Here is a 47,127-nt window from a genome sequence, read left to right as displayed (position 1 = left end):
TTGAAGTGGGTGCCGATCTCGTGTCCCTCGAGCCAGGCCCGGCGCACGTTGGTCAGCGTGGCCTTGATGTGCGGATCGCTGAGGTAGCCGATGGCCGAGGCCGGTGCGCCACCCGTGGTGCGGGTCGGTTCAGACAGCGAGCGCCTGGGCGCGGCGCTTCACCTCCGTGCCGCGATTCTCGCTCAGGGCCTGCGCGGGGGTACCGGGCAGGGTCGGGTCGGGGGTGAAGAGCCACTCGATCATCTCTTCGTCCGTGAAGCCGTCGTCCCTCAGGAGCGTCAGGGTGCCGGTCAGGCCCTTGACGACCTTGTCCCCGTCGATGAAGGCGGCGGGGACGTGCAGCGCGCGGTTCTCACCACGGCGTACGGCGATGAGCTGGCCCTCCTTGACCAGCTGCCGCACACGTGTCACCTCGACGCCGAACTGTTCGGCGATGTCGGGGAGGGTGAGCCAGCCGGGGACGAGAGCATCGATCTTTGCGTCAATCTCGGTCACGGAATCTAGCCTGCCATCCACCACTGACAGTAGGAAGCCAGGCCCGGCCACCTGGGAGTACGCGCCTAGTCGGCGATGGCCTCCTTGAGGGGGCGGGCCGGGTCGGCCAGGACCTCGGGATCCAGGCGGCGGCCGGCCTCGATCAGCCGTCGGCCCTGGGCCAGGTCGCGTGGCCTGCCCACGGCCAGCACGGCCACGAGCCGGTCCTCGCGCAGCCAGCAGACGGTCCAGGCCGGGCCCGACGGGTCGCCGCGCCGGACCGTGCGGTCGGCGGAGGCGTGGTGGCCGGCGTACTGGACGAACCGGCCGAACTGCTCGGACCAGAAGTACGGCACCGGGTCGTAGACCACGGGGGTCTCGCCCAGGATGTTCGCGGCGACCGTGCGCGGGCCCTGCAGGGCGTTGTCCCAGTGGTGGACCAGCAGCCGGGCGCCGTAGCGGGCCGAGGGGAAGGAGGCGCAGTCGCCGACCGCGTACACGTTCTCGACGGAGGTGCGCAGCCGGGCGTCGGCGACGACCTCCCCGTGGGCGCCCAGCTCGATGCCGGAGCCGGCCAGCCAGGCGGTGGCGGGGCGCGCACCGATGCCGACCACGACGGCGCCCGCGGGCAGCCGCGAGCCGTCGGAGAGCACCACCGTGCCGGGCTCGACGCGCTCCACGCGCGCGTGCGTGCGCAGCTCGGCTCCGCTCTCGGCGTACCAGGCGGCCATCGGGGCGGCCACCTCGGGCGGGAGCGCGCCCGCGAGCGGGCGTTCGGCGGCCTCGACGACGGTCACGGTGCAGCCGGCCTCGCGGGCGGCCGTGGCGAACTCGGCGCCGATCCAGCCGGCGCCGACGACCACGATGTCGTGCTGCCGGGCGAGCACCGGCCGCAGCCGGTCGGCGTCGTCCAGGGTGCGCAGCAGATGGACGCCGGGCACGCCCTCGGTGCCCGGCAGCCGGATCGGTTCGGCGCCGGTGGCGAGGACCAGCACGTCGTACGGGACCGGGCCGGCCTCGGTGTCCAGCTCGTGGTCGCCGGTACGCACGCCCAGCACCTCGCAGCCGAGCCGCAGTTCGATGCCGAGCGACTCGAAGTCGACGTCGAAGGCGGAGCCCTCGGCCTTGCCGAGCAGCACGGCCTTGGACAGCGGCGGCCGGTCGTACGGCTGGTGGGGCTCGGCGCCGATCAGCGTGACGGCGCCCGTGAAGCCCTGCTCGCGCAGGGCGACCGCGGTCTGCACCCCGGCCATCCCCGCGCCCACGACGACCACGCGCCGTCCCTGTGACGTGCCCTGCTGCGGTGTCTGCTCGCTCACCCGATCACCATAGTCAACTGACAAATCGTCAGTCAGCGGGCGTGCTCAGTGACCTGTTCCACAACGCTCGTCCCGGACCCCGGCTGCGACTCCCACTCCCAGGTCTCCTCCAGCCGCACCCGCCCGTCCGGCAGCTCCACGACCGTCGAGGCGCAGTGCCCCGAGGAGGTGGTCCCGTCGTGCTTGAGCTGCACGTACCGGAAGTCGAGCCGGTCGCCCCGCCGGGTGCCGATCAGATGGCCGCGCACGACGTCACCGCCGGTGTACTCGGCCCAGATCTCGCCGTCCTGCTCGTGGTACGCGAACCGGGTGCGCGTACCCACCTGACCTGGGGATTGGTCCGCCACGGGGGCCAGGATCAGTCCGTCGAGCGAGCGGGCCATGGACAGGGGCTCCCTTACAAGCGTGGTGCTCCGCGGGCTAGGGTGGCCACCGTACAAGCACTCGCGGGAGCCCGGACGCACCGGGCTGAGAGGGAGGCTGGCGGCCTCCGACCGTACGAACCTGATCCGGGTCATGCCGGCGAAGGGAGGGGCTGGACGCCCATGTCGTCACGTACGTCCGACGTCCTCGTCATCGGGGGCGGAATCATCGGCCTGGTCACGGCCTGGCGTGCCGCGCAGCGCGGGCTCGCCACGGCCGTGGTGGACCCCGAGCCCGGCGGCGGCGCCGCGCGGGTTGCGGCGGGGATGCTGGCCGCCGTCACGGAACTGCACTACGGCGAGGAGACGCTGCTCGCCCTGAACCTGGAATCCGCCCGCCGCTACCCGGACTTCGCGGCCGAGCTGACCGAGCTGACCGGCCACGACCTCGGCTACCGGCAGTGCGGCACGCTTGCGGTCGCCCTCGATGCCGACGACCGCGCGCACCTGCGCGAACTGCACGCGCTCCAGCGGCGTTCGGGCCTGGCGTCGGAGTGGCTCTCCGGACGGGAGTGCCGGCGCCTGGAGCCGATGCTCGCGCCCGGGGTGCGCGGCGGGCTGCGAGTGGACGGGGACCACCAGATCGATCCGAGGCGACTGGCGTCGGCCCTGGTGGCCGCATGCGAGCGGGCCGGGGTGGTGTTCCACCGGTCGTGGGCCGAGCGGCTCGACGTCGCGGGTGACCGGGCCGCCGGGGTCACCACCACCGACGGCACCCGGCTGGGCGCGGAGCAGGTCGTGCTCGCTGGCGGCAGCCTGAGCGGGCGTCTGACGGGCGTCCCGGACGACGTACTGCCCCCGGTGCGGCCGGTGAAGGGGCAGGTGCTGCGGCTGACCGTGCCGCGCCGGTACGCGCCCTTCCTGAGCCGTACCGTGCGGGCGGTGGTGCGCGGCAGCCAGGTCTACCTGGTGCCGCGGGAGAACGGCGAGCTGGTCGTCGGCGCGACCAGCGAGGAGCTGGGCTGGGACACCACGGTGACCGCGGGCGGCGTGTACGAGCTGCTGCGCGACGCCCACGAGCTGGTGCCGGGTATCACCGAGCTGCCCCTCACCGAGACCCGGGCGGGACTGCGCCCCGGCTCCCCCGACAACGCGCCGCTGCTCGGCCCGTCCGGGTTCGACGGGCTGCTGCTGGCCACCGGGCACTACCGCAACGGGGTGCTGCTCACGCCGGTCACCGGGGATGTGATGGCTGAGGTGCTGGTCACCGGTGAGCTGCCGGAGCAGGCCCGTCCGTTCACGCCGAAGCGCTTCGGCGACGTTCTCGTGGAGCCGTCCGTATGACCATCGCCGTCACCATTTCCGTGAACGGGGCGCGCCACCAGGTCGCCCCGGGCACCGCCCTGGACGCCCTCGTGAAGACCCTCACCGCGGCGCCCTCCGGGGTGGCAGCCGCAGTCAACGAAACCGTCGTCCCGCGCGCGCAGTGGGCGGCCACGGCCCTCGCCGAGGGCGACCGCGTCGAAGTCCTCACCGCCGTACAAGGAGGCTGACCCATGGCCGACGATCCCTTCGTCCTCGGCGGTGTGCCCCTCGGCTCCCGGCTGATCATGGGCACCGGCGGCGCGCCGAGCCTGGACGTGCTGGAGCGGGCCCTGGTCGCCTCCGGCACCGAGCTGACCACGGTGGCCATGCGGCGGGTCAATCCCGAGGTGCACGGCTCGGTGCTGTCGGTGCTGGAGAAGCTGGGCATCCAGGTGCTGCCCAACACGGCGGGCTGTTTCACCGCCGGGGAGGCGGTGCTGACCGCCCGGCTGGCCCGGGAGGCGCTGGGCACCGACCTGATCAAGCTGGAGGTCATCGCCGACGAGCGGACACTGCTGCCGGATCCGGTGGAGCTGCTGGAGGCGGCGGAGACGCTCGTCGACGACGGGTTCACCGTGCTGCCGTACACCAACGACGATCCGGTGCTCGCGCGGAAGCTGGAGGACGTGGGCTGCGCGGCGGTGATGCCACTGGGCTCGCCCATCGGGTCCGGACTCGGGATCCGCAATCCGCACAACTTCCAGCTGATCGTGGAGCACGCGCGCGTGCCGGTGATCCTGGACGCGGGAGCCGGTACGGCGTCGGACGTGGCGCTGGCGATGGAGCTGGGGTGTGCGGGTGTGATGCTCGCCTCGGCCGTCACGCGGGCCCAGGAGCCCGAGACGATGGCCGCCGCCATGAAGCACGCGGTGGAGGCGGGGCGGCTGGCCCGGCTGGCCGGGCGGATTCCGCGCAGGCACTTCGCGGAGGCCTCCTCCCCGACGGAGGGACGCGCACAGCTGGATCCGGAACGCCCTGCCTTCTAGCCCGTTGCGCCAGGGTCACAGCTCTGCTGCATTCCGTCACCTGAACGGCCGAGTGGGCGGGACTGTCGGTCGCCCCTCGTACACTCGCCTGCGTGGATACGACCCTTCAGGACCCCCTTGTCGGGCAGGTGCTCGACGGACGGTATCGCGTCGAGGCGCGGATCGCCGTCGGCGGGATGGCCACGGTCTACCGGGCCCTGGACACCCGCCTGGACCGCGTTCTCGCGCTCAAGGTGATGCACCCGACCCTGGCGGCCGACGGCTCGTTCGTGGACCGGTTCATCCGGGAGGCCAAGTCGGTCGCCCGGCTCGCCCACCCCAATGTGGTGCAGGTCTTCGACCAGGGGACCGACGGGTCGTACGTGTACCTGGCGATGGAGTACGTCGCCGGGTGCACCCTGCGGGACGTACTGCGCGAGCGGGGCGCGCTGCAGCCGCGGGCTGCGCTGGACATCCTGGAGCCGGTGCTGGCCGCGCTCGGCGCCGCGCACCGGGCCGGGTTCGTGCACCGGGACATGAAGCCCGAGAACGTGCTGATAGGCGACGACGGGCGGGTCAAGGTCGCCGACTTCGGGCTCGTGCGCTCCGTGGACACCGTGACCAGTACGACGGGTTCCGTGCTCGGGACCGTGTCGTACCTCGCGCCCGAGCAGATCGAGCAGGGCACCGCCGACCCGTGCGTCGACGTGTACGCGTGCGGTGTCGTCCTCTACGAGATGCTGACCGGCGGCAAGCCGCACTCGGGTGACTCCCCCGCGCAGGTGCTCTACAAGCACATCCACGAGGACGTGCCGCCGCCGTCGGCGCTGGTGCCGGGGCTGCCGTACGAGCTGGACGAGCTGGTCGCCTCGGCCACCGCGCGTACCCCGGACATCCGGCCGCAGGACGCGGCGGCGCTGCTCGGCGAGGTGCTGCGGGCGCGCGCCTCGCTCAGCGCCGAGCAGCTGGACGCCCTGCCGCCGCAGGCGCTGTCCGCGGAGCACGAGCACCGCGACATCTCCTCGGACCGTACGAGCGTGATCCCCCGCTCGCTGACCGTGCCCCGGCCGCTGCCCGTCAACGAGGACGACGAGGCTCCGGCGGTGCAGCACACCAGCAGGCTGGAGAGCCCGAACCTGCCGTCCAGGCGGCGGCCGGCGCGGCCCCGGCGCGGGCTCCTCACCCTCGTCGCGGCCGTCCTGGTGGTCTTCGGTGTCGGCGCCGGCGTCTGGTACATCAACTCCGGGCAGTTCACCAAGGTCCCGCAGCTGCTGGCCAAGACCGAGGAGCAGGCGCAGCAGCGGCTGAAGTCGGCCGGGCTCGATGTCAAGCAGGTCAGGAGCGAGTACAGCGACACGGTGCGGCGCGGCACGGTGATCAGCACCGACCCGGCGGCCGGAGCCCGGATCCGCAGCAACGACTCCGTGACGCTCGTCATATCCCGGGGCCCCGAGATCGTGAAGGTGCCCGATCTGGAGGGCGTCCCGCTGGGCAGGGCGCAGGCCCGGCTGAAGGCGGCCGGTCTTGAGCCGGGCATGGTCAACCGGGCGTTCAGCGACAGCGTGGACAAGGGCTCGGTGATCAGCACCGACCCGGAGGCCGGCATCAAGCGGCACGCGGGCTCGGCGATCGCGCTCCTGGTCAGCAAGGGCAACCCGATCGACGTGCCGGACGTCACCGGTGACGACCTGGACGACGCCAAGCAGGAGCTGGAGGACGCCGGCCTGAAGGTGACCATCTCCACGGAGCAGGTCAACTCGGAGTACGACAAGGGCCGGGTGGCGCGGCAGACCCCGGCGGGCGACAGCCAGGCCGCCGAGGGCGACACGGTGACGCTGACGCTGTCCAAGGGCCCGGAGATGGTCGAGGTGCCGGACGTGGTCGGAGACAGCGTGGACGACGCGACGAAGGCGCTGGAGTCCGCCGGTTTCGAGGTCAAGAAGGACCGGGGGCTGCTGGGGCTCTTCGGCGACACCGTGAAGGAGCAGTCGGTGGAGGGCGGCGAGACGGCACCCAAGGGGTCGACGATCACCATCACCATCCGGTGACGAGGGGCGGAGCGCCGCGTGACACCCTGAACGGGTGAGCATCGAGCAGTCCCTCCCCCTCTCCGGCAGCCCCGGAACCGGTCCTTCCCGCAACCCCGTCGGCGGTCATGTCCCCGTGGCCGGCGGCCTGCACTCCGTAGGCCTGTCGTACGCCCGTGACCTCAAGGCCGAGACGGTGCAGGTCTTCGTCGCCAATCCGCGCGGCTGGGCCACGCCTGCCGGGAACCCCCGGCAGGACGAGGCGTTCCGGGAGGCGTGCGCCGAGGAGTCGGTCCCGGCGTACGTGCACGCCCCCTACCTGATCAACTTCGGTTCGCACACCGAGGCGACCGTGGAGAGGTCGGTGGAGTCGCTGCGGCACTCGCTGCGGCGCGGACGGGAGATCGGCGCTCTGGGTGTCGTCGTCCACACGGGCAGCGCGACGGGCGGGCGGGAGCGGGCCGTGGCCCTGAAGCAGGTACGCGAACACCTGCTGCCGCTGCTGGACGAGCTGACCCACGACGACGATCCGTACCTCCTCCTGGAGTCGACCGCCGGGCAGGGCGCCTCGCTGTGCTCGCGCACCTGGGACTTCGGGCCGTACTTCGAGGCCCTGGACGCCCATCCCAGGCTGGGCGTGTGCCTGGACACCTGCCACATCTTCGCCGCCGGGCACGATCTGACCGGCCCGAGCGGCATGCACCAGACCCTCGACCTGCTGGTGGACACCGTCGGCGAGGGCCGGCTGAAGCTGATCCACGCCAACGACTCCAAGGACGTGGTCGGCGCGCACAAGGACCGGCACGAGAACATCGGCGCCGGCCACATCGGCGAGGACCCGTTCCGGGCGCTGATGACCCACCCCGCGACCGAGGGCGTGCCGCTGATCATCGAGACGCCCGGCGGCAAGGAGGGGCACGCGGCGGATGTGGAGCGGCTGAAGAAACTGCGCGACGGCTGACCCCTTGGGGAATACCCCTGGGGGGTATACGGTTCCTGGTGGGCGCGGGAACCGTTACCTGACATGGGGGCAGTCATGCAGCACGAGGCACACGCGGAACACCACGAGGCACACGCGGACCACACAGAGCACGGCCACCAGCACGACGCGCACGCGCACCACCACGCGCCCGCCGTGACCTGGTCCATGGCCGTCCAGGCCACGCTGCACTGCCTCACCGGCTGCGCCATCGGCGAGGTGCTGGGCATGGTCATCGGCACGGCGTTCGGCTGGGGCAACCTGCCGACCATGGTGCTGGCGATCGTCCTGGCCTTCTTCTTCGGCTACTCGCTCACCCTGCGCGGCGTCCTGCGCGCCGGCGTCGACTTCCGCACGGCCTTCCGGGTGGCGCTGGCCGCGGACACGCTGTCCATCGCCGTGATGGAGCTGATCGACAACGGCGTGATCCTGGTCTGGCCGTCCGCGATGGAGGCCACCCTGAGCGACGCGCTGTTCTGGATCTCGCTGGCGATCTCGCTCGCGATCGCCTTCGTGGTGACCGCGCCGGTCAACAAGTGGACGATCGGGCGGGGCAAGGGGCACGCGGTGGTGCACCAGTACCACCACTGACCGGCACGCCGGGAGACGTCAGAGCTCGGGGCCGTCCCCGAGCTCCTCCTGGTAGGAGTAGCGCTGTTCCTTCCAGGGGTCGCCGACGTTGTGGTAGCCGCGCTCCTCCCAGAAGCCGCGACGGTCGGCGGTCATGTACTCCACACCCCGCACCCACTTGGGGCCCTTCCAGGCGTACAGGTGCGGGACGATCAGGCGGACCGGGAAGCCGTGCTCGGCGGTGAGGAGTTCGCCGTCCTTGTGGGTGGCGAAGATCGCACGGTCGGAGGCGAAGTCCGACAGGCGCAGGTTCGAGCTGAATCCGTACTCCGCCCAGACCATCACATGGGTGACGTCGGGCGCCGGAGGGGCGAGGTCCAGGATCGCGCCGGCCGGGATGCCGCCCCACTCCGCGCCGACCATGCTGAACTTCGTCACACAGTGCAGATCGGCCACCACGGTGGTGTACGGCAGGGCCGTGAACTCCTCGTGGTTCCAGGTGCGCTTGTCACCGTCGGCGGTGGCACCGAAGACCCGGAACTCCCAGCGCTCGGACCGGAACTTCGGCACCGGCCCGTAGTGCGTGACCGGCCAGCCACGCTGGAGTCGCTGCCCCGGCGGAAGCTCGGACCCTGCCGCTGCCCCAGATTCGCACTCCACCGGATGACCCATGTCTCCATCCTGACAGACCTCGGGCAGTGCCCTTGACCACCCGTCCGCAAATCGGACAACTCCTATCAAGTCAGCGCGTACTTACTAAGTACGCACTTACTGGACGATCTTCCCCGCCGGTGCAATCATGCCGCCGCATACCCCACCCGTCCCTCCGTATGGAAGGAGCCGCTGCCATGCAGGGCGACCCCGAGGTCATCGAGTTCCTCAACGAGCAGCTCACCGGCGAGCTGACCGCGATCAACCAGTACTTCCTGCACGCGAAGATGCAGGAGAACTTCGGCTGGACGAAGCTCGCCAAGTACACGCGGCACGAGTCGTTCGACGAGATGAAGCACGCCGAGGTGCTCACCGACCGGATCCTGTTCCTGGAGGGGCTGCCCAACTACCAGCGGCTGTTCCATGTGCGGGTGGGGCAGACCGTCAAGGAGATGTTCGAGGCCGACCGGCAGATCGAGGTGGAGGCGATCGACCGGCTCAAGCGGGGTATCAAGGTGATGCGCGAGAAGGGCGACATCACGTCCGCGAACATCTTCGAGGACATCCTGGCCGACGAGGAGCACCACATCGACTACCTCGACACCCAGCTGGAGCTGGTGGAGAAGCTCGGCGAGGCGCTCTACATCTCCCAGGTGATCGAGCAGCCGGAGAGCTAGGGCCCGTCCGGCGGACAGACCCTAGGCGGCCTCGTCCAGGTCCGCGAGGTCCGAGAGTTCCGTGAGGACGGGCACGCCCTGGTCGGCCAGCTCGCGACGCGGGCACGCGCCACGGCCGAGGATCGCCTGGATGCGCCGCACACACGAACCGCAGTCGGTGCCCGCCTTGCAGGCGGAGGCGATCTGGCGGGGGGTGCAGGCGCCGTCCTCCGCATGCTTCTTCACCTGCGCCTCGGTCACCCCGAAGCAACTGCAGACGTACACGCGGATTCACCTCCCACCGGGATCGATAAGCACTGCCGCCCCGATTGATCGGTGAGGCTAACCTAACCTTACCCGGCACGCCGGAGCCGTGAAAGTGGGGTGGGGCGCGGATCGTATGTGATCCGCGCCCCACTTCACCTGGACGTAACAGACGAACCCGTCACTGGTCCCTGTACATCTCCGCGACGAGGAAGGCCAGGTCGAGCGACTGGCTGCGGTTCAGGCGCGGGTCGCAGGCCGTCTCGTAGCGCTGGTGCAGGTCGTCCACGAAGATCTCGTCGCCGCCGCCCACACACTCGGTGACGTCGTCGCCGGTCAGCTCCACGTGGATGCCGCCCGGGTGCGTGCCCAGCCCCTTGTGGACCTCGAAGAAGCCCTTGACCTCGTCGAGCACGTCGTCGAAGCGCCGGGTCTTGTGCCCGGAGGCCGCCTCGAAGGTGTTGCCGTGCATCGGGTCGGTCACCCAGGCCACGGTGGCGCCGGACGCGGTGACCTTCTCCACCAGCTCGGGGAGCTTGTCACGGATCTGGTCCGCACCCATCCGCACGATGAAGGTCAGCCGGCCCGGCTCGCGGTCCGGGTCGAGGCGGTCGATGTACTGCAGCGCCTCCTCGGCCGTGGTCGCCGGGCCGAGCTTGATCCCGATCGGGTTGCGGATCTGCGAGGCGAACTCGATGTGCGCCCCGTCCAGCTGCCGGGTGCGCTCACCGATCCACACCATGTGCCCGGAGACGTCGTACAGCTTGCCCGTGCGCGAATCGACCCTGGTCAGCGCCGACTCGTAGTCGAGCAGCAGCGCCTCGTGCGAGGAGAAGAACTCGACCGTCTTGAACTCCTCCGGGTCCGTGCCACAGGCCCGCATGAAGTTCAGCGCGTTGTCGATCTCACGCGCCAGCTGCTCGTAGCGCTGGCCGGACGGGGACGACTTCACGAAGTCCTGGTTCCAGGCGTGCACCTGCCGCAGATCGGCGTAGCCACCCGTGGTGAAGGCACGCACCAGGTTCAGCGTGGAGGCGGAGGCGTTGTACATCCGCTTCAGCCGCTCGGGGTCCGGGATCCGGGCCGTCTCGTTGAATTCGAAACCGTTGACGGAGTCGCCGCGGTAGGTCGGCAGCGTCACCCCGTCACGGGTCTCGGTCCCCTTGGAGCGCGGCTTGGAGTACTGGCCGGCGATCCGGCCCACCTTCACCACCGGCACCGAGGCGGCGTACGTCAGGACGGCGCCCATCTGGAGCAGCGTCTTGAGCTTGTTGCGGATGTGGTCGGCGGACACCGCGTCGAAGGCCTCGGCGCAGTCGCCGCCCTGGAGAAGGAACGCCTCTCCCTTGGCGACGGCCGCCATCCGGGCGCGCAGCTGGTCGCACTCACCCGCGAAGACGAGCGGCGGATACGACTCGAGGTCCGCGATCACTGCGCGCAGAGCCTCGACGTCGGGGTACTCGGGCTGCTGCGCCGCGGGCAGGTCTCGCCAGGTGTTGCCAGCGCTCGGGCTGGTCTTAGCGTTCACGGTCACCTCGTAAACACTACGGGGTCGTGTCGCCATATTTTCTTTCGGCTCGACTGGTGAGACGGAGTGTTTGCCTCATGGACAGCACGGCCGTGCTGTAGGGTTTTTCGCATGTTCGCGCTTTCGCACCAGACCTGGTGGTGGACCGCTCATCCGGCGGCCCACTGACTGCGCGTACGCAAGACTTCGCGAAGGCCGCCCGAGGGGCGGCCTTCGGCGTATCCGGGGTCGTTCCTCACCGCCATCGATCACCCCATCGACGGACATCGACGCAAGAGGAACCATGGACCTGGCACAACTGCTGCACGACCCCCGTCCCTTCGCCCTGCTCCGCCGCCGCACGCCGGGCCGCGACGAGCACACGGTGGAGGTGCTGCTCGGCCCCGTCACCTCCCGGGAGCGCCTGGCCGACCTGCCCGACGAGGGCCTCGCACTCGTCCCGTTCCGGCAGATCCGCGAGCGCGGCTTCGACGTCCGCGACGACGGCACCCCGCTGCTGGTACTGACGCCCGAGGAGTCGTACGAGATCCCGCTCGCCGAGGCCCTCCGGTCGCTGCCGGGCCATGAGGTGCGGGTCGAGGGCGGGGGCTTCGACGTGGGCGACGAGGCGTACGGCGAGATCGTCGGGCGGGTGCTGCGCGAGGAGATCGGCCGGGGCGAGGGCGCGAACTTCGTGATCCGGCGGACCTACGAGGGTGAGATCCCAGGCTTTGGCCGCGCCGACGCGCTGGCGCTGTTCCGGCGGCTGCTGGAGGGCGAGCGGGGCGCTTACTGGACATTTGTCGTGCACACCGAGGACCGGACGCTGGTGGGTGCCAGTCCCGAGGTGCACGTGCGGATGTCCGGCGGCACGGTCGTCATGAACCCGATCAGCGGGACGTACCGGTATCCGGCCGAGGGGCCGACGGCCGAGCACCTGCTGGACTTCCTCGCGGACGGCAAGGAGATCGAGGAGCTGTCCATGGTCGTCGACGAGGAACTGAAGATGATGTGCACCGTCGGCGACAGGGGCGGGGTGGTCGTCGGCCCGCGCCTGAAGGAGATGGCGCACCTCGCGCACACCGAGTACGAGCTGCGCGGGAAGTCCTCCCTGGACGTGCGGGACGTGCTGCGGGAAACCATGTTCGCGGCGACGGTCACCGGGTCGCCGGTGCAGAACGCGTGCCGGGTGATCGAGCGCCACGAGGTCGGCGGGCGCGGTTACTACGCGGGGGCACTGGCGCTGCTCGGGCGGGATTCCGGGGGCACCCAGACGCTGGACTCCCCCATTCTCATCCGCACCGCCGACATCCGCGCCGACGGCCGGCTGCGCGTCCCGGTCGGCGCGACGCTGGTGCGCGGCTCGGACCCGGCCGGCGAGGTGGCGGAGACGCACGCGAAGGCGTCGGGCGTGCTGGCGGCCCTCGGGGTACGGCCCGCCCGGCCCCGCGCCGAGCGGGAGCGGCCGCAGCTGGCCGACGACCCCCGGGTGCGGGCCGCGCTGGACGGGCGCCGCTCGTCGCTGGCGCCGTTCTGGCTGCGGATGCAGGAGCGGTCGGCGTCCCTGGAGGGGCATGCCCTGGTGGTCGACGGTGAGGACACCTTCACGGCGATGCTCGCGCACGTGCTGCGGTCGAGCGGGCTGGACGTCACCGTCCGGCGGTACGACGAGCCGGGGCTGCGGGAGGCCGTGCTCGCGCACGGGGGACCTGTCGTACTCGGCCCCGGGCCGGGTGACCCGGCCGACCTGGACGATCCCAAGATGCGGATCCTTCGGGACCTGGCCGCCACGGTGATCCGGGAACACCGGCACGGCGTGCTGGGGGTCTGCCTGGGCCATGAGCTGATCGCGGCCGAGCTGGGTCTCGAGATCGTGCGCAAGCAGGTGCCGTACCAGGGGGCGCAGACCACGATCGACCTGTTCGGGCGGCCGGAGACCGTCGGCTTCTACAACAGCTTCGTGGCCCGCTGCGACGAGGAGGCCGCCCGGGAGCTGGCCGCGCACGGCGTCGAGGTGAGCCGGGCCGGGAACGGGGAGGTGCACGCCGTCCGAGGGCTCGGTTTCGCGGGCGTGCAGTTCCACCCGGAGTCGGTCCTGACGCTGAACGGGGCGGCGGTCGTACGGGAACTGGTGGGCCAGTTGCGCCGCACGACCGTGTAGCCGTCCGGTGGCCGCCGTCAGCCGAAGAAGACCCCGACCTCCTCGTACAGCTTCGGGTCCACCGTCTTCAGCTTGGCCGTGGCCTCGGCGATCGGGACGCGGACGATGTCGGTGCCGCGCAGGGCGACCATCTTGCCGAAGTCGCCGTCGCGCACGCAGTCGATGGCGTGCAGGCCGAAACGGGTGGCGAGCCAGCGGTCGAAGGCGCTGGGGGTGCCGCCGCGCTGGATGTGCCCGAGGACCGTGGTGCGAGCCTCCTTGCCGGTGCGCTTCTCGATCTCCTTGGCCAGCCACTCCCCGACCCCGGACAGCCGGACATGCCCGAAGGAGTCGAGCGACTGGTCCTTGAGGACCACGTCGCCGTCCTTCGGCATGGCACCCTCGGCGACGACGACGATCGGGGCGTACGACGCCTTGAAGCGGGAGGTGATCCAGGCGCACACCTGGTCGAGGTCGAAGCGCTGTTCGGGGATGAGGATGACGTTGGCGCCGCCGGCCAGGCCGGAGTGCAGGGCGATCCAGCCCGCGTGGCGGCCCATCACCTCGCAGACGAGGACCCGCATATGGGACTCGGCGGTGGTGTGCAGGCGGTCGATGGCCTCGGTGGCGATGCCGACCGCGGTGTCGAAGCCGAAGGTGTAGTCGGTGGCGGACAGGTCGTTGTCGATGGTCTTCGGCACGCCGACACAGGGCACGCCGTACTCGTCGGACAGCCGCGCGGCGACGCCGAGGGTGTCCTCGCCGCCGATCGCGATGAGCGCCTCGACCTCCTGCTTGGCGAGGTTCTCCTTGATGCGGCGGATGCCGTTCTCCTGCTTCAGCGGATTCGTGCGCGAGGAGCCGAGGATGGTGCCGCCGCGGGGCAGGATGCCGCGCACCGCGGGGATGTCGAGCCGCACGCTGTCGTTCTCCAGCGGCCCGCGCCAGCCGTCCCGGAAGCCGACGAAGTCGTAGCCGTACTCCTGTACGCCCTTGCGGACGACGCCCCGGATGACGGCGTTGAGCCCGGGGCAGTCGCCGCCTCCGGTCAGTACTCCGACCCGCATGGAAATGTCCCTTCACCGCGGTTGCCTGACGCCCAGTCACGGTAATGGTGATTCGCGTCACACCGGGAGAGGCGGGAAGGGTGATTCCGGTGAATTGTCAGGACGTTGCTTTACCCGTCCCGGGGATCTACTCGTCGTCGAGCCCGCGCTCTATCGCGTACCGCACCAGCTCGACCCTGTTGTGCAGTTGCAGCTTGCCGAGGGTGTTCTGGACGTGGTTCTGGACCGTGCGGTGGGAGATGACGAGGCGTTCGGCGATCTGCTTGTAGCTCAGGCCCTTGGCGACCAGCCGCAGCACCTCCGTCTCCCGCTCGGTCAGCCGGGGCGCCCCCGGCTCGTCGGCGTCCGGGGCGGGCGCGGGCTCGGAGGCCAGACGGCGGTACTCGCCGAGGACCAGTCCGGCCAGGCCCGGCGTGAACACCGGGTCGCCGACGGCGGTACGGCGCACCGCGTCCAGGAGTTCCTCGGTCGAGGCCGACTTCAACAGATAGCCGGTCGCGCCGGACTTGACGGCCTCCAGGACGTCGGCGTGCTCGCCGCTCGCGGACAGGACGAGGACGCGCAGGGCGGGGTTGTGGCCGACCAGTTCCTTGCACACCTGGACGCCGGGCTTGGCGGGCAGGTTGAGGTCCAGGACGAGGACGTCCGGCACGGCGGCCTTGGCGCGGCGGACCGCCTGGTCGCCGTCGCCCGCGGTGGCGACCACCTCGAAGCCGGACTCGGCCAGGTCGCGGGCGACCGCGTCGCGCCACATCGGATGGTCGTCGACCACCATGACCCTGATCGGGTCCTGCTGCTGTGTCATCGCTGTTCCGCCTTCCCCCGCGCCTTCCCGGCGCCCTTCGGTACCTTCAACTCGACTTCCGTGCCCTGCCCGGGGACGGAGATCAGCTCGGCGCTGCCGCCGAGGTCGCGCAGGCGTCCCCGGATCGACTGGGCTACGCCGAGCCGGCCCTCGCCCTCGGCCTGGGCGAGCCGGCCCTCGGGGATGCCGGGGCCGTCGTCCCGGACGGTGACGACGATCTCGTCGGGTTCGTCCTCGACCAGGATCCAGGCCCGCGCCTCCTCCCCCGCGTGCCTGCGCACATTGTCCAGGGCGGCCCCGACCGCGGCGGCCAGCTCCCGCGCCGCCGCCCGCGGCAGCGGCACCGGGGCGCCGGGCTCGGCGAGGCTGACCCGGGCGCCTGCGTAGCGGGCGAGCAGGGTGCGCAGGTCGACGGGGCCGTCGTCGTCCGGCTCGTCGACCGTGCGGACGACGGCTCCGGCGGCCGCGTCCTCCGAGACCCGGGAGACCGGCAGCAGACCGCCGGAGACCAGCGTGCGCAGCGCCACCTCCTGCTCCCCGGCCAGCCGCCCCAGCTCGGCCGCCTCGCCGCCGATGACCGCGCCGCGCCGCTGCACCATCGCCAGCACCTGGAGCACACTGTCGTGGATGTCCCGGGCCAGCCGCTCCCGCTCCCGGGTCGCCGCCTCGATCTCCAGGGCGCGGGCGAGGGTGCGCTCGGAGGCGCGGGCGACCTCCACTACGTAGCCGATGGCCACGGAGGCGATCCAGACCAGCAGGACGGCGTGCACGGTGTCCCGGGACGGGGTGCCCCGCTGGACGATGTTGGCGACGGCGACCGGCGTCGAGGCGAACGCCGCCCAGCGCCAGCCGCCCTTGAGCGCGAAGGCGAGGACCGCGCCGGCCGTCCATATCGACGGCAGCGTCGGACCGCCCGACACGATGCGCTCGTGGGAGACGGCGACGGGCGTGAGGAGGATGCCGGTGAGCGCCAGGGTCAGGTCGACGGCGAGGAAGCGCCGGGTGCACTGCGCGGCGCTCGCGACCTTGGGCAGCGTGGCCAGGGTCCAGACGAAGAGGACCGCGTAGTAGCCGACGGCGACCCAGGGGCGTACGAACACGTCGTACGCGAAGACGAACAGGCCGATCGCGTACACCATCGTGAGCACGCGGTACCCGGCGAGCGCACGCCACAGCGGCTGCTCGACCGACATCCTCATGACACGCTCGCGCTTGGGCATGGCCCCCGTTCCCCCCTGGTCCCGCCTGGTCCCGCTGCTAGGCCTCGGCCTTCTTCTCCGCCTCCTTGGCGGCCTTCTCCGCTTCTTTGGCCGCCTTCGCCGCGTCCGCGATCTGCCGCTTGGCGGCGGTCGCGTACATGTCGACGTACTCCTGGCCGGAGAGCTTCATGATCTCGTACATGACCTCGTCGGTCACCGCGCGCAGCACGAAACGGTCGTGCTCCATGCCCTGGTAGCGGCTGAAGTCCAGGGCCTCGCCGATGCGGATGCCCGGGCGCATCAGCTTCGGCATGACCTTGCCGGGCGGCTGGATCTTCTCGGTGTCGATCATCGCGACGGGGATGACCGGCGCGCCGGTGGCGAGCGCCACGCGCGCGAGGCCGCCGGGCTTGCCCCGGTACAGGCGGCCGTCGGGCGAGCGGGTGCCCTCCGGGTAGATGCCGAACAGCTCGCCGCGCTCCAGCACCTCTATGCCGCTCTTGATCGCGGCTTCACCGGCGCCGCGCGCCCCGGACCGGTCCACCGGGAGCTGTCCGACGCCCTTGAAGAAGGCCGCCGTCAGACGGCCCTTCACGCCCGGGGTGGTGAAGTACTCGGCCTTCGCGATGAAGGTGACCTTGCGGTCGAGGACCGCGGGCAGGAAGAACGAGTCCGAGAAGGACAGGTGATTGCTCGCCAGAATGGCGGCACCTTCGGCCGGAATGTTCTCCAGTCCCTCCACCCAGGGCCTGAAGGCGACCTTCAGCGGCCCGCCGATGGCGACCTTCATCGTGCCGTACAACACCCGTGTGCCTCCTGTTTCCGTCGCTCAGACCTTAACCCGGAGTGCCGTCAATGGGCCCGACGACCCTGGTCGGTGTCAGTGCGGTCGCGTACGGTGAAGCACATCCGCCAGTCCTTCATGCCTTTCTCAGGAACAGGAGCCCGAAAGGTGCCGGTTCTCCCCGGAGCCGAGCCGTACCGCCACGAGGGCGGGGAGGTGGGTGTCCTCCTCTGTCACGGCTTCACCGGCTCGCCCCAGTCGCTGCGCCCCTGGGCGGAGCACCACGCGGCGCACGGCCTGACCGTGTCGCTGCCCCTGCTGCCCGGGCACGGCACGCGCTGGGAGGACATGCAGGTCACGGGCTGGCAGGACTGGTACGCGGAGGTGGACCACGCGCTGCGGCTGCTCGCCGAGCGCAGTTCCCGGGTGTTCGTCGCCGGTCTGTCGATGGGCGGCGCGCTGGCGCTTCGACTGGCGGCCCGACACGGCGGACAGGTCGCCGGCGTGGTCGTCGTCAACCCGACGAACCGGGTGCACGGCCTGTCTGCGTACGCCCTTCCGGTGGCCCGGCACCTCGTGCGGACGACGAAGGGCATCGCCAGCGACCTCGCCAAGGGCGGCGCCGCGGAGCTGGCTTACGACCGGGTGCCGCTGCACACGGCGCACTCCCTGCGGGTGTTCCTGCGCCGGCTGGACGGCGAGCTGCCCCAGGTCACCCAACCGTTGCTGCTGCTGCGCAGCGCCCAGGACCATGTGGTCCCGGCAGCCGACTCGGCGCGGGTGCTGAGCCGGGTGTCCTCCGTGGACGTAACGGAGATCGTGCTGGAACAGAGTTACCACGTGGCGACGTTGGACCACGATGCGGACCGGATCTTCGAGGAGAGCCTCGCCTTCATCGGCCGGCTCGCACCCAGTGTCGGCAAGGAAGGGACGGCCGCAGTTGGCTGAGCACGACTCCGACCGCGAGGATCGCGAGCCGGACGAGAAGGGGGTGCCCTTCGACGAGGCCGCCGCTTGGCGGGCGATCGTCGCAGGGTACGGCGACGAGCCGCCGGATCCGCCGGGGGCCCGGCCCTTCAAGCCGGTGGAGGATCTCGCGCTGCTCGAGAAGGAGCCCCCGGGCGAGGGGGCCGACAGCTCCGAGGAGCCGCGGCCCGCCCGGCCGCTGGGCAGCTCGATCTCGTTCGCGCCCGGCGTGGGTCCGCGCGACTACACCGCGCCGGAGTCCTCCGAGGACGACTTCGACGAGGACGACGAGGGCCACTTCGTACCGCCCGATCCGCCGCCGCTGCCGACCGCCGACACGACCGCCAGATTGGCCTGGCTCGGTGTGGCCGGCGGCCCGGTCCTGCTCCTGGTGGCCGTGCTGCTCGGCTGGGAGATGACGTGGTGGCTGGCGACCCTCGGCATCGGCGGGTTCCTCGGCGGGTTCGTGACGCTGGTGACCCGGATGCGGACGGACGACGACGATGACGGCGACCCGGGGCGCGGGGCCGTGGTCTGACGCGCCCTACGACGCCGGGATCTTGAGGGCGGCCAGGACCGGAAGGTGGTCCGTGGCCGCCCTCAGGTCCCTCTCCGTGATCCCCGGCTGGTGCAGGGGCACCCCGCAGCCGAGCACCTCGATGCCCTGGGTGGCGAGGACGGCGTCGATGCGCTGGTGGGGTTCGGCCGGGGTCGAGGTGAACTCGCCGCCCCAGGGGGCGGTGGCCCGGCCGTCCTGGAGGGCGGCGGCCAGGTGCCGGAAGGTGGGTCCGTCGGGGCGCTCGTTGAGATCGCCGCCCACGACGGCGTGCTCCACACCCATCCCGGTGAGCCGGTCGAGGAGCAGGCCGGCCTGCTCGTAGCGCTCGTCCTTCTGCAGGCTGAGGTGGCAGCTGACGACGCCGAGGCGGGCTGCGCCGAAGCGGACCACCGCCGTGGCGAGGCCGCGGCGGTGCAGGCCGGGGGTAAGGGGGAGCAGGACGTCCTCGGTCCGTTCGACGGTGGCCCGGAGCGAGCAGAGGATCGCGGGGCCCGCGGCTGTGGCTCCGCCGGTGAGAACGACCTGGCCGGAGGCCGCTGCGAGGCGGGCCAGCTTCTTGCGCCAGCGGAAGAAGCGGGGGGCTTCCTGGACGAGGACCAGGTCGGGGGCGCAGGCGGTGATCACCCTTGCCAGGGCGTGGGTGTCGTCGCGCATCGAGCGGATGTTGTAGCTCAGGACGCGGACGAGGGCTGAACCGTCGGGCTCTGTGTGGGAGTTGGGGAGCAGCGCCATGTGGATCAATGTACGCCCCATGGCGCGCGCAGGTGTCCGTTCGCGCGTGCGGGCGCGCGGGGCTGTCGCGCGGTTCCCCGCGCCCCGTGTCGGAGCGCAGGGAACCCGGGAGGTGTCCCTACATGATCGGGTCGGGCTCGCGGGCCAGGTCGGCTGCGCCCACCAGGCCCGCCTTGTTGCCGAGCTGAGCGGCGATGACGTCGGCGACCGGGCGCCAGTTGCCGCCGACCAGCCAGCGCTTGTAGGACTTGCGGATCGGGTCGAGGACCAGCTCGCCCTCGTCCGAGAGGCCACCGCCGACGATGAAGGCGGACGGGTCGAAGAGGGAGGCCAGGTCGGCGAGGCCCGCGCCGGCCCAGCGGGCCAGCTCACGGTAGGAGTCCACGGCGACCAGGTCGCCCTGGCGGGCGGCCATGGAGATGTGCTTGCCCTCGATGCCCTCCGGGGTGCCGTCGCCCAGGGACAGGAGCACCTCGGCGTTCTCCGGGGTCGCGTTGGCGCGCTGCTTGGCGTAGCGGACCAGGGCACGGCCGGAGGCGTACTGCTCCCAGCAGCCCTGGCTGCCGCAGCCGCACTGCAGGCCGTCCGGGACCATCCGGATGTGGCCGAACTCCGCGGCCACGCCGAAGTGGCCGCGGCGCAGCTTGTTGCCGATGATGATGCCGCCGCCGAGGCCGGTGCCGAGCGTGATGCAGATGACGTTGCGGTGGCCCTTGCCGGCGCCGAACTTGTACTCGCCCCAGGCGGCGGCGTTGGCGTCGTTCTCGACCACGACCGGCAGGCCCACGCGGGCCTCGACCTTCTCCTTCAGCGGCTCCTGGCGCCAGTCGATGTTGGGGGCGAAGTACACCGTGGAGCGCTGCCGGTTCACGTATCCGGCCGCACCGATACCCACGCCGACGATCTCGTGCCCCGCACGCGCACCCTCCACAGCCGAGGCGATGGCGTCCACGATGGCCTCGGGCGTGGTGGGGGTCGGCACCTTGAAGGTCGAGAGGATGTTGCCTTCCTCGTCGACCACGCCGGCCGCGATCTTGGTGCCGCCGATGTCGACGCCGATGGTGAGTCCCATGAATCCCTCAGTTTCGGTCGAGCCCCGCTACGGCCAACCGTACCCGAGGCCCTGCCGGTGAAAGGCTTCAGTCCAGGTCGATGCGTTCCCCGGGGCCGGTGCCCTCGCCCCGGTCGGGACGGTCGGTCCGGTCGTCCTTCAGGTCGGCCGCGCCGGTGGTCCAGCGGTGCTCCTGGGCCTGGACGGCGGAGCGGTAGGCGGCCAGCAGCTCGGAACCGGCCGCGGCGAGATGGTCGAAGATCTCCGGGTTGCGCTCTATCACGGGCTCCACGGCGGCCTTGGCCTGCTGGACGACCTGGCGCACCACCTGCTGGGCGGCGGGTCCGGCGACGGCTCCGAGGAGCGGGGACTGGAGGCCGGACAGCTTGTCGGCCACCGTGTCCACGAGCCTGCGCAGTTCCTCGGCGGCGGAGCCCGCGGGCGGGCCCTGCGCGGCACGGCGGCGGGCCTTCTCGGCGGCGAGGTCCTCGGCACAGGCCGTGGCCCAGGCGTCGGTGTCGGTGTCGGTCGCCCGGTCCTGCTCGGCTTCCTCGGCCTTCTCGAAGGGGCCGGGTGCGGGGCGGTCTTCGCTCATGGCGGGCTCCTGACTACGGTTCGCCCCTACGACGTTACCCGAACGGCCGTACGCGGTTCACCGCCGCGCGGCGGGCCACAGGTCGGGGTCGGGGGCGAACCGGATGCGCAGTTCGCCCTCGCGCAGCGCGGCCCCGGCGACGGTGCAGCGGCGCAGGGCGGACGGGAGCGGAACGATCCGCCGGAAGCTGCCCGCGCTGATCACGAGTTCGTCGCCGCGCCGGACCAGGTCCAGGTCGTCCCGTATCGCGCCGGGCAGCGGGAGGTGCCAGACCAGCACGCCGTCCTCGGCGAGGCGGTCGGCGACGGGCCACTCGACCGGGGTGGGCGCGGCGTTGACACCGGGGACGGCGAGGGCGTCCAGGTCCTCGGTGCCGTGCGGGTCGCGGCCGAGGTGGGGGACGGTGTGGACGTCGTACGACTCCGTCCAGGCGGCCAGGGCCTTGCGCTGCTGGGCGAGGAGGCCGGAGAGCCAGGTGTCGGGCACGGTCTCGGGCAGGACGCGGTTGGCGATCAGGGCCTCGGTGCGCAGGCCGCGCAGGGCGAGGCCGAGGGCCGCGGTGGTGACGGCGTCGGTGCCGGCGGGGCCGGGCTCGGCTACCAGGCGTACGGCGGTGCCGCGGTCGGTGATGACGGCCTCGACGGCGGCCAGCTCGACATCCCAGCGGGCTGCCGTCTCGTACAGCCACTCGGCGGGCATGGGGACGCCTGCCAGCCGTCCGAGGACCGGGCGCAGGGCGCGGGCCGCCTGGCGCTCGGGCGGGAGCAGCCGGCGCAGGTAGCGGCGCAGCTCCTCGGGGAGGGCGAGCAGCGGGAGGGCCTGCGGGAGGGGCGGGAGGTCCGCGACGAGGAGGTCGTATCGATCGGAGAGGGCGGCGTCTCTCAGGGCGCGCAGGAAGGACAGTTCCTCGGCGCCGGGCAGCGGGGTGACCTCCTCGCCGTCCAGGCGTGCGGCGCCGAGGAGGTCGAGGACGTTCGCAGCGCGGCTCTGGAAGGCGGTGAGGTCCTGCCGGAAGCGTTCCGTGGCGTCGGGGCGCCAGGCCGTGAGGTGCTCGGTGATCTCGGTCGGGGCCGGTCCTGTCGCGGAGCCCAGCGCCGTGCCGAGGGTGTCGGTGCGGTCGGCACTGAGGAGGAGGGTACGGGTGCCCTCCCGAGCGGCGTCGACCGCGGTGGCGGCGGCGACCGTGGTACGACCGCTGCCGCCCGGGCCCGTGATCAGGATGGTGCGCATGAGGGTGAACGGTAACGGAGGGCGGAAGGCGCGGCCGGCGAGGCCCGGTTGCCCCGGGGCCAGTGGGCGGGCACAGACTCAGTCGCCCGACTCCACCCGCTTCTTCAGGCCCGCCAGTGCGCGGTCGATGATGACCTTCTCCGCCTTGCGCTTGATCATGCCGAGCATGGGGATCTTGACGTCGACCGTGAGCTGGTAGGTGACCTCGGTGGCACCCGCACCGGCCGGCTTGAGGAGGTAGGAGCCGTCCAGGGAGCGCAGCATCTGGGACTTCACGAGCGTCCAGGAGACCTCGTTCTCCCCGGTCCAGGTGTAGCCCAGGGTCTGGTCGTCCTTGATGGCTCCGGCGTCCATGACGAGGCGGACCTGCTCGGCGCGGCCCCGGCCGTCGGTCTTGAGGACCTCCGCCTCCTTGACCTCGCCCGTCCAGTCCGGATAGCGGGCGAAGTCGGCGATCACCGCCATGACGTCGGCCGGAGCCGCCTCGATCGTGATGCTCGAACTGGTGTGTTCTGCCATCGCCGTGGCTCCTCCAGATACGGACCTAAGAGTGTGCAGCGTGAAGGCTACCGCGCCGCCGACCTGCCGCCTTCACCCCATCCACCCCGTCTCCGCGTTCTCACCATTCGAGGGCCCAGGGCCTGCCCGTACCGGCAAAGTGCCCCACGTTCACGCACTCGGTGGCGCCGATCCGCATCCGGCGGGCCAGCGGCTGGTGGACGTGCCCGAAGAGGGAGTAGCGCGGCCTGGTGCGGTGGATGGCCGCCAGCAGCGCCCGGCTGCCCCGCTCGAAGCGGCGCGCGACGGTGTCGTAGACCAGCTCGGGCACCTCCGGCGGGATGTGCGTGCACAGCACGTCCACCTCACCGAGCGCCTCGATCTTGGCCGCGTACTCCTCGTCGTCGATCTCGTACGGCGTCCGCATCGGGGTGCGCAGGCCGCCGCCCACGAAGCCGAAGGTCCAGCCACCGATCTCCACCCGCTCGCCGTCCAGCACCCTGGTGCCGGGCCCGGCGTACTCACTCCACAAAGGCGGCATATCGACATTGCCGTAGGTGGCGTACGTCGGGGTCGGGAACGCGGCGAACAGCTCGGCGTACTGCTTGCGCACCGCCTTCTCGATCGCGGCGGCCCGGTCGGAGCCGATCCCGGCCCACAATCGGGCGCCGAAGGCACGCGCCTCCTCGAAGCGGCGGGCGGTGCGCAACTCGACGATGCGGTCGGCGTTCTCCCTGCCGAACAGGTCGGGGAAGATCCCGCGGGAGTGGTCGGCGTAGTCGAGGAAGAGGACGAGGTCGCCGAGACAGACCAGGGCGTCCGCACCTTCGCCGGCCCGGGCCAGGTCACGGGCGTTGCCGTGTACGTCGCTGACCACGTGGACGCGTGTCCTTCGGTTACCGGAGCGTGTGGGTGCCATGGCGATCAAGCGTAGGCGTGTGGGGTGTGCGTGAACAGTGACGGCCCGGTCTGCCGCAACTCGCCGGTCGGTTGGGCCGTGGACTACTGTGCGCCCAGGAACGCCATCCTGTGTGACGCAGCGAACATCTCGTCGGGACCCCCTGTCGTAGAAGCCATACCGACCGGTAACGTCCGGGCAGTCCAGTAGTGCTCAGGGTTTCAACCAAGCGGTGGACACCCGGAGCACCTGCCCGAGCCTTGGACCGCACCGTCGCATCACACAGTGTCGTGGCGCCGGCGCCCTATGAGGAGCAGCAGTCTTGCGCGAGTTCAGCCTTCCGGCTTTGTACGAGGTCCCTGCGGACGGCAATCTGACCGACATCGTCCGCAGAAACGCCGCGCAGCATCCCGACGTCGCCGTCATCGCCCGCAAGGCGGGCGGCGCCTGGCAGGACGTGACGGCCACGGAGTTCCTGGCCGAGGTGCACGCCGCCGCCAAGGGGCTCATCGCCTCCGGTGTGCAGCCGGGCGACCGGGTCGGCCTGATGTCCAGGACGCGCTACGAGTGGACGCTCCTCGACTTCGCGATCTGGAGCGCGGGCGCGGTCACCGTGCCGGTGTACGAGACCAGCTCGCCGGAGCAGGTGCAGTGGATCCTGTCCGACTCGGGCGCGACCGCGTGCATCGTGGAGCTGGACAGCCACGTGGCCGCCGTGGACTCGGTGCGCGACACCCTGCCCGCCCTCAAGCACGTCTGGCAGATCGAGGGCGGCGGCCTGGAGGAGCTGGGCCTGCTCGGGCAGGACGTCTCGGATGCGGCCGTGGAGGAGCGCAGCTCGCTCGCCAAGGCCGACGACCCGGCGACCATCGTCTACACGAGCGGCACGACCGGGCGCCCCAAGGGATGCGTGCTCACCCACCGCAGCTTCTTCGCCGAGTGCGGGAACATCGTGGAGCGGCTGCGGCCGCTGTTCCGTACCGGTGAGTGCTCGGTCCTGCTCTTCCTCCCGCTCGCGCACGTCTTCGGGCGGCTCGTGCAGATCGCGCCGATGATGGCGCCGATCAAGCTGGGCTGTGTTCCGGACATCAAGCACCTCACCGACGAGCTGGCCGCCTTCCGGCCGACGCTCATCCTCGGTGTCCCGCGCGTCTTCGAGAAGGTCTACAACTCGGCGCGGGCCAAGGCGCAGGCGGACGGCAAGGGCGCGATCTTCGACAAGGCCGCGGACACCGCCATCGCCTACAGCAAGGCGCTGGACACCCCGTCGGGCCCGCCCCTGGGTCTGAAGATCAAGTACAAGGTCTTCGACAAGCTGGTCTACAGCAAACTGCGCGCTGTCCTCGGCGGCCGCGGCGAGTACGCCATCTCCGGCGGCGCCCCGCTGGGCGAGCGGCTCGGGCACTTCTTCCGGGGCATCGGCTTCACGGTGCTGGAGGGCTACGGCCTGACCGAGTCCTGCGCGGCGACCGCGTTCAACCCCTGGGACCGGCAGAAGATCGGCACGGTCGGCCAGCCGCTGCCCGGTTCGGTGATCCGCATAGCGGACGACGGCGAGGTGCTGCTGCACGGCGAGCACCTGTTCAAGGAGTACTGGAACAACCCGGGCGCGACCGCCGAGGCGCTCGCCGACGGCTGGTTCCACACGGGTGACATCGGCACCCTCGACGAGGACGGCTACCTCAAGATCACCGGTCGCAAGAAGGAGATCATCGTCACCGCGGGCGGCAAGAACGTGGCCCCGGCCGTGATCGAGGACCGCATCCGCGCCCACGCGCTGGTCGCGGAGTGCATGGTGGTGGGCGACGGGCGGCCGTTCGTGGGCGCGCTGGTCACCATCGACGACGAGTTCCTGGGCCGCTGGGCCGAGGAGCACGGCAAGCCGGCGGGCTCCACCGCGGCGTCGCTGCGCGAGGACCCGGACCTGATCGCCGCGATCCAGGACGCGGTCGACGACGGCAACGCCGCGGTGTCGAAGGCGGAATCGGTGCGGAAGTTCCGCATTCTGTCCTCCCAGTTCTCGGAGGAGTCGGGCCACCTCACCCCGTCGCTGAAGCTCAAGCGGAACGTGGTGGCGAAGGACTACGCGGACCAGATCGAGGCGATCTACGCCAAGTGACCCGTCCGCACGCTCATGGCGCGGTGTCCTCGGCGAGGACCCGCGCCATCGTGCGTTCGGCGAGCGCGGTGATGGTGACGAAGGGGTTCACCCCGATCGAGCCGGGCACCAGCGAGCCGTCGGTGATGTAGAGCCTGGAGTACCCCTTGACCCGGCCGTAGTCGTCGGTCGCCTTCCCCAGGACGCAGCCGCCCAGCGGGTGGTAGGTGAAGTCGTCCGCGAAGATCTTGCTGGTCGAGCCGAAGAGGTCGTACCGGTAGATGGTCGCGTTGGCCGCGTTGACGCGGTCGAACAGCTTCTTGGCCATCCCGACCGACACGGCGCTCTGGGCGGCGGTCCAGCCGAGTTTCACCGTGCCGGACGAGGAGTCGTACGAGAACGACGCCCGCTCGGGGTTCTTGGTGATCGCCAGGTACAGGCTGATCCAGTGCTCGAACCCCATGGGCAGCGGGGCGATCTCGGCGAAGACCGGGTTGGCGGTGTTGGCCCAGTCGTCGATGCCCATGACGGGCATGGTCGCCTGGTTGGCGCCGACGGTGTCCCAGATGTGGTTGGCGCGGCCGACCATGGTGTTGCCGTTGGTGCCCCAGCCGGCTCCCACACCGGAGTTCAGGTTCGGCAGGGTGCCGGTGTCCCGGGCGCGGACGAGGAGTTCGGTGGTGCCGAGGCTGCCGCCGCCGAGGAAGAGGTACGTGCAGCTGTACTGCTTGGTCTCCACGACCTTGCCGGTGGTGTCGACGCGGTCGGCGGTCAGCACGTACGACCCGTCGCTCGCCCTGGTGACCGCCCTGACCTTCTCCAGGGTGTGGATCGTGACGTTGCCGGTGCCGAGGGCGGCGGCCAGGTAGGTCTTGTCGAGGCTGCGCTTGCCATGGTTGTTGCCGTAGATGACCTCCCCGGCGAGCGCGGACTTCGTGGCCGTGCCGGCGGCCTCGCGCTGCATGTAGCCGAAGTCGTAGACGTTCGGCACGAAGGTGGTTTTCAGGCCGGCGTTGGCGGCGGCCTTCCGGGAGGTGCGGGTGAACTGGTACCACTCCGTGGACTCGAACCAGGCCGGGTCGACGGTGTTGACGCCGAGCACAGAGCGGGCGCGCGGGAAGTAGGTGCCGTACATCTCGTCGGCGTCCACGGTCGGGAACTGCTCGGCGAAGTAGGACTTCAGCGGGGTGACCGCCATGCCGCCGTTGACCAGGGAGCCGCCGCCGACGCCCCGGCCGACGTACACGGACATGTGGTCGTAGTGCACCCGGTCGAGGACTCCGGGGTAGCTGCTGATGTCCTTGTTGACGAGGTCCAGCCACAGGAAGGTGGCCAGCGGGGCCTCGGTGCGGGTGCGGAACCACATGGAGCGCTGGTCGGGGGCGCTGGTGGAGCAGAACACCTTGCCGTCGCCGCCGGCGGTGTTCCAGAGCCGGCCCATCTCCAGGACGAGGGTGCGGATGCCGGACTGGCCGAGGCGGAGGGCGGCCACGGCCCCGCCGTAGCCCGAACCGACCACGATGGCCGGGGCGTTGTCGACGGCGGCCGGTTCGGCCGCCTGCGCGGACTTCAGACCGATGCGGGTGAGACCGGCCGTGGCGGCGGTCTGGAGGGCGATCATGCCCAGGATGTGACGCCTACTCAGCTGACGCTGCATCAGTTTTGCTGTCATGCGCGCAGCATGGGCGGATTTTCCCGTTCCGCCTAGAGCGGGGACAAGTTTTTGAAGGCGTCTTTCAGAGCATTTCCTTGAGCTTCTCCGCCAGCAGGTCCCAGCGCCACTTCTCCTCGACCCACTGGCGCCCCCGCTCCCCCATCCTGCGGCGCAGCTCGGCGTCGCCGAGAAGGGCGATGATGCGCTCGGCGGCCTCGGCCGGCTCGCCGCCCCTCACGACCCATCCCGTCTCGCCGTCCAGCACGGCGTCGGGGGCGCCGCCCGAGTCGCCGGCGACGACCGGCAGTCCGGTGGCGGAGGCCTCCAGGTAGACGATCCCGAGGCCCTCGACGTCCAGGCCGCCGCGCCGGGTGCGGCACGGCATGGCGAAGACGTCCCCGGCGCCGTAGTGCGCGGGCAGTTCGGACCAGGGCACGGCGCCGGTGAAGCGGACCGATGCCTCGAAGCCCGTCTCCCGGGCCAGGCGGCGCAGGTCCTGCTCGTAGGGCCCGCCGCCGACGACGAGCAGCACGGTGTCCGGCTCGGCGGCGAGGATCCGCGGCATGGCCCGGATGAGCGTGTCCTGGCCCTTCCTCGGCACCAGCCGGGAGACGCACACGACCACCGGCCGCTCGGTGAGCCCGAGCCGGGCCCGCACCTCGTCGCCGCCCGAGGCGGGGTGGAAGGTCTTCTCGTCGACCCCGGGCGGCAGCTGCACCATCCGCCCGGCCGCGTCCGGGGTGAGCGCGGTGGCGATCCGGGAGCGGGTGTACTCGCCGAGGTAGGTGAGCGTGTCCGTGGACTCCCCGATCCGGCCCAGCAGCTGCCGGGCCGCGGGCAGCTGGGCCCAGCCGGCCTCGTGACCGTGGGTGGTGGCCACCAGCCGCTCGGCGCCCGCCCTGCGCAGCGCGGGCGCCATCAGACCGAGCGGCGCGGCCGCCCCGAACCACACCGACGTGCAGCCGTGCTCCCGCAGCAGCCCGACCGCCCGCCGCGTCGCGCCCGGGGTGGGCAGCAGCATGGTCGTACGGTCGCGTACGACGGTGAAGGGCTGCTCGGCGTCGAAGGCGGCGGTGGCCTCGGCGCCCTCCCTGCCGCGCTTCCAGGTGGAGGCGTAGACGACGAGCCGCCCCGGGTCCAGCCGGAGGGCGATGTTGTGCAGGAAGGCCTGGATGCCGCCCGGCCGGGGCGGAAAGTCGTTGGTCACGATCAGGGTCTTGCGCATCACCGCCGACCCTACCGGGCGCGCTTGATGGCACGCGCACAGGTCGGCAGGGGATCATGGGTCCGGACCGGGGCAGGCGGACGAACAGGGGTGCAGGTGAGCGGGAAGGCGGCGGGGCTGCTGGCGGCCTGGTGCGGCACCCGGCTGGTGCTGCTGCTCCTCGTTCTGCGAGTACTCGTCTCCCCCGGTGTCGACGTCACCACCGACGTGTCGGTGATCTACCAGGGCTGGTACGAGGTGCTGCGCCACGGAGCGTTCCCGTCGGGCGACGTGACCTGGCAGTACCCGCCCGCCGCCGCCCTCGCGATCCTGGCCCCCGCCGCCCTGCCGTTCCTGACCTACGCCCACGCATTCTTCGTGCTGGTGTGCCTCGCCGACCTGGCCGTGCTCGTCCTGCTGCTGTACACGGGCCTGCGCCCCGGCCGGTCGCTGCGCGGTGCCGGGACCTGGGTGGCGGGCGTACCGTTGCTCGGCCCGACGGTGTACGCCCGCTACGACCTGATGGTGACCGCGGTGGCCGTGGGGGCCGTGCTCGCGGGGGCCCGGCATCCCCGCGTGCTCGGCGCGCTGGCGGGCTTCGGGGCGCTGCTGAAGGTGTGGCCGGCGCTGCTCCTGGTGGGTGCCACGCGGCTGCGGGCCTGGACCTCGGCCGCGGTGACCGCGGGCGGCCTCGCGGGACTGTTCGCGCTGGCCGCGCCCGGCGCCTTCGCCTTCCTCGCCTTCCAGCGGGACCGGGGCACCGAGGTGGAGTCGCTGGGCGGACTGGTCTTCCACGTGGCCCGGAGCTTCGGCTGGCAGGGACAGCTGCTGCTGAACTACGGGTCGATCGAATTCCTCGGCCCGTACGTCGGCCTGGTCAGCAGCGCGGCGATGGCGCTGTCCGGGGCCGCGTTCGGCTGGCTGGTGCTGTGGCGGCTGCGGGCGGCCCGGTTCGCCTCGCACACGCTCGCCGACGCGGCGTTCACGGCGGTGCTGCTGTTCACGGTCACCAGCCGGGTGATCAGCCCGCAGTACCTGGTGTGGCTGATCGGCCTGGCCGCCGTGTGCATGTGCTTCCGGGCGAGCCGTATGGGCGCACCCGCCGTGATGCTGCTCGCCGCGGCCGTCCTGACGGTCCTGGAGTTCCCGCTCGGCTTCACGCACGTGGTCGCGAGCGACGCCTACGGCCTCACCCTGCTCCTGCTCCGCAACGGCCTGCTCGTCGCCGCCGCCCTCACGGCGGCCCGCCGCCTGTGGCACTCCACGGCCCCCGCCTCCCCCGCGGCCCCGCTGCGTCCTCGGGCGGCCCGCGAGAGAGCGCCCTCGGCCTCCTGACGCCGCCCGGTCAGCCGAGCCGCGTGCGCACGTACTCCCGCCACTGGGCGGTGAACGCCTCGGGTGTGGTTCCGAGGACCTTCTTCATCGCCCCCTCGACCGCGCCCGGGCGCTCGCGGTGGGCGCCGACGGCCCGGTAGAAGGTGTCGAGCCGGGCCTCGCCCCAGTGGTCGGCGATCATCGTGCAGGCCAGCCAGCCGCCCTCGTAGGCCTGCGCGAGGTGGGTGGGGTCGCCGCTGAACCCGAAGTCCCGGTCGGAGGGGAGACCGGAGGGCACGTGGCCGTCCCGGACCGCGCGGGCGAGTTCCGGTGCGGCCTCGGCGGGCGTGCGGCCGGTGCCGAGGTAGCCGATCCAGTCGGCGTAGCCCTCGGAGAGCCACAGCGGGGTGGCGGCGGTGGTGTGCGCGCGGGTGGCCACATGGGTGGTCTCGTGGGTGAGCACGACCTGCTTGCCGAGGCCGCCGAGCATGCCGTAGGCGTCCGGGTTGACGACCACCCGGTCCGCGGGCGCCTTCCCGCTGCCGCCCGCCTCGCCGGTGGTGACCGCGGCGATGCCCCGGTAGCCGGCGGCGGGCGAGCCGAGCAGGCCCGCCATGCCCTCCAGCGAGCGCGGGACGAGGACGACGACCCGGCGGGTCCAGTCCGTGCCCCACGCGCGGGAGACGGCCGGGACCGCGCGGTCGGCGAGCCGGGCGTACGCGCGCAGGTCGGCGGCGCTCCGGCCGGCCCCGAGGACCAGGCTGTGCGCGCCCTCGACCGCGGCCACCGTGCCCTGGTCCCAGAGCTGCTGCTCGGCCTTCGGCGCGGGCCGGTCGGCGGTGACGTACCACCCGTCGTCGGCGGTGCGGCCGAGGGCGAGGGTGCGGCGGACGCTGACCGGGGCCCGGTCGTAGCCGGAGATCCGGTAGCGCAGTTCCGCGTCGGCGGTGACACCGGTGCCGCGGTGGTGCAGGGCGGTCACCCGGTAGGTCCAGGAGGCCAGCGGGAGCGCGCGCAGCCGGTCGTACCCGGTCCGGGTGCCCGTCGTGCCGTACGCCGTCTCGTCGTGCCCGAGGAGGGCCGCCGAGCGCCGGTCGAGCACCTGCTGCACCTCGGCCCGCGCCGGGTCGGCTGCCGTCCGTCCGCCGCATCCGGCCAGGGGCGGTACGAGCAGCAGACACAGCCCGGCCGCTGCGGTCCGCCACACCCCCTGCATCCGTCTGCGATCAGCCATTTCCCGATCGTACGGCGCGCGGTCCGTGCTCAGGGACGGGTGACCGAGGAGACGGGCATCATGCCGACCGGGTCGTAGCGCACCGGGGCTCCCGGGTAGGGCGCGTGGACGACCTGGCCGTTGCCGACGTACATCCCCACATGGCTGGCGTCGGAGCGGTAGACGACCAGGTCGCCGGGGCGCGCCTCGGAGAGCGGGATCTGCCGGCCGGCGTACCGCTGCTCCTGCGAGGTGCGCGGCAGATGGATCCCGGCCTGCGCGTACGACCACTGCATCAGGCCGGAGCAGTCGAAGCCGGAGGGCCCGCTGGCACCCCACACGTAGGGGCGGCCGAGGGCGGAGAGGGCGGCGGCGACGGCGGCCGAGGAGCGGCCGTCGGGGGCGACGGCGCCGGACGGGTCGGGCAGGTCGGTGCGGCCGGAGCGGGAGGCACGGTCGTAGGCGGCGCGCTCGGCGGCGGGCAGGGAGTTGAGCAGCTGCCGGGCCCTGGCGAGCTTCTTCTCCACGGTCCGCTTGTGCTGGGCGACCGCCTTGCGGCTCTGCTCCAGCGCGGCGAGTTTCCCGGCGGCCTCGGCGCGCTCCTGGGCGAGTTCCCGCATCGCCGAGCGCAAGTCCCTGAGCTGTCCGGCCTGCTGGGCGCCGATGCGGTCGAGGGTGGTCGCCTTGTCGAGGTAGTCGTCGGGGTCGTCGGAGAAGAGCAGGGCGACGGCGGGGTCGATGCCGCCGGAGCGGTACTGGGCGCCGGCCAGCGAACCGATCCGCTCGCGCATGGTGTTGATGCGCTGCTGCTGCCGGGCGATGTGGTCCTGGGCGTCCCTGACCTCGCGGCGCAGCACGTCGGCCCGCTCGTCGGCCTTGTCGTAGGCCTGGGTCGCCTGCTCGGCCTCCGTGTAGAGGCGGTCCACCTCGGCACGGGTGTGTCCGTGCGGCGCTGCTTGGGCGGGTACGGCGCCGAGTGTGGCGGCGGCCGACAACACGCACAGGGCGGCGGCGCCCCGGTTGAACCCGGACGGTGCAAGGCGGCGATGGGACCCCACGGCAGTCCTTCTGCTGGCGGACAGAGACAGCCTCCCCGGCGCCGGGGACGGGGAGGCCCCTGCGCCGGGGAAACGCGGCAGACAGTAGCCGTGCGGAAGGACTGCGCCCGACGATCTCGGGGGCTGCACAAACGTGACGCCCCGCCCCTGACGCAGGTCATGGGCGGGGCGTGGAGTCAGTTTCGGTTGATCGGAATTCGCCCGTTCGGGCGCCCCCGAGTCGGTGTCGCGGGGTTGATCAGACCCGGACGCCGAACTGGAACGGCATGTTGCCGATCGCCTCGTAGCGGACCACGGCGCCGGTGTGCGGGGCGTGCAGCACCTGGCCGTTGCCGGCGTAGAGGCCGACGTGGTGGAGGTCTCCGTAGAAGAAGACGAGGTCGCCGACCTGGAGCTGGCTCTGGGTCAGGCGGGTGCCGATACCGGCCTGGGCCTCGGAGGTGCGCGGTATGGAGACGCCGGCCTGCGCGTAGGCGTAGGAGGTCAGGCCCGAGCAGTCGAAGGAGGAGGGGCCGGTGGCGCCGTAGACGTACGGCTTGCCGAGCTGGTTCTGGGCGGCGGCGAAGGCCGCGGCGGCACGGCCGGAGGCGGAGCCGTCGTCGCCCAGGTCCACGCGCTCGGTGGAGGAGCGGTTGGCCCGCGCCTGCTCGGCGGCGAGCGCGGCCTTCTCCTTGGCGGTGAGCGTGTTGAGCAGCTTCTGTGCCTCGGCGAGCTTGCCCTGGACTTCCTTCTTCTTCTTGCCCAGCTCGGTGCGGGTGGAGGCGAGGTCCTTGAGCTTCTCGGTGGCCTCTGCCCGCTCCTGGGCGAGTTCGCGCTGTTTGTCCTGAATCTTCTTCAGGCCCTCGACCTGCTGGCTGCTCAACTGGTCGAGCGTGGAGGCCTTGTCGAGGAAGTCGTCCGGGTTGGAGGACAGGAAGAGCTGGACCGAGGCGTCTATGCCGCCGGAGCGGTACTGGGCGGTGGCCAGCGAACCCAGGCCGTCACGGAGCTTGTTGAGCTCCTGCTGACCGCGGGCGACGTTGTCCTGGATGGTGGAGATTTCCTTCTGCAGCTTCTGCTGCTTCTCCTTGGCCCCGTTGTACTTCTCGGTGGCCTGCTCCGCCTGCTCGTAGAGCTTGTCGACCTTCGCCTTGACCTCGTCCTTGCCGAGCTTCTCGCTCGGCGCGGCGTTGGCGGCGTTCGCGCTCAGCGCGACGGCAGCGGCGGCTGCGGTGGTCAGCACGGTCACACGCGTGCGGCTCGGCTGCTTGGGTCGACGATGGGACGCCACTGAGGACGAACTCCTTCTTGTGAGTGATCACCCGTTCGGAGGTTCGAGCCCAGACCCTAGTGACCCACTTGTGATCAGTTCAAATCCTCGCGGCAAAAAAACCTGTGACGCAATGCATTCTTTGCACATAACTCACGTGCAGTGAGGTGCGATTGACCCTACGTTGCGCGAGAGTCGTTCCAATTCGGGCATTGCGTATGTGTATTGGACCTTCAGGACAGCCGCTTCAGAAGTACCGCAGACGCGACAGGTCGGGCACCGGCCCGGGCGACCCCGTCGGCCACCTCTCGGTCGGTCGAGGCGACGATGACCGGGCGGCCCGGCGGCTCCGCGCGCACCAGCTGGCGGATCAGCTCGTCCGCCGTGACCCCCGGCTTGGAGAACAGCACCCGCACACCGCGCGGCGGCGCGAGCAGCACCGGCGCGGCCAGTTCGGCCCCGTCGAAGACACACGTCACCTCGGCGCCGGTCTGCGCGGCCAGCGCCGAGAGCTGGCCCAGTAGCCTGAGCCGCTGCTTCTCCAGCGGCATCTGCGGATAGCCGGTCTTGGTGACGTTGTAGCCGTCGACCACCAGATGCGCCTGCGGCAGCGCGAGCAACTGGTCGAGAATGGCCGGATCGTTCTCGGACAGGGCCCGGGTCGCGATGTCCTTCGGGGTCATTCGTCCCGGTTCGACCGCGTCCACGGTCTCTGCCGGGCGCACGGAGACCGGCGGCAGGGCGAGTTCGCGCCGCAGCCCTTGGGTGGCGTCCAGCAGCGTGTCGAGCAGCAGCCGTACCCGCATGTCCTCGACGCTGCGCCCCTCGCGGGCCGCCCGGCGGGTGGCCTCCAGAGCGGCCTCGGCCTCGCCCAGACGCGCCTTGACCCGCCGCGACTCGCTCTCCGCGGCCGACACCTGCGCCTGCGTCTCGGCGCGCACGGCCTCGATCTCGCCGTGGACCTTGCGCAGCGCGGCCTCCCCGCGCTTGACGTCGCTGAGCGCGGCACGGAGCTTACGGTGAAGCGATTCCGCTTCCTTCTTCGCCGACTCCAGCTCGGTGCGCAGCCGTTCGGTCTCGGTCCGGGTCTGCTCCCGGGCCTGGGCCAGCGCCTCACGCAGCCGCTCCAGTTCGGCCCGGCTCTCCTCGTCGGCCCGCTCGGCATCCGCGCGCTGGGCCTCCTCGCCGGCCGCGGCGACCAGCTTCACCCAGCCCGCCGGACGCAGTACATAGGCCGCGGCCGCCACGTCGAGCGGGTCCGCGGCCGGGGGCGGCGAGCCGGAGTCGAGGGCGCCGGAGAGTTCCGGCTGCGCCTCTCTGAACTTCTCCCCGATCCGCTGCCGGAAGAGCGCGTCGGTCTCCACGGCGGCCGCCATCGCGTTCCCGGCGAACTTGGCCCGGCGGTTCGGGGCGAACCGGGCGTACTGCCTCAGCTGGGCGGGCAGTTCCGCGACGGTCAGGCCGCCGAAGCCGTCCGAGACGATCTGCACCACCCGCCGGCGCACACCGTCGGGCAGCGGACGGTCAAGCACCTCGGCGGTGCCGTCGCCCGGCCCCCCGCCTGCGGTCTCCACCATCCGTCACACCCCAATACCTGTACGGGGCCCGCTCCGCTCAGGAGCCGGCACCCGGCCTGTCCACGAGTTCCACCTGGTCCACCGCGTTGCACCAGCGGCAGCGGACCGACTCGATGGTCTCACTGACCACCTCGCGCTCCTCGACCGTCGGCTCACCGGCGAGGTCGAGGTGGACGTACTCGACGACCTTCGACGAGCGGGAGACGTCGAAGCGGGTGAGGTTGCCGCAGAGGGTGCAGCGCCATCGTGTCGTGGCGGTCGGCAGGGGAACCGTCATCGTGACTGTTCGCTTCCTTCTCGGTCGGTCCGCGCCGCTGCTCGACGCGTGTGGCTCGTAACCCTACGGCCTGGCGGGTACTCGCCGCCCGCCCGTCCGCAGGGCCTGTCCGGCGGATCCTGCCGGAGACGCGGGGTACGGCACGCGCTCCCCCGGAGGGGGTACCCCCAGCCGCGTCGCCGTCACTCGCCGACTCCCGCACGCTCGGCTGCGCTCGCACGGGGGGACCCCCATCGCGTCGCCGCCCTCCTCCGCCTTGCAGATGCACGCACCCTACCCCGCTCACCTGCACCGATAAGGCGCCGTCGATTCCCTCCGACCCGATCCGCCGGACAGGCCGTGGCGGCGAGGCGGTCTGTCAGGTTGCGTCCCCTTACGTCATGCTCTGTAGTCATGATCACCACCTGGAGCACCGCGGCCGCCCGAACACTCAGGGCGGTCAGAGGCACCTCCGCACCGATGACGTACACCCTCATCGCCCTGTGCTCCGTGATCTTCGTTCTGGGCCCGGCCTCCGGGCTCACTCCGGCATACGGCTCCGTGGACACGCTGCCGGCAGCGCAGCGCGCGTACTTCCGGCACTGGGGAGTGGTTCCGGCGGACCTGTTCGACGCGCCCGCCCGGGAGGTCCTGGCCCCGGCCACCGCCCTGTTCGTGCACGGCAGCTGGGTGCATCTGCTCGGCAACATGCTCTTCCTCTTCGTCTTCGGGCTGATGACCGAGGAACGGATGGGCAGGGTGGAGTTCACCCTGTTCTACGTCGGCTGCGGCTACCTGGCCCTGCTGGGCTACGCGGCCGCCAACGCCACGTCCGAGCAGTCGCTGGTGGGCGCCTCCGGGGCGATCTCGGCGGTGCTCGGAGCATTCCTCTTCCTGTTTCCCCGTGCCCGCGTGACCAGTCTCCTCCCGTTCCTGTTCTTCCTGCCGATGCGCTTCCCGGCCTGGGTCGTGCTGCCCTTCTGGGCAGCCCTCCAGTGGCTCGCGGCGGGCCGTGCCGGCGAGGGCCCCGGGGTGGCCTACCTCGCCCACCTGGTCGGCTTCGGCCTCGGCTTCGGCTACGCGTGGGTGCGCTACGGACGTGGGACTAGAGTGAAGTCCGCACCGGCTCCGGCACCCGAGGGAGAGAACCCGTCGTGATCACCGCGATCGTCCTGATCAAGACCAGCGTGGACCGGATCCCCGAGATCGCCGAGCAGATCGCTTCACTGGAGAGCGTCAGCGAGGTCTTCTCGGTCACCGGCACCTACGACCTGATCGCCATGGTCCGGGTGAGCCGGCACGAGGACCTCGCCGACGTCATCCCCGGCCGGATCAGCAAGATCCCCGGCGTGGAGGCGACCGACACGCACGTCGCGTTCCGCACGTACTCCCAGCACGACCTGGAGGCGGCGTTCGCGATCGGTCTCGACTCGTGAACGCCGCCTCCTAGGCACTCTCCGGTCAGACAGCGGGGACGCAGCGCCCTTCCTCTGTGCGGTACGTCCACTTCGCGCCCTCGGTCACCAGTTCCCGCACGGCCTTCACGAAGCGCTCCACGTGCTCGTCCGGGGTCCCTGCGCCGAAGCTGACCCGGATGGCGTTCAGGGACTTCTCACCGGGCGCGGCCTCGGGGGCGCCGCACTCGCCCTGGGTCTGGGGGTCGGAGCCCAGCAGGGTGCGCACCAGCGGGTGGGCGCAGAACAGGCCGTCGCGGACGCCGATGCCGTACTCGGCGGAGAGGGCGGCGGCGAAGTGGGAGCTGTTCCAGCCGTCCACGACGAAGGAGATGACGCCGACACGCGGCGCGTCGTCACCGAAGAGGGAGAGGATCCGGACCTCGGGCACCTCGGCCAGGCCCTCGCGGACCTTGGAGATCAGGTGCTGCTCGCGGGCCACGAGGGTGTCGAAACCGGCCTCCGTCAGCGCCTTGCAGGCGGAGGCGATGGAGTAGGCGCCGATGACGTTCGGGGAGCCGGCCTCGTGGCGGGCGGCCGTCTCGTGCCACTCGACGGCCACTCCCCCGTCCTCGCGCCGGCTGACCCTGCGGCTGGCGCCGCCGCCCGCGAGGTACGGCTCGGCCGCGACCAGCCAGTCGGCGCGGCCGGCCAGGACGCCGGAGCCGAAGGGGGCGTAGAGCTTGTGGCCGGAGAAGGCGACCCAGTCGACGTCCAGGTCCTGGACCGACACCGGGTGGTGCGGCGCCAGTTGGGCGGCGTCCAGGACGATCCGGGCGCCGTGCGCGTGGGCCGCCGCGGCCAGCTCGCGCACCGGCCACAGCTCGCCGGTGACGTTCGAGGCGCCGGTGACGCAGACCAGGGCCGGGCCGTACGGGTCGCGGCCGGCGAGGGCCCGCTCCAGGGTCTCGACGGCCTGCCGCGGGGTGCGCGGCGCGTCGAGGCAGGTGACCCGGGCGTCCTGCCAGGGCAGCAGGGAGGCGTGGTGCTCGGTCTCGAAGACGAAGACCTGGCAGTCGGCGGGGAGCGCGCGGGCGAGCAGGTTCAGGGAGTCCGTGGTCGACCGGGTGAAGACCACCTGGTCGGCCGCACGGCAGTCGAGGAACTCGGCGACGGTCCTGCGGGCGTTCTCGAACAGGTCGGTGGAGAGCTGGGAGAGGTAGCCGGCGCCGCGGTGGACGCTGCCGTAGTACGGCGCGTAGGCCGCCACGTCGTCCCAGACGCGCTGGAGGGCGGGGGCGCTGGCCGCGTAGTCGAGCGCGGCGTAGGTGACCTCACCGCCGGTGACGAGCGGGACGGTGACATCCCGGCCCAGAACGGGCAGCGCCCCCGAAATGTCACGGCAAACGGTCTGGTCGGCGGCAGCGGTGGAGACGGACATGGTGAACTCCCGTGAGAGGCAAGGCGGAACCACCGTGCGAGCAGGCGTGGCTCAAGCACGGAGGAAGGTGAAAAGGGGGATGCGGAGGCGGGGCTCTACGCCCTATCGCATTCGCTTGCTCACGGAAGGCTCCCTCGACGACCAGGACCCCTGGTGTGCGAGGGGTCCGCGCTTGCCGTAGACCTCGCTGCCCACGGCCTGGTCTTCACCCGGGGCACCCCGCCACGGACGGAGGGTTGCCGGACAGCCGGCCGGGGCCTGTTGACTGTCACTCATGACCTGGTACGACATCCTGCCACACGATCTTCGCCGCGCAAGGCGCAGTCCGGATCCTGGACTGCGCCCTGCGTCACACGGCGTGAGTGTCAGGTGTTGCTGGCCGTCACCCAGCGCTCCAGGGTCCGCTTGGCCGCGCCCGAGTCGATCGACTCCGCGGCCTTGGCCATGCCGGCCCGGAGCTGCTCGGCCAGCGGGGCCTCGGTCGGGTCGAGGGCCACCAGGGCGGCCGCAGAGTTCAGCAGCACCGCATCCCGGACGGGCCCCTTCTCCCCGTCCAGCACGCGCCGCGCCACCTCCGCGTTGTACGAGGCGTCGGCGCCGCGCAGGGCCTCCACGGGTACGAGGTCGATGCCGACGTCCCGCGGGTCGAAGCGCTCCTCGGCGACCTTGCCGTCCCGGACCACCCACACTCGGGAGGTGGAGGTGGTCGTCAGCTCGTCCAGGCCGTCGTCGCCGCGGAAGACCAGGGCGGAGTTGCCGCGCTCGGCGAGGACCCCGGCCACGATCGGCGCCATGCGCGGGTCGGCGACCCCGACGGCCTGGGCCCGCACCTTGGCCGGATTGGTCAGCGGACCGAGGACATTGAAGGTCGTACGGATCCCCAACTGGCCGCGCGCCGCGGCGACATGACGCAGCGACGGGTGGAACTTCACCGCGAAGCAGATGGTGATGCCCGCCTCGTCGGCGACCTCGGCGACCCGCTGCGGGGTCAGGTTCAGATTGATGCCGAGCTTCTCCAGGACGTCGGAGGACCCGGAGGCGGAGGACGCGGCGCGATTGCCGTGCTTGACGACCTTCGCTCCCGTGCCGGCGACCACGATGGACGACATCGTGGAGATGTTCACCGTCTTGGCGCCGTCGCCGCCGGTGCCGACGATGTCGACGGCAGGTCCCGGCACCTCGATCACGTTCGCGTGCTCGTACATGGTCCGCACGAGGCCGGTGATCTCCTCCACCGTCTCGCCCTTGGAGCGCAGCGCCACCATGAACCCGGCGATCTGCGCGTCGGTCGCCTCCCCGCTCATGATCAGGTCCATCGCCCAGGCCGTGTCGTCGGCGGACAGGTCCCGGCCCTCCAGCAGCCCGTTCAGCAGGGCGGGCCAGGAACGGCCCGCCGCGGTGTCGCCTCCAGCGGGGGTCACAGCGTTCATAGCCGCTCCTGGGTGTCGTAGAAGAACAGTGTGGTCCCACCCTATCCAGCCCGGGACACGGCGAAGGGCCCCGTCCGTAAGCCGGACGGGGCCCTTCGACCGTGGCGTGGCGACGCGGGGATCAGTGGTGGCCGTGGCCGCTCGTGATCTCCTTGTACTCGTCGACCGTGGGCTTCGGGATCTGGTTGTCGTCGCCGTAGTAGGCGTCGCTGAGCTTGACGCGCAGCTTCTCCGCCGTCTTCACCTTGCGCTCGACACCGTTCTCGTCGACCGCCGGGCCGATCTCGGCCGGCTCGTACTGGTGGTGAGCCGTGAGGGTGTGCAGCTGCTCCTGGCTGAGCGACTCGTGGACCTCGATGAACTCACCGTGCGGCAGGCGCTTGATGATGCCGGTCTCGCGACCGTGCAGCACCTTGTCGCGGTCGCGGCGCTGCAGGCCGAGGCAGATCCGCTTGGTGGCGATGAACGCGATGACCGGTCCGGCGAAGAAGGCGATCCGGACGAACCAGGTGACGTCGTTGATGGACAGGTGGAAGTGGGTGGCGATGAGGTCGTTGCCACCGCCCACCAGGCCGACCATGTACACGGTGACCCAGGCGACGCCGAACGCGGTGCGGGTCGGGGCGTTGCGCGGGCGGTCCAGGATGTGGTGCTCGCTCTTGTCGCCGGTGACCCAGGACTCGATGAACGGGTAGACCGCGATCGCCATCAGCACCAGGCCGAAGAGCACCAGCGGGATGAACACGCCCAGGACCAGCGTGTGACCCCAGAAGTTGATCTCCCAGCCCGGCATGTAGCGGACCAGACCCTCGGCGAAGCCCATGTACCAGTCGGGCTGGGCGCCGGTGGAGACCTGGTCGGGCCGGTAGGGGCCCATGGCCCAGATCGGGTTGATCTGGGTCACCGCGGCGATGGCCGCGATCACGCCGAAGACCAGGAAGAAGAAGCCTCCGGCCTTGGCCATGTACACCGGCAGCAGCGGCATGCCGACGACGTTCTTCTCGCTCTTTCCGGGGCCCGCGAACTGCGTGTGCTTGTGGTAGAAGACCAGGATCAGGTGGCCCACCACCAGGCCGAGCATGATGCCCGGCAGCAGCAGGATGTGGATCGAGTAGAACCGGGCGACGAAGTCGTGGCCGGGGAACTCGCCGCCGAAGAGGAAGAACGAGATGTACGTGCCGACGATCGGCATCGACAGGATCGCGCCCTCGGTGAAGCGGACACCGGTGCCGGAGAGCAGGTCGTCCGGGAGCGAGTAACCGGTGAAGCCGGTGAACATGCCGAGGACGAACAGCAGGAAGCCGAACAGCCAGTTGATCTCACGCGGCTTGCGGAACGCGCCGGTGAAGAACACGCGCATCATGTGCACGAACATGCCGGCGAGGAAGATCAGCGCGGCCCAGTGGTGGATCTGCCGGATGAGCAGGCCACCGCGCACGTCGAAGGAGATGTGCAGGGTCGAGCTGAACGCCTCGGACATCAGCTGTCCCTGGAGCGGGACGTAGCTGCCGTGGTACTCCACCTCGTTCATCGACGGGTGGAAGAACAGCGTCAGGTAGACACCGGTCAGGATGATGATGAGGAAGCTGTACAAGCAGACTTCGCCCAACATGAACGACCAGTGGTCGGGGAAGATCTTGCGCATGTTGGACTTGGCCAGGGAGTAGATCCCGAGCCGGCCGTCCGCCCAGTCGGCGATCCGCTCGCCGGCCGGTGCCTTCTCGCGAGAGCGAGACTCTTCGTTCGGTGTAGTGCTCATCCGCGCTCCCAGAATGCAGGACCGACGGGCTCCTCGAAGTCGCCGAGCGCCTGGAGGTAACCCTCGTCGTTCACGCCGATGCGGAGCTGCGGCAGGGCGTGACCGGCGGGGCCGAAGATCACTCGGGCGCCGTCGGAGAGGTCGAAGGTGGACTGGTGGCACGGGCACAGCACGTGGTGCGTCTGCTGCTCGTACAGGGAGATCGGGCAGCCGACGTGGGTGCAGATCTTCGAGAACGCGACGACGCCCTCGTGCGACCACTCCAGCTCGCGCTTGTCCTTGATGTTGTCCGGCTGGAGCCGGATGATCATCAGGGCGGCCTTGGCGATCTCGTTCTGGAAGCTCTCGTCGGCCTCTTCCAGGCCCTCGGGCTTGGCGAAGGTCAGCGAACCGACAGCGACGTCCTCGGGACGCAGCGGCTGGTTCGTGTTCATGTTGACGAGCAGCTTGCCCTTGGCCCACAGGGTGTGGCGGAGCGAGGTTCCGGGCAGCGGGCCGAGGTCACGCAGCAGGACGACGCCGGAGAGCGGCACCAGGGTGAGCGCGCCGAACATCGTGTTGCGGATCAGCTTGCGCCGGCCGAGCGCCGACTCCTTGGCGCCCTGCTTGAAGTCCGCGTGGACCTTCGCACGGACCTCGGGAGAGGCCGCGATGGCGTGACGCTCGTCGGCGACCTCGACGTCGGACATCAGGGTGCGGGCCCAGTGGACCGCGCCCGCGCCGATGCAGAACAGCGCCGTGCCGAGCGTCAGACCGAGCGCAAAGTTCAGCGCGCTGATGTGCCCGAGCGGGAAGACGAAGATCGACTTGTCGCTCGGGACGGCCACGTACGCGGCGATGAAGCCGACGGTGGCCAGCATCGACACCGTGAACAGCAGGGCGACGACGCGCTCGGACCGCTTGGCGGCCCGCTCGTCGATGTCCTGGATCCGGTGCTCGTGAGGCGGCAGCCCCGGGTCCGCGAACGGGTTCTCCTCGTCCGCGACGCTCACGGCGCCGTGCGCGTGCTCCTGCTCAGCAGGCAGGTTCTCTTCTGGAATGTCTTGGCTACTCATGACTTCTTGGCCTTTGCGGTCCGAGCGGCGACCCAGACGGCTACCGCGATCAGGGCACCGAGACCGAAGATCCATGCGAACAGACCCTCACTGACCGGCCCGAGGCCGCCCAGTTCCATGCCGCCCGGCTGCTCCGTCTCGCTGCTGTTGATCGCGTGCATGTACGCGATGATGTCCTTCTTGTTCTTCTCCGACAGCGTGGTGTCGGGGAAGGACGGCATGTTCTGCGGGCCCGTCTGCATCGCCTCGTACATGTGCTTCGGGTCGACGCCGGTCAGGTCGGGCGCGAACTTGCCCTTGGTGAGGGCACCACCCTTGCCGGTGAAGTTGTGGCACTGCGCGCAGTTGGTGCGGAACAGGTCGCCACCCTTGGCGATGTCCGCCCCGTCCGGGCCGTACTGCTCCTTCGTCGGCACCTCGGGACCGGCGCCCAGCGACGCGATGTACGCGGCGAGCTGGTCGATCTGGGCCTGGGTGTAGATGTTCTTCTTCTTGACGACCTGCGGGCCCTGCGAGGTCGCGGCCGGCATACGGCCGGTGCCGACCTGGAAGTCCACGGCCGCGGCGCCCACGCCGATCAGGCTCGGGCCGTCGGAGGAGCCCTGGCCACCGGTGCCGTGGCAGCTGGCGCAGCCGACCTCGTAGAGCTTCTTGCCCTCCTTGATGGTCAGGGACTGGGAGGTTTCATCGGCCTGCGCCTTGTCCGCGGGCGCGAACACGGCGTAGAGCCCCCCAGTAGCCGCCAGCGCGAGGAGTAGGACGACGACCGCCGCCAGCGGATGGCGTCGTCGTGCGGAGAGCTTTTTCACGGATTACCCCGGTGTCAGGATCTTCTGCGTCGATGCTTCTGGATGTGCGGGAGCGATCCCGGCTACTTGATCAGGTAGATCGTGGCGAAGAGGCCGATCCAGACCACATCGACGAAGTGCCAGTAGTAGGACACGACAATCGCGGCGGTCGCCTGCTCGTGCGTGAACCTCTTCGCCGCGTAGGTGCGACCGAGGACCAGCAGGAAGGCGATGAGACCACCCGTCACGTGCAAGCCGTGGAAGCCGGTGGTCAGGTAGAACACCGAGCCGTACGGGTCGGAGGACAGGGAGATTCCGTCCTTCTTCACCAGCTCCGTGTACTCGTAGATCTGACCGCCGATGAAGATCGCACCCATGATGAAGGTGAGGATGAACCAGCCACGGAGCTTCTTCACGTCCCCGCGCTCGGCAGCGAACACGCCGAGCTGACAGGTGAGCGAGGAAAGCACCAGGATCGTGGTGTTCGTCGCGGAGAACGGCACATTGAGCGCCTCCGCCTGCTCCTTCCAGTGCGCCGGACCGGTCACCGATCGAAGGGTGAAGTACATCGCGAAGAGGGCCGCGAAGAACATCAGCTCGGAACTCAGCCAGATGATGGTTCCGACGCTGGTGAGGTTCGGTCGGTTGACCGACGGGTGCGCGTGCCCGGTTTCTACTGTCGTTGCTGTCGCCACGACCGACATTATGTCGGTCGCTTATCCCGCCCTCACTCCGGGGGGTGCCGTTCGGAGTGTTGCTGCCCGCCGAACCGGTGTTGACGTGGTGTTCATGGGAGTAACATCCGCCCCAAACGGCCCTGTCCGTACGACGCCGACGTCCCGGAGGAAGCATGCAGCCGACCGCTACGGTGCTGGTGTACAGCGACGACTCCCGCACACGGGAACAGGTGCGGTTGGCCACCGGCCGCAGGCCGGCTCCGGACGTCCCTCTGGTCGAGTTCGTGGAGTGCGCGACTCCTGAGGCGGTCGTCCGGGAGTTGGGCAAGGGCGGCATCGACGTCTGTGTGCTCGACGGTGAGGCCGTGCCCATGGGGGGCATGGGGGTGTGCCGCCAGATCAAGGACGAAGTGTTCAAGTGCCCGCCGGTGCTCTTGCTGATGGGGCGGCCTCAGGATGCGTGGCTGGCCACGTGGAGTCGCGCTGATGCGGCCGTGACGCTGCCGGTGGATCCGGTGGAGTTCGCGTCGGCCCTGGCTTCGCTGCTCCGTCAGAAGCGGTTGCTGAGCGCCTGAGAGTTCGGGCGCGGGGTACCGGCGTGGCGGAGCCGCACGTCGACACGGCCCCGCGCCCCTTCAGGGCGCTCACACGGCCGTCGGCTGGAGGCGCAGCGCGTCCTGGGGTGCGGGCCCGTCGGGGGTGCCGTTGACCAGGGCGCTGCCCGTGCGCCACTTCTTCCAGTCGACGTTCCAGTCGCCGAAGCCGTTGCCGAAGGGTTCCATCGGATTGCCGTTGGAGTTCACGACCCTGACGATGTCGCCCTCGTGGACGTTCTCGAAGAACCACTCGGCGTTGGAGGTGCTCATGCCGGTGCAGCCGTGGCTGACGTTCTCGTAGCCCTGGGAGCCCACTGACCAGGGGGCGGCGTGGACGTACTCGCCGGACCAGGTGACCCGGGTGGCGTAGTAGACCGGCAGGTCGTAGGAGTCGGAGCTGCCCTCGGCGATGCCCACCGTGGTGCCGCGCATGCGTACGAAGTACTGCTTGGCCAGTACGACCTTGACGCCGTTGCGGGTCTCGAAGCCGGACTTGCCGGTGGTGACGGGGATCGAGTTGATCGCCTGGCCGTTCTTGTAGAACGTCAGCTGGTGCGCCGAGGCGTCGGTGACGGCCTCGATCCTGTCACCGGTGGTGATCTTCAGCGCCTTGGACTTGCCGCCCCACAGACGGTCGCTGATCTTTACGCCGTCCAGGTTGCTGTGCACCTGGATGGTGGCGTGCGTGGGCCAGTAGTCCTTGGGGCGGTAGTGGAGTTCCTTGTCGCTCACCCAGTACCACGAGCCCGGGACGGCGGGCGTGGCGTCCACCCTGAGGGCGCGTTCCACGACGGCCCGCTGCGCCTTGTCCTTGACCGGCTGGTCGAGTTGGGCGGTGATGGGCTGTCCGACGCCGTACTGGCCCGACTCCGGCCCGAACGTGACGTTCAGGCGCTTGGTGGTGGTGGGCTTGCTGGTGTCGAAGCTGAGGACCTTGCGGCCGGGCGCGCCGTCCTCGTCCTCGGTGCTCACCGCGACCGTGTAGTGGGCGTTGGCGGCCAGCGGGGAGGTGCTGTGCCAGCGGCTGCCGTCGACGGCGAGTTCGCCCGCCACGAAGCGCCCTGTGGAGTCCTGGGCGGTGACGTCCGTGATCCGGTCCTCGTCGCTGGCCGTGATCTCCAGGGGCTTGTCCGGGTCGGCCCGCTTGCCCGCATCGGTGGGGCCGTTGAAGGAGATCTGGTCCGCTGCGTCGTACGGCTTGTCCGACAGGGGGTTGCCGTCCGAACTGCAGGCGGTGCCGCCCGCGCCCAGGGCGGTCACCAGCAGCGCGCAGCTGACGACGGTGCGGGTCCGCGGAGAGTGATTCATATGATCACGCTATGAGAAGCAGACCCTACCGGCGCGGCGTGTAACTCGTACGAGGGACAGACACTGCGGCAAACGCAGGAGCCCGGACTCTCCTGACGGAGTGTCCGGGCTCCTGTGATGCTCGGTGCGTGCTACTGGGTGCGGTTCTCACCGTGGTAGTACTCGAACACCCAGCCGAACAGGCCGATCATGATGATCGGTGCCGAGAAGTACAGCAGCCACCAGCCGACCGCCACACCGAGGAAGGCCAGCGCACCGCCGACGCCCAGGGCGAGCGGCTGCCAGCTGTGCGGGCTGAAGAAGCCCAGCTCGCCCGCGTCGTCCGCGACGTCGGCCTCCTTGTCGTCCTGCGCACCCGCGTCGACCCGCCGGGCGGTGAAGCCCAGGTAGAAGCCGATCATGATGCTCAGGCCGAAGGCCAGGAAGAGCGCCGTGGTACCGGCCGGCTCCTTCGACCACACGCCATACACGATGGCCATGATCAGGATGAAGACGCTCAACCAGATGAACATCCGACCCTGGATCTTCACTTGCCGGCCTCCTTGCTGCCCGCGATGGCACCGTGACCGGCGTGCTCAAGCTGCTCGAGGGCGGCGATCTCGGGGTGGTGCAGGTCGAACGCCGGGGATTCGCTGCGGATCCGCGGCAGGGTGAGGAAGTTGTGCCGCGGCGGCGGGCAGGACGTCGCCCACTCGAGCGAACGGCCGTAGCCCCACGGGTCGTCCACGCCGACCGGCTTGCCGTACTTGGCCGTCTTCCACACGTTGTAGAGGAACGGCAGGATCGACAGGCCGAGCAGGAACGAGCTGATCGTCGAGATCGTGTTCAGGGCGGTGAAGCCGTCGGCCGCCAGGTAGTCGGCGTAACGACGCGGCATGCCCTCGGCGCCCAGCCAGTGCTGGACCAGGAAGGTGCCGTGGAAGCCGACGAACAGCGTCCAGAAGGTGATCTTGCCGAGACGCTCGTCCAGCATCTTGCCCGTCATCTTCGGCCACCAGAAGTGGAAACCGGAGAACATCGCGAAGACGACCGTGCCGAACACCACGTAGTGGAAGTGGGCCACCACGAAGTACGAGTCCGAGACGTGGAAGTCCATCGGCGGCGACGCCAGGATGACACCGGTCAGACCACCGAAGGTGAAGGTGATCAGGAAGCCGACCGCCCAGAGCATCGGTGTCTCGAAGGACAACGAGCCCTTCCACATGGTGCCGATCCAGTTGAAGAACTTCACACCGGTCGGTACGGCGATCAGGAACGTCATGAAGGAGAAGAACGGCAGCAGCACACCGCCGGTGACATACATGTGGTGGGCCCACACCGTCACGGACAGACCGGCGATCGCGATGGTCGCCGCGATCAGACCCATGTAGCCGAACATCGGCTTGCGGGAGAA

The 47,127-nt window shown here is 70.7% G+C and carries 48 protein-coding genes and 2 riboswitches; of the genes, 16 read left to right on the top strand and 32 right to left on the bottom strand.

Annotated elements, in window-relative coordinates; translation table 11 throughout:
* Positions 1–129 precede the first annotated feature (129 nt).
* From ABZ471_RS34460 to ABZ471_RS34450, 3 genes are all read right to left on the bottom strand, one after another.
* Positions 130–495 (bottom strand): Rv2175c family DNA-binding protein, encoded by a 366-nt coding sequence (locus tag ABZ471_RS34460; RefSeq protein ID WP_359072070.1) that lies wholly within the window; start codon positions 493–495, stop codon positions 130–132.
* A gap of 65 nt (positions 496–560) precedes the next feature.
* Positions 561–1,793, bottom strand: coding sequence for an FAD-dependent oxidoreductase (locus tag ABZ471_RS34455; protein WP_359072068.1), 1,233 nt, complete (start codon positions 1,791–1,793; stop codon positions 561–563).
* Positions 1,794–1,825: 32 nt separating this feature from the next.
* The gene (locus ABZ471_RS34450; RefSeq protein WP_359072067.1) at positions 1,826–2,176 is read right to left on the bottom strand and encodes a hypothetical protein; all 351 of its coding nucleotides are present in this window, start codon (positions 2,174–2,176) and stop codon (positions 1,826–1,828) included.
* Between the two features lie 53 nt (positions 2,177–2,229).
* Positions 2,230–2,341, top strand: a riboswitch (TPP riboswitch).
* Between ABZ471_RS34450 and thiO the strand changes: the two genes are divergently transcribed.
* From thiO to ABZ471_RS34420, 6 genes are all read left to right on the top strand, one after another.
* The gene (thiO, locus tag ABZ471_RS34445) at positions 2,339–3,499 is read left to right on the top strand and encodes a glycine oxidase ThiO (RefSeq protein WP_359072065.1); all 1,161 of its coding nucleotides are present in this window, start codon (positions 2,339–2,341) and stop codon (positions 3,497–3,499) included. Its footprint overlaps the riboswitch before it by 3 nt.
* Positions 3,496–3,708, top strand: coding sequence for a sulfur carrier protein ThiS (gene thiS, locus ABZ471_RS34440; protein ID WP_359072064.1), 213 nt, complete (start codon positions 3,496–3,498; stop codon positions 3,706–3,708). The genes thiO and thiS overlap by 4 nt, the downstream gene beginning before the upstream one ends.
* Positions 3,709–3,711: 3 nt before the next feature.
* Positions 3,712–4,506 (top strand): thiazole synthase, encoded by a 795-nt coding sequence (locus ABZ471_RS34435; RefSeq protein WP_359072063.1) that lies wholly within the window; start codon positions 3,712–3,714, stop codon positions 4,504–4,506.
* 92 nt (positions 4,507–4,598) lie between these two features.
* Positions 4,599–6,533, top strand: a complete 1,935-nt coding sequence (gene pknB, locus ABZ471_RS34430) for a Stk1 family PASTA domain-containing Ser/Thr kinase (RefSeq protein ID WP_359072061.1) — start codon at positions 4,599–4,601, stop codon at positions 6,531–6,533.
* Between the two features lie 34 nt (positions 6,534–6,567).
* Positions 6,568–7,473: a deoxyribonuclease IV gene (locus ABZ471_RS34425; RefSeq protein WP_359072060.1), complete on the top strand. Its 906-nt coding sequence runs from the start codon at positions 6,568–6,570 to the stop codon at positions 7,471–7,473.
* 75 nt (positions 7,474–7,548) lie between these two features.
* A complete protein-coding gene (locus ABZ471_RS34420) occupies positions 7,549–8,082 on the top strand; it encodes a DUF4396 domain-containing protein (RefSeq protein ID WP_359072059.1) in 534 nt (177 codons plus the stop codon).
* An 18-nt stretch (positions 8,083–8,100) separates the two neighbouring features.
* Here the strand turns inward: ABZ471_RS34420 and ABZ471_RS34415 are convergent, their stop codons facing one another.
* A complete protein-coding gene (locus tag ABZ471_RS34415; protein WP_359072057.1) occupies positions 8,101–8,733 on the bottom strand; it encodes a sulfite oxidase-like oxidoreductase in 633 nt (210 codons plus the stop codon).
* A gap of 176 nt (positions 8,734–8,909) precedes the next feature.
* Between ABZ471_RS34415 and bfr the strand changes: the two genes are divergently transcribed.
* Positions 8,910–9,389 carry a bacterioferritin gene (gene bfr, locus ABZ471_RS34410; protein ID WP_359072055.1) on the top strand — a complete coding sequence of 160 codons (480 nt, stop codon included), beginning with the start codon at positions 8,910–8,912 and terminating at the stop codon, positions 9,387–9,389.
* Positions 9,390–9,410: 21 nt separating this feature from the next.
* On the opposite strand, the gene ABZ471_RS34405 is transcribed toward bfr, so the two are convergent.
* The gene (locus tag ABZ471_RS34405; RefSeq protein WP_359072053.1) at positions 9,411–9,653 is read right to left on the bottom strand and encodes a (2Fe-2S)-binding protein; all 243 of its coding nucleotides are present in this window, start codon (positions 9,651–9,653) and stop codon (positions 9,411–9,413) included.
* 160 nt (positions 9,654–9,813) lie between these two features.
* A complete protein-coding gene (locus ABZ471_RS34400) occupies positions 9,814–11,166 on the bottom strand; it encodes a class II 3-deoxy-7-phosphoheptulonate synthase (protein ID WP_359072052.1) in 1,353 nt (450 codons plus the stop codon).
* Between the two features lie 105 nt (positions 11,167–11,271).
* Here ABZ471_RS34400 and ABZ471_RS34395 point away from each other — a divergent pair, with 105 nt between their 5' ends.
* A complete protein-coding gene (locus ABZ471_RS34395; protein ID WP_359072074.1) occupies positions 11,272–11,328 on the top strand; it encodes a trp operon leader peptide in 57 nt (18 codons plus the stop codon).
* A 115-nt stretch (positions 11,329–11,443) separates the two neighbouring features.
* Positions 11,444–13,300: an anthranilate synthase family protein gene (locus tag ABZ471_RS34390; RefSeq protein WP_359072050.1), complete on the top strand. Its 1,857-nt coding sequence runs from the start codon at positions 11,444–11,446 to the stop codon at positions 13,298–13,300.
* 17 nt (positions 13,301–13,317) lie between these two features.
* On the opposite strand, the gene ABZ471_RS34385 is transcribed toward ABZ471_RS34390, so the two are convergent.
* The 4 genes from ABZ471_RS34385 to ABZ471_RS34370 form a co-directional block, all read right to left on the bottom strand.
* Entirely contained in the window at positions 13,318–14,346 is a 1,029-nt protein-coding gene (locus ABZ471_RS34385) for a 6-phosphofructokinase (RefSeq protein WP_359072048.1), read from the bottom strand.
* Positions 14,347–14,473: 127 nt separating this feature from the next.
* Positions 14,474–15,151: a response regulator transcription factor gene (locus ABZ471_RS34380; protein WP_359072046.1), complete on the bottom strand. Its 678-nt coding sequence runs from the start codon at positions 15,149–15,151 to the stop codon at positions 14,474–14,476.
* Positions 15,148–16,371: a DUF5931 domain-containing protein gene (locus tag ABZ471_RS34375; protein WP_359072044.1), complete on the bottom strand. Its 1,224-nt coding sequence runs from the start codon at positions 16,369–16,371 to the stop codon at positions 15,148–15,150. The genes ABZ471_RS34380 and ABZ471_RS34375 overlap by 4 nt, the downstream gene beginning before the upstream one ends.
* Before the next feature lie 37 nt (positions 16,372–16,408).
* A complete protein-coding gene (locus tag ABZ471_RS34370; protein ID WP_359072072.1) occupies positions 16,409–17,140 on the bottom strand; it encodes a lysophospholipid acyltransferase family protein in 732 nt (243 codons plus the stop codon).
* A gap of 162 nt (positions 17,141–17,302) precedes the next feature.
* On the opposite strand from ABZ471_RS34370, the gene ABZ471_RS34365 reads away from it, so the two are divergent.
* Positions 17,303–18,082, top strand: coding sequence for an alpha/beta fold hydrolase (locus ABZ471_RS34365; RefSeq protein ID WP_359072043.1), 780 nt, complete (start codon positions 17,303–17,305; stop codon positions 18,080–18,082).
* Positions 18,075–18,638, top strand: a complete 564-nt coding sequence (locus ABZ471_RS34360) for a hypothetical protein (protein WP_359072041.1) — start codon at positions 18,075–18,077, stop codon at positions 18,636–18,638. Before ABZ471_RS34365 ends, ABZ471_RS34360 begins: the two co-directional genes overlap by 8 nt.
* A gap of 6 nt (positions 18,639–18,644) precedes the next feature.
* Here the strand turns inward: ABZ471_RS34360 and ABZ471_RS34355 are convergent, their stop codons facing one another.
* From ABZ471_RS34355 to ABZ471_RS34330, 6 genes are all read right to left on the bottom strand, one after another.
* Complete coding sequence (locus ABZ471_RS34355; protein WP_359072039.1) at positions 18,645–19,391, bottom strand: endonuclease/exonuclease/phosphatase family protein; 747 nt, start codon at positions 19,389–19,391, stop codon at positions 18,645–18,647.
* A gap of 118 nt (positions 19,392–19,509) precedes the next feature.
* On the bottom strand, positions 19,510–20,463 hold the full coding sequence (locus tag ABZ471_RS34350) for an ROK family glucokinase (protein WP_359072038.1): 954 nt from the start codon (positions 20,461–20,463) through the stop codon (positions 19,510–19,512).
* Between the two features lie 67 nt (positions 20,464–20,530).
* Positions 20,531–21,037, bottom strand: coding sequence for a DUF5304 domain-containing protein (locus ABZ471_RS34345; RefSeq protein WP_359072036.1), 507 nt, complete (start codon positions 21,035–21,037; stop codon positions 20,531–20,533).
* A 57-nt stretch (positions 21,038–21,094) separates the two neighbouring features.
* Positions 21,095–22,267 (bottom strand): ArsA-related P-loop ATPase, encoded by a 1,173-nt coding sequence (locus ABZ471_RS34340; protein WP_359072034.1) that lies wholly within the window; start codon positions 22,265–22,267, stop codon positions 21,095–21,097.
* A 78-nt stretch (positions 22,268–22,345) separates the two neighbouring features.
* Entirely contained in the window at positions 22,346–22,786 is a 441-nt protein-coding gene (locus tag ABZ471_RS34335; protein ID WP_359072032.1) for an SRPBCC family protein, read from the bottom strand.
* A gap of 100 nt (positions 22,787–22,886) precedes the next feature.
* Positions 22,887–23,684: a metallophosphoesterase gene (locus ABZ471_RS34330; RefSeq protein ID WP_359072030.1), complete on the bottom strand. Its 798-nt coding sequence runs from the start codon at positions 23,682–23,684 to the stop codon at positions 22,887–22,889.
* Positions 23,685–23,985: 301 nt separating this feature from the next.
* On the opposite strand from ABZ471_RS34330, the gene ABZ471_RS34325 reads away from it, so the two are divergent.
* Positions 23,986–25,782, top strand: coding sequence for an AMP-dependent synthetase/ligase (locus ABZ471_RS34325; RefSeq protein WP_359072028.1), 1,797 nt, complete (start codon positions 23,986–23,988; stop codon positions 25,780–25,782).
* A gap of 13 nt (positions 25,783–25,795) precedes the next feature.
* Here ABZ471_RS34325 and ABZ471_RS34320 read toward each other — a convergent pair whose 3' ends face one another.
* Positions 25,796–27,382 (bottom strand): GMC oxidoreductase, encoded by a 1,587-nt coding sequence (locus tag ABZ471_RS34320; RefSeq protein ID WP_359072071.1) that lies wholly within the window; start codon positions 27,380–27,382, stop codon positions 25,796–25,798.
* A gap of 115 nt (positions 27,383–27,497) precedes the next feature.
* Positions 27,498–28,640 (bottom strand): glycosyltransferase family 4 protein, encoded by a 1,143-nt coding sequence (locus tag ABZ471_RS34315; protein WP_359072026.1) that lies wholly within the window; start codon positions 28,638–28,640, stop codon positions 27,498–27,500.
* A 90-nt stretch (positions 28,641–28,730) separates the two neighbouring features.
* Between ABZ471_RS34315 and ABZ471_RS34310 the strand changes: the two genes are divergently transcribed.
* Positions 28,731–29,954: a glycosyltransferase 87 family protein gene (locus ABZ471_RS34310; RefSeq protein ID WP_359072024.1), complete on the top strand. Its 1,224-nt coding sequence runs from the start codon at positions 28,731–28,733 to the stop codon at positions 29,952–29,954.
* 10 nt (positions 29,955–29,964) lie between these two features.
* Here the strand turns inward: ABZ471_RS34310 and ABZ471_RS34305 are convergent, their stop codons facing one another.
* From ABZ471_RS34305 to ABZ471_RS34285, 5 genes are all read right to left on the bottom strand, one after another.
* On the bottom strand, positions 29,965–31,167 hold the full coding sequence (locus ABZ471_RS34305) for a hypothetical protein (protein WP_359072023.1): 1,203 nt from the start codon (positions 31,165–31,167) through the stop codon (positions 29,965–29,967).
* A 29-nt stretch (positions 31,168–31,196) separates the two neighbouring features.
* Complete coding sequence (locus ABZ471_RS34300; protein ID WP_359072021.1) at positions 31,197–32,204, bottom strand: NlpC/P60 family protein; 1,008 nt, start codon at positions 32,202–32,204, stop codon at positions 31,197–31,199.
* 238 nt (positions 32,205–32,442) lie between these two features.
* Positions 32,443–33,474 carry an NlpC/P60 family protein gene (locus ABZ471_RS34295; RefSeq protein ID WP_359072019.1) on the bottom strand — a complete coding sequence of 344 codons (1,032 nt, stop codon included), beginning with the start codon at positions 33,472–33,474 and terminating at the stop codon, positions 32,443–32,445.
* A 212-nt stretch (positions 33,475–33,686) separates the two neighbouring features.
* The gene (locus ABZ471_RS34290) at positions 33,687–35,030 is read right to left on the bottom strand and encodes an NYN domain-containing protein (RefSeq protein ID WP_359072017.1); all 1,344 of its coding nucleotides are present in this window, start codon (positions 35,028–35,030) and stop codon (positions 33,687–33,689) included.
* A gap of 37 nt (positions 35,031–35,067) precedes the next feature.
* The gene (locus ABZ471_RS34285; RefSeq protein ID WP_359072015.1) at positions 35,068–35,307 is read right to left on the bottom strand and encodes a hypothetical protein; all 240 of its coding nucleotides are present in this window, start codon (positions 35,305–35,307) and stop codon (positions 35,068–35,070) included.
* A 393-nt stretch (positions 35,308–35,700) separates the two neighbouring features.
* On the opposite strand from ABZ471_RS34285, the gene ABZ471_RS34280 reads away from it, so the two are divergent.
* Together ABZ471_RS34280 and ABZ471_RS34275 are read left to right on the top strand one after the other, a co-directional pair.
* Positions 35,701–36,444 carry a rhomboid family intramembrane serine protease gene (locus ABZ471_RS34280; protein ID WP_359072013.1) on the top strand — a complete coding sequence of 248 codons (744 nt, stop codon included), beginning with the start codon at positions 35,701–35,703 and terminating at the stop codon, positions 36,442–36,444.
* Entirely contained in the window at positions 36,441–36,722 is a 282-nt protein-coding gene (locus tag ABZ471_RS34275; RefSeq protein WP_359072011.1) for an Lrp/AsnC ligand binding domain-containing protein, read from the top strand. Before ABZ471_RS34280 ends, ABZ471_RS34275 begins: the two co-directional genes overlap by 4 nt.
* 25 nt (positions 36,723–36,747) lie before the next feature.
* On the opposite strand, the gene ABZ471_RS34270 is transcribed toward ABZ471_RS34275, so the two are convergent.
* The 6 genes from ABZ471_RS34270 to ABZ471_RS34245 all read right to left on the bottom strand — a co-directional run bounded on the left by ABZ471_RS34270 (position 36,748) and on the right by ABZ471_RS34245 (position 43,857).
* The gene (locus tag ABZ471_RS34270) at positions 36,748–38,121 is read right to left on the bottom strand and encodes an aminotransferase class V-fold PLP-dependent enzyme (RefSeq protein WP_359072009.1); all 1,374 of its coding nucleotides are present in this window, start codon (positions 38,119–38,121) and stop codon (positions 36,748–36,750) included.
* A 163-nt stretch (positions 38,122–38,284) separates the two neighbouring features.
* Positions 38,285–38,401, bottom strand: a riboswitch (SAM riboswitch).
* Positions 38,402–38,486: 85 nt separating this feature from the next.
* On the bottom strand, positions 38,487–39,551 hold the full coding sequence (trpD, locus tag ABZ471_RS34265) for an anthranilate phosphoribosyltransferase (protein WP_359072007.1): 1,065 nt from the start codon (positions 39,549–39,551) through the stop codon (positions 38,487–38,489).
* 121 nt (positions 39,552–39,672) lie between these two features.
* On the bottom strand, positions 39,673–41,310 hold the full coding sequence (locus tag ABZ471_RS34260) for a cytochrome bc complex cytochrome b subunit (RefSeq protein WP_359072006.1): 1,638 nt from the start codon (positions 41,308–41,310) through the stop codon (positions 39,673–39,675).
* The gene (locus ABZ471_RS34255; protein WP_359072005.1) at positions 41,307–42,365 is read right to left on the bottom strand and encodes a Rieske 2Fe-2S domain-containing protein; all 1,059 of its coding nucleotides are present in this window, start codon (positions 42,363–42,365) and stop codon (positions 41,307–41,309) included. The genes ABZ471_RS34260 and ABZ471_RS34255 overlap by 4 nt, the downstream gene beginning before the upstream one ends.
* Complete coding sequence (locus ABZ471_RS34250; protein ID WP_359072004.1) at positions 42,362–43,174, bottom strand: c-type cytochrome; 813 nt, start codon at positions 43,172–43,174, stop codon at positions 42,362–42,364. The genes ABZ471_RS34255 and ABZ471_RS34250 overlap by 4 nt, the downstream gene beginning before the upstream one ends.
* A gap of 62 nt (positions 43,175–43,236) precedes the next feature.
* On the bottom strand, positions 43,237–43,857 hold the full coding sequence (locus ABZ471_RS34245; protein ID WP_359072003.1) for a heme-copper oxidase subunit III: 621 nt from the start codon (positions 43,855–43,857) through the stop codon (positions 43,237–43,239).
* Positions 43,858–44,003: 146 nt separating this feature from the next.
* Here ABZ471_RS34245 and ABZ471_RS34240 point away from each other — a divergent pair, with 146 nt between their 5' ends.
* Positions 44,004–44,405 carry a hypothetical protein gene (locus ABZ471_RS34240; protein ID WP_359072001.1) on the top strand — a complete coding sequence of 134 codons (402 nt, stop codon included), beginning with the start codon at positions 44,004–44,006 and terminating at the stop codon, positions 44,403–44,405.
* 69 nt (positions 44,406–44,474) lie between these two features.
* Here the strand turns inward: ABZ471_RS34240 and ABZ471_RS34235 are convergent, their stop codons facing one another.
* From ABZ471_RS34235 to ABZ471_RS34225, 3 genes are all read right to left on the bottom strand, one after another.
* Positions 44,475–45,734, bottom strand: a complete 1,260-nt coding sequence (locus tag ABZ471_RS34235; protein WP_359072000.1) for an Ig-like domain-containing protein — start codon at positions 45,732–45,734, stop codon at positions 44,475–44,477.
* A 131-nt stretch (positions 45,735–45,865) separates the two neighbouring features.
* The gene (locus ABZ471_RS34230) at positions 45,866–46,264 is read right to left on the bottom strand and encodes a cytochrome c oxidase subunit 4 (RefSeq protein ID WP_359071998.1); all 399 of its coding nucleotides are present in this window, start codon (positions 46,262–46,264) and stop codon (positions 45,866–45,868) included.
* Positions 46,261–47,127, bottom strand: an 867-nt coding sequence (locus ABZ471_RS34225; protein WP_359071996.1) for a cbb3-type cytochrome c oxidase subunit I, incomplete at its 5' end; no start/stop codon positions are given. The genes ABZ471_RS34230 and ABZ471_RS34225, both read right to left, overlap by 4 nt.

This window comes from Streptomyces sp. NPDC005728 (assembly GCF_040630895.1).
Lineage (GTDB): Bacteria > Actinomycetota > Actinomycetes > Streptomycetales > Streptomycetaceae > Streptomyces.
This window is presented reverse-complemented; position numbering and strand designations above follow the sequence as displayed.

Excerpts from the sequence above, each read along its gene's own strand:
- ABZ471_RS34450 (WP_359072067.1), bottom strand. The coding sequence starts at position 2,176 with ATGGCCCGCTCGCTCGACGGACTGATCCTGGCCCCCGTGGCGGACCAA.
- thiO (WP_359072065.1), top strand. The coding sequence starts at position 2,339 with ATGTCGTCACGTACGTCCGACGTCCTCGTCATCGGGGGCGGAATCATC.
- thiS (WP_359072064.1), top strand. The coding sequence starts at position 3,496 with ATGACCATCGCCGTCACCATTTCCGTGAACGGGGCGCGCCACCAGGTC.
- ABZ471_RS34435 (WP_359072063.1), top strand. The coding sequence starts at position 3,712 with ATGGCCGACGATCCCTTCGTCCTCGGCGGTGTGCCCCTCGGCTCCCGG.
- ABZ471_RS34420 (WP_359072059.1), top strand. The coding sequence starts at position 7,549 with ATGCAGCACGAGGCACACGCGGAACACCACGAGGCACACGCGGACCAC.
- ABZ471_RS34415 (WP_359072057.1), bottom strand. The coding sequence starts at position 8,733 with ATGGGTCATCCGGTGGAGTGCGAATCTGGGGCAGCGGCAGGGTCCGAG.
- bfr (WP_359072055.1), top strand. The coding sequence starts at position 8,910 with ATGCAGGGCGACCCCGAGGTCATCGAGTTCCTCAACGAGCAGCTCACC.
- ABZ471_RS34390 (WP_359072050.1), top strand. The coding sequence starts at position 11,444 with ATGGACCTGGCACAACTGCTGCACGACCCCCGTCCCTTCGCCCTGCTC.
- ABZ471_RS34385 (WP_359072048.1), bottom strand. The coding sequence starts at position 14,346 with ATGCGGGTCGGAGTACTGACCGGAGGCGGCGACTGCCCCGGGCTCAAC.
- ABZ471_RS34380 (WP_359072046.1), bottom strand. The coding sequence starts at position 15,151 with ATGACACAGCAGCAGGACCCGATCAGGGTCATGGTGGTCGACGACCAT.
- ABZ471_RS34375 (WP_359072044.1), bottom strand. The coding sequence starts at position 16,371 with ATGCCCAAGCGCGAGCGTGTCATGAGGATGTCGGTCGAGCAGCCGCTG.
- ABZ471_RS34370 (WP_359072072.1), bottom strand. The coding sequence starts at position 17,140 with ATGAAGGTCGCCATCGGCGGGCCGCTGAAGGTCGCCTTCAGGCCCTGG.
- ABZ471_RS34355 (WP_359072039.1), bottom strand. The coding sequence starts at position 19,391 with ATGGCGCTGCTCCCCAACTCCCACACAGAGCCCGACGGTTCAGCCCTC.
- ABZ471_RS34350 (WP_359072038.1), bottom strand. The coding sequence starts at position 20,463 with ATGGGACTCACCATCGGCGTCGACATCGGCGGCACCAAGATCGCGGCC.
- ABZ471_RS34345 (WP_359072036.1), bottom strand. The coding sequence starts at position 21,037 with ATGAGCGAAGACCGCCCCGCACCCGGCCCCTTCGAGAAGGCCGAGGAA.
- ABZ471_RS34340 (WP_359072034.1), bottom strand. The coding sequence starts at position 22,267 with ATGCGCACCATCCTGATCACGGGCCCGGGCGGCAGCGGTCGTACCACG.
- ABZ471_RS34335 (WP_359072032.1), bottom strand. The coding sequence starts at position 22,786 with ATGGCAGAACACACCAGTTCGAGCATCACGATCGAGGCGGCTCCGGCC.
- ABZ471_RS34330 (WP_359072030.1), bottom strand. The coding sequence starts at position 23,684 with ATGGCACCCACACGCTCCGGTAACCGAAGGACACGCGTCCACGTGGTC.
- ABZ471_RS34320 (WP_359072071.1), bottom strand. The coding sequence starts at position 27,382 with ATGATCGCCCTCCAGACCGCCGCCACGGCCGGTCTCACCCGCATCGGT.
- ABZ471_RS34315 (WP_359072026.1), bottom strand. The coding sequence starts at position 28,640 with ATGCGCAAGACCCTGATCGTGACCAACGACTTTCCGCCCCGGCCGGGC.
- ABZ471_RS34305 (WP_359072023.1), bottom strand. The coding sequence starts at position 31,167 with ATGGCTGATCGCAGACGGATGCAGGGGGTGTGGCGGACCGCAGCGGCC.
- ABZ471_RS34290 (WP_359072017.1), bottom strand. The coding sequence starts at position 35,030 with ATGGTGGAGACCGCAGGCGGGGGGCCGGGCGACGGCACCGCCGAGGTG.
- ABZ471_RS34285 (WP_359072015.1), bottom strand. The coding sequence starts at position 35,307 with ATGACGGTTCCCCTGCCGACCGCCACGACACGATGGCGCTGCACCCTC.
- ABZ471_RS34280 (WP_359072013.1), top strand. The coding sequence starts at position 35,701 with ATGATCACCACCTGGAGCACCGCGGCCGCCCGAACACTCAGGGCGGTC.
- ABZ471_RS34270 (WP_359072009.1), bottom strand. The coding sequence starts at position 38,121 with ATGTCCGTCTCCACCGCTGCCGCCGACCAGACCGTTTGCCGTGACATT.
- trpD (WP_359072007.1), bottom strand. The coding sequence starts at position 39,551 with ATGAACGCTGTGACCCCCGCTGGAGGCGACACCGCGGCGGGCCGTTCC.
- ABZ471_RS34260 (WP_359072006.1), bottom strand. The coding sequence starts at position 41,310 with ATGAGCACTACACCGAACGAAGAGTCTCGCTCTCGCGAGAAGGCACCG.
- ABZ471_RS34255 (WP_359072005.1), bottom strand. The coding sequence starts at position 42,365 with ATGAGTAGCCAAGACATTCCAGAAGAGAACCTGCCTGCTGAGCAGGAG.
- ABZ471_RS34245 (WP_359072003.1), bottom strand. The coding sequence starts at position 43,857 with ATGTCGGTCGTGGCGACAGCAACGACAGTAGAAACCGGGCACGCGCAC.
- ABZ471_RS34240 (WP_359072001.1), top strand. The coding sequence starts at position 44,004 with ATGCAGCCGACCGCTACGGTGCTGGTGTACAGCGACGACTCCCGCACA.
- ABZ471_RS34235 (WP_359072000.1), bottom strand. The coding sequence starts at position 45,734 with ATGAATCACTCTCCGCGGACCCGCACCGTCGTCAGCTGCGCGCTGCTG.